Source organism: Terasakiella sediminum, assembly GCF_033100395.1.
Lineage (GTDB): Bacteria > Pseudomonadota > Alphaproteobacteria > Rhodospirillales > Terasakiellaceae > Terasakiella.
This window is the reverse complement of the sequence record NZ_JAWLVJ010000002.1, coordinates 57,672-115,342: the sequence shown is the minus strand read 5'-3', so window position 1 is coordinate 115,342 and position 57,671 is coordinate 57,672. Positions and strand designations below refer to the sequence as shown.

General features: G+C 50.5%; 52 protein-coding genes (1 of these 52 only partly in view). 29 read left to right on the top strand and 23 right to left on the bottom strand.

The window, feature by feature from the left end:
• Positions 1–78: 78 nt before the first annotated feature.
• Positions 79–822, bottom strand: a complete 744-nt coding sequence (locus RYZ26_RS01830) for an NRDE family protein (RefSeq protein WP_317681427.1) — start codon at positions 820–822, stop codon at positions 79–81.
• 114 nt (positions 823–936) lie between these two features.
• Here RYZ26_RS01830 and RYZ26_RS01825 point away from each other — a divergent pair, with 114 nt between their 5' ends.
• Together RYZ26_RS01825 and RYZ26_RS01820 are read left to right on the top strand one after the other, a co-directional pair.
• Positions 937–1,302 carry a DUF1476 domain-containing protein gene (locus RYZ26_RS01825; RefSeq protein ID WP_317681426.1) on the top strand — a complete coding sequence of 122 codons (366 nt, stop codon included), beginning with the start codon at positions 937–939 and terminating at the stop codon, positions 1,300–1,302.
• 79 nt (positions 1,303–1,381) lie between these two features.
• Entirely contained in the window at positions 1,382–2,653 is a 1,272-nt protein-coding gene (locus tag RYZ26_RS01820; RefSeq protein WP_317681425.1) for an adenosylmethionine--8-amino-7-oxononanoate transaminase, read from the top strand.
• 5 nt (positions 2,654–2,658) lie between these two features.
• On the opposite strand, the gene RYZ26_RS01815 is transcribed toward RYZ26_RS01820, so the two are convergent.
• The gene (locus tag RYZ26_RS01815; protein ID WP_317681424.1) at positions 2,659–6,180 is read right to left on the bottom strand and encodes a hypothetical protein; all 3,522 of its coding nucleotides are present in this window, start codon (positions 6,178–6,180) and stop codon (positions 2,659–2,661) included.
• 158 nt (positions 6,181–6,338) lie between these two features.
• On the opposite strand from RYZ26_RS01815, the gene RYZ26_RS01810 reads away from it, so the two are divergent.
• From RYZ26_RS01810 to RYZ26_RS01795, 4 genes are all read left to right on the top strand, one after another.
• The gene (locus RYZ26_RS01810; RefSeq protein WP_317681423.1) at positions 6,339–8,042 is read left to right on the top strand and encodes a peptidase domain-containing ABC transporter; all 1,704 of its coding nucleotides are present in this window, start codon (positions 6,339–6,341) and stop codon (positions 8,040–8,042) included.
• Positions 8,039–9,334, top strand: a complete 1,296-nt coding sequence (locus tag RYZ26_RS01805; RefSeq protein WP_317681421.1) for an HlyD family type I secretion periplasmic adaptor subunit — start codon at positions 8,039–8,041, stop codon at positions 9,332–9,334. The genes RYZ26_RS01810 and RYZ26_RS01805 overlap by 4 nt, the downstream gene beginning before the upstream one ends.
• Positions 9,335–9,398: 64 nt before the next feature.
• Complete coding sequence (locus tag RYZ26_RS01800) at positions 9,399–11,231, top strand: TolC family protein (RefSeq protein ID WP_317681420.1); 1,833 nt, start codon at positions 9,399–9,401, stop codon at positions 11,229–11,231.
• A gap of 222 nt (positions 11,232–11,453) precedes the next feature.
• The gene (locus RYZ26_RS01795) at positions 11,454–13,139 is read left to right on the top strand and encodes a methyl-accepting chemotaxis protein (protein WP_317681419.1); all 1,686 of its coding nucleotides are present in this window, start codon (positions 11,454–11,456) and stop codon (positions 13,137–13,139) included.
• 152 nt (positions 13,140–13,291) lie between these two features.
• Here the strand turns inward: RYZ26_RS01795 and RYZ26_RS01790 are convergent, their stop codons facing one another.
• Entirely contained in the window at positions 13,292–13,702 is a 411-nt protein-coding gene (locus RYZ26_RS01790; RefSeq protein ID WP_317681417.1) for a DUF3775 domain-containing protein, read from the bottom strand.
• A 90-nt stretch (positions 13,703–13,792) separates the two neighbouring features.
• Between RYZ26_RS01790 and RYZ26_RS01785 the strand changes: the two genes are divergently transcribed.
• The 12 genes from RYZ26_RS01785 (at position 13,793) to RYZ26_RS01730 (ending at position 27,560) form a co-directional block, all read left to right on the top strand.
• Positions 13,793–14,794, top strand: a complete 1,002-nt coding sequence (locus RYZ26_RS01785) for an NADH-quinone oxidoreductase subunit B family protein (protein ID WP_317681416.1) — start codon at positions 13,793–13,795, stop codon at positions 14,792–14,794.
• Positions 14,794–16,212 carry a nickel-dependent hydrogenase large subunit gene (locus tag RYZ26_RS01780; RefSeq protein ID WP_317681415.1) on the top strand — a complete coding sequence of 473 codons (1,419 nt, stop codon included), beginning with the start codon at positions 14,794–14,796 and terminating at the stop codon, positions 16,210–16,212. Before RYZ26_RS01785 ends, RYZ26_RS01780 begins: the two co-directional genes overlap by 1 nt.
• A gap of 267 nt (positions 16,213–16,479) precedes the next feature.
• Positions 16,480–17,646, top strand: coding sequence for a nickel-dependent hydrogenase large subunit (locus tag RYZ26_RS01775; protein ID WP_317681414.1), 1,167 nt, complete (start codon positions 16,480–16,482; stop codon positions 17,644–17,646).
• Positions 17,647–17,988 carry a hydrogenase maturation nickel metallochaperone HypA gene (gene hypA / locus RYZ26_RS01770; protein WP_317681413.1) on the top strand — a complete coding sequence of 114 codons (342 nt, stop codon included), beginning with the start codon at positions 17,647–17,649 and terminating at the stop codon, positions 17,986–17,988.
• Complete coding sequence (hypB, locus tag RYZ26_RS01765) at positions 17,988–18,818, top strand: hydrogenase nickel incorporation protein HypB (RefSeq protein ID WP_317681412.1); 831 nt, start codon at positions 17,988–17,990, stop codon at positions 18,816–18,818. Before hypA ends, hypB begins: the two co-directional genes overlap by 1 nt.
• Entirely contained in the window at positions 18,778–21,066 is a 2,289-nt protein-coding gene (gene hypF, locus RYZ26_RS01760; RefSeq protein ID WP_317681411.1) for a carbamoyltransferase HypF, read from the top strand. Before hypB ends, hypF begins: the two co-directional genes overlap by 41 nt.
• A 3-nt stretch (positions 21,067–21,069) precedes the next feature.
• The gene (locus RYZ26_RS01755) at positions 21,070–21,306 is read left to right on the top strand and encodes a HypC/HybG/HupF family hydrogenase formation chaperone (protein ID WP_317681409.1); all 237 of its coding nucleotides are present in this window, start codon (positions 21,070–21,072) and stop codon (positions 21,304–21,306) included.
• Positions 21,303–22,430, top strand: a complete 1,128-nt coding sequence (gene hypD / locus RYZ26_RS01750) for a hydrogenase formation protein HypD (protein ID WP_317681408.1) — start codon at positions 21,303–21,305, stop codon at positions 22,428–22,430. Before RYZ26_RS01755 ends, hypD begins: the two co-directional genes overlap by 4 nt.
• A complete protein-coding gene (gene hypE / locus RYZ26_RS01745) occupies positions 22,431–23,477 on the top strand; it encodes a hydrogenase expression/formation protein HypE (protein WP_317681407.1) in 1,047 nt (348 codons plus the stop codon).
• Positions 23,478–25,127, top strand: a complete 1,650-nt coding sequence (locus RYZ26_RS01740) for a hydrogenase maturation protein (protein WP_317681406.1) — start codon at positions 23,478–23,480, stop codon at positions 25,125–25,127.
• Positions 25,102–26,433, top strand: coding sequence for a sensor histidine kinase (locus RYZ26_RS01735; protein ID WP_317681405.1), 1,332 nt, complete (start codon positions 25,102–25,104; stop codon positions 26,431–26,433). The genes RYZ26_RS01740 and RYZ26_RS01735 overlap by 26 nt, the downstream gene beginning before the upstream one ends.
• A 101-nt stretch (positions 26,434–26,534) precedes the next feature.
• Positions 26,535–27,560, top strand: coding sequence for a hypothetical protein (locus RYZ26_RS01730; protein ID WP_317681404.1), 1,026 nt, complete (start codon positions 26,535–26,537; stop codon positions 27,558–27,560).
• A gap of 10 nt (positions 27,561–27,570) precedes the next feature.
• On the opposite strand, the gene RYZ26_RS01725 is transcribed toward RYZ26_RS01730, so the two are convergent.
• The 10 genes from RYZ26_RS01725 to napF all read right to left on the bottom strand — a co-directional run bounded on the left by RYZ26_RS01725 (position 27,571) and on the right by napF (position 39,322).
• Complete coding sequence (locus RYZ26_RS01725) at positions 27,571–29,562, bottom strand: HD domain-containing phosphohydrolase (RefSeq protein WP_317681403.1); 1,992 nt, start codon at positions 29,560–29,562, stop codon at positions 27,571–27,573.
• Positions 29,559–29,744, bottom strand: a complete 186-nt coding sequence (locus RYZ26_RS01720) for a hypothetical protein (RefSeq protein ID WP_317681402.1) — start codon at positions 29,742–29,744, stop codon at positions 29,559–29,561. Before RYZ26_RS01720 ends, RYZ26_RS01725 begins: the two co-directional genes overlap by 4 nt.
• Before the next feature lie 117 nt (positions 29,745–29,861).
• A complete protein-coding gene (locus tag RYZ26_RS01715; protein WP_317681401.1) occupies positions 29,862–32,861 on the bottom strand; it encodes an FAD-binding and (Fe-S)-binding domain-containing protein in 3,000 nt (999 codons plus the stop codon).
• Positions 32,862–33,095: 234 nt separating this feature from the next.
• Entirely contained in the window at positions 33,096–33,716 is a 621-nt protein-coding gene (locus tag RYZ26_RS01710) for a NapC/NirT family cytochrome c (RefSeq protein WP_317681400.1), read from the bottom strand.
• Positions 33,717–33,735: 19 nt separating this feature from the next.
• Entirely contained in the window at positions 33,736–34,188 is a 453-nt protein-coding gene (locus tag RYZ26_RS01705; protein WP_317681398.1) for a nitrate reductase cytochrome c-type subunit, read from the bottom strand.
• The gene (napH, locus tag RYZ26_RS01700) at positions 34,185–35,102 is read right to left on the bottom strand and encodes a quinol dehydrogenase ferredoxin subunit NapH (RefSeq protein ID WP_317681397.1); all 918 of its coding nucleotides are present in this window, start codon (positions 35,100–35,102) and stop codon (positions 34,185–34,187) included. The genes RYZ26_RS01705 and napH overlap by 4 nt, the downstream gene beginning before the upstream one ends.
• The gene (gene napG, locus RYZ26_RS01695; protein ID WP_317681396.1) at positions 35,099–35,914 is read right to left on the bottom strand and encodes a ferredoxin-type protein NapG; all 816 of its coding nucleotides are present in this window, start codon (positions 35,912–35,914) and stop codon (positions 35,099–35,101) included. Before napG ends, napH begins: the two co-directional genes overlap by 4 nt.
• A 38-nt stretch (positions 35,915–35,952) precedes the next feature.
• Entirely contained in the window at positions 35,953–38,463 is a 2,511-nt protein-coding gene (gene napA, locus RYZ26_RS01690; RefSeq protein WP_317681395.1) for a nitrate reductase catalytic subunit NapA, read from the bottom strand.
• Complete coding sequence (locus RYZ26_RS01685; protein WP_317681394.1) at positions 38,460–38,804, bottom strand: chaperone NapD; 345 nt, start codon at positions 38,802–38,804, stop codon at positions 38,460–38,462. Before RYZ26_RS01685 ends, napA begins: the two co-directional genes overlap by 4 nt.
• The gene (gene napF / locus RYZ26_RS01680) at positions 38,801–39,322 is read right to left on the bottom strand and encodes a ferredoxin-type protein NapF (RefSeq protein ID WP_317681393.1); all 522 of its coding nucleotides are present in this window, start codon (positions 39,320–39,322) and stop codon (positions 38,801–38,803) included. The genes RYZ26_RS01685 and napF overlap by 4 nt, the downstream gene beginning before the upstream one ends.
• Positions 39,323–39,518: 196 nt before the next feature.
• On the opposite strand from napF, the gene RYZ26_RS01675 reads away from it, so the two are divergent.
• Together RYZ26_RS01675 and RYZ26_RS01670 are read left to right on the top strand one after the other, a co-directional pair.
• Complete coding sequence (locus tag RYZ26_RS01675) at positions 39,519–40,973, top strand: ATP-binding protein (RefSeq protein WP_317681392.1); 1,455 nt, start codon at positions 39,519–39,521, stop codon at positions 40,971–40,973.
• A 60-nt stretch (positions 40,974–41,033) separates the two neighbouring features.
• A complete protein-coding gene (locus RYZ26_RS01670; protein WP_317681391.1) occupies positions 41,034–41,336 on the top strand; it encodes an STAS domain-containing protein in 303 nt (100 codons plus the stop codon).
• Positions 41,337–41,373: 37 nt separating this feature from the next.
• Here the strand turns inward: RYZ26_RS01670 and RYZ26_RS01665 are convergent, their stop codons facing one another.
• The 3 genes from RYZ26_RS01665 to RYZ26_RS01655 form a co-directional block, all read right to left on the bottom strand.
• Positions 41,374–42,036 (bottom strand): response regulator transcription factor, encoded by a 663-nt coding sequence (locus RYZ26_RS01665; RefSeq protein ID WP_317681390.1) that lies wholly within the window; start codon positions 42,034–42,036, stop codon positions 41,374–41,376.
• A gap of 181 nt (positions 42,037–42,217) precedes the next feature.
• Positions 42,218–43,243, bottom strand: a complete 1,026-nt coding sequence (locus tag RYZ26_RS01660) for a glycosyltransferase family 4 protein (RefSeq protein WP_317681389.1) — start codon at positions 43,241–43,243, stop codon at positions 42,218–42,220.
• On the bottom strand, positions 43,144–44,049 hold the full coding sequence (locus RYZ26_RS01655; RefSeq protein ID WP_317681388.1) for a UDP-2,3-diacylglucosamine diphosphatase: 906 nt from the start codon (positions 44,047–44,049) through the stop codon (positions 43,144–43,146). The genes RYZ26_RS01660 and RYZ26_RS01655 overlap by 100 nt, the downstream gene beginning before the upstream one ends.
• A 117-nt stretch (positions 44,050–44,166) precedes the next feature.
• On the opposite strand from RYZ26_RS01655, the gene RYZ26_RS01650 reads away from it, so the two are divergent.
• A complete protein-coding gene (locus tag RYZ26_RS01650; protein ID WP_317681387.1) occupies positions 44,167–45,069 on the top strand; it encodes a diacylglycerol/lipid kinase family protein in 903 nt (300 codons plus the stop codon).
• On the opposite strand, the gene RYZ26_RS01645 is transcribed toward RYZ26_RS01650, so the two are convergent.
• Together RYZ26_RS01645 and RYZ26_RS01640 are read right to left on the bottom strand one after the other, a co-directional pair.
• Positions 45,037–45,627: a TIGR04282 family arsenosugar biosynthesis glycosyltransferase gene (locus RYZ26_RS01645; protein WP_317681386.1), complete on the bottom strand. Its 591-nt coding sequence runs from the start codon at positions 45,625–45,627 to the stop codon at positions 45,037–45,039. The two genes, RYZ26_RS01650 and RYZ26_RS01645, sit on opposite strands and share 33 nt — an antisense overlap.
• Positions 45,628–45,633: 6 nt before the next feature.
• Positions 45,634–46,305 (bottom strand): TIGR04283 family arsenosugar biosynthesis glycosyltransferase, encoded by a 672-nt coding sequence (locus tag RYZ26_RS01640; RefSeq protein WP_317681385.1) that lies wholly within the window; start codon positions 46,303–46,305, stop codon positions 45,634–45,636.
• 92 nt (positions 46,306–46,397) lie between these two features.
• On the opposite strand from RYZ26_RS01640, the gene RYZ26_RS01635 reads away from it, so the two are divergent.
• Together RYZ26_RS01635 and RYZ26_RS01630 are read left to right on the top strand one after the other, a co-directional pair.
• The gene (locus RYZ26_RS01635) at positions 46,398–47,009 is read left to right on the top strand and encodes a ribonuclease HII (protein WP_317681384.1); all 612 of its coding nucleotides are present in this window, start codon (positions 46,398–46,400) and stop codon (positions 47,007–47,009) included.
• Between the two features lie 49 nt (positions 47,010–47,058).
• Entirely contained in the window at positions 47,059–47,376 is a 318-nt protein-coding gene (locus tag RYZ26_RS01630; RefSeq protein ID WP_317681383.1) for a hypothetical protein, read from the top strand.
• Between the two features lie 269 nt (positions 47,377–47,645).
• Here RYZ26_RS01630 and RYZ26_RS01625 read toward each other — a convergent pair whose 3' ends face one another.
• The 4 genes from RYZ26_RS01625 to RYZ26_RS01610 form a co-directional block, all read right to left on the bottom strand.
• Positions 47,646–48,356, bottom strand: a complete 711-nt coding sequence (locus tag RYZ26_RS01625) for an amino acid ABC transporter ATP-binding protein (RefSeq protein WP_317681562.1) — start codon at positions 48,354–48,356, stop codon at positions 47,646–47,648.
• Between the two features lie 125 nt (positions 48,357–48,481).
• Positions 48,482–49,579, bottom strand: a complete 1,098-nt coding sequence (locus RYZ26_RS01620; RefSeq protein WP_317681382.1) for an amino acid ABC transporter permease — start codon at positions 49,577–49,579, stop codon at positions 48,482–48,484.
• A gap of 1 nt (position 49,580) precedes the next feature.
• Positions 49,581–50,777: an amino acid ABC transporter permease gene (locus tag RYZ26_RS01615; protein ID WP_317681381.1), complete on the bottom strand. Its 1,197-nt coding sequence runs from the start codon at positions 50,775–50,777 to the stop codon at positions 49,581–49,583.
• Between the two features lie 103 nt (positions 50,778–50,880).
• Positions 50,881–51,903 (bottom strand): amino acid ABC transporter substrate-binding protein, encoded by a 1,023-nt coding sequence (locus RYZ26_RS01610; RefSeq protein ID WP_317681380.1) that lies wholly within the window; start codon positions 51,901–51,903, stop codon positions 50,881–50,883.
• 515 nt (positions 51,904–52,418) lie between these two features.
• Here RYZ26_RS01610 and RYZ26_RS01605 point away from each other — a divergent pair.
• The 5 genes from RYZ26_RS01605 to RYZ26_RS01585 all read left to right on the top strand — a co-directional run bounded on the left by RYZ26_RS01605 (position 52,419) and on the right by RYZ26_RS01585 (position 57,041).
• The gene (locus RYZ26_RS01605; protein ID WP_317681379.1) at positions 52,419–53,291 is read left to right on the top strand and encodes an S-methyl-5'-thioadenosine phosphorylase; all 873 of its coding nucleotides are present in this window, start codon (positions 52,419–52,421) and stop codon (positions 53,289–53,291) included.
• Positions 53,292–53,312: 21 nt separating this feature from the next.
• The gene (locus tag RYZ26_RS01600; RefSeq protein ID WP_317681378.1) at positions 53,313–54,029 is read left to right on the top strand and encodes a hypothetical protein; all 717 of its coding nucleotides are present in this window, start codon (positions 53,313–53,315) and stop codon (positions 54,027–54,029) included.
• Between the two features lie 14 nt (positions 54,030–54,043).
• Complete coding sequence (gene mtnA, locus RYZ26_RS01595) at positions 54,044–55,138, top strand: S-methyl-5-thioribose-1-phosphate isomerase (protein ID WP_317681377.1); 1,095 nt, start codon at positions 54,044–54,046, stop codon at positions 55,136–55,138.
• Entirely contained in the window at positions 55,138–55,851 is a 714-nt protein-coding gene (locus tag RYZ26_RS01590; protein WP_317681376.1) for a class II aldolase/adducin family protein, read from the top strand. The genes mtnA and RYZ26_RS01590 overlap by 1 nt, the downstream gene beginning before the upstream one ends.
• A gap of 65 nt (positions 55,852–55,916) precedes the next feature.
• Complete coding sequence (locus tag RYZ26_RS01585; RefSeq protein WP_317681375.1) at positions 55,917–57,041, top strand: PQQ-dependent sugar dehydrogenase; 1,125 nt, start codon at positions 55,917–55,919, stop codon at positions 57,039–57,041.
• Between the two features lie 19 nt (positions 57,042–57,060).
• On the opposite strand, the gene RYZ26_RS01580 is transcribed toward RYZ26_RS01585, so the two are convergent.
• The gene (locus tag RYZ26_RS01580) at positions 57,061–57,429 is read right to left on the bottom strand and encodes a response regulator transcription factor (protein ID WP_317681374.1); all 369 of its coding nucleotides are present in this window, start codon (positions 57,427–57,429) and stop codon (positions 57,061–57,063) included.
• Positions 57,430–57,586: 157 nt separating this feature from the next.
• On the opposite strand from RYZ26_RS01580, the gene apaG reads away from it, so the two are divergent.
• Positions 57,587–57,671: the beginning of a Co2+/Mg2+ efflux protein ApaG gene (gene apaG / locus RYZ26_RS01575; RefSeq protein ID WP_317681373.1), read on the top strand. It continues 311 nt past the right edge of the window; 85 of the gene's 396 nt are visible here — the first part of the coding sequence; it begins with the start codon at positions 57,587–57,589; its stop codon lies off the right edge, out of view.

The window sequence follows — 57,671 nt, the reverse complement described above, 5'->3', positions numbered from 1 at the left end:
CGCAGGCCGGGACCTCTTAAATGAAGAGTACCGCATACAAAAGGCCCCGGTCTTCGCCGGGGCACATTGGCACCTGGATCAATCCAACCCGACATCATAAAAATCAGATTCACCGGGTTTACCGTCACAGAATTTCCAGATGTTCTTGCGCTGCTTGTCCCAAGGTTTGGAAATCGCGATTAGGCTGGAAGAAACTGTTTCAAACCCGGTATCGGTTTCAATCTGCATGGCCCCACGCGCATCAGACTGGCTTTTGCGACTACTCATCAACGCGGTCCAGGCCATCCAGTCATCCTGATCCGGGTCCGGGGCAGGCGCAGATCGAAAGCGGGGCAGGTGCAGCTTGATACGGTCAGATGCAGGATCATTCAGATCATGGGCTGACAACATGGAAACGCCGACAGGGATTTCTTCCACCTGAATGGTCATCCCGTCATTTTTGATCCACCAGGCGGTCTGGTAATCCGCAACCACCAGATTGAAGGGACGATAAGCTTCCGGGTTCAGATTTTCGAAGGCATCTGCCGCCAGTTCTGCTTCGGCATGATCCAGCAGTTCCAGCGGTAATTCACCTCGACTGCGATAATCGGGATGACTGCCCAATGTGCCAAAACGGTTCAGCACACAGGCCACCAAACCGTCATCATTCATCCCCAGCCAGGTACCGCCTGCCAGTTCATCAATCCCGGCGGTAACTTCGGGGCGGTCCGGCCAATGGCGCTCAGGGCCCGTCCAGGGGCGGTCTTTCATTTCATCACGGTTGGCAGCAAGCAGCAACGGCCAGTCATGTTCAGGGCGGCGGAGAATTACGACAGTACACATCTTAAAAACTTTCTAATTTATCCCTTTTTTAGCCCATCCAACCTTGTCTTGACCAGTCTAATCCACATATCTCAGGTAAGCATATGACAAAACCTTTGACCACAGGGGATGAAAATGAGCGATATCGCAAGTACGATCAGAGACCGTGAAATAGCCTTTGAAGCCCAATATAAGCTGAACGAAGAACAGAATTTTAAAATCCGCGCCCGACGGGACCGTCTGTTCGGGGCCTGGATTGCTGAAAAAATCGGGTTAAGTGGGGAAGAAGCCGAAGCTTACGCCTTAAACGCTGCCCGAATTGATCTGGAAGCCGCAGGCGATGGCAATCTTTTGAAAAAAGTGATTGATGATCTGGATGACGTCGGCAAAGTCATCACCAATGATGAACTACACAGCGCTTTATCCGAAGCCTTTGCCCAGGCACAACGTTCCATGCTGCTGGAATATCCGGAAGCCCTGGATCGTGATCACTACGTCTAAGAAAATTCCTTTTCTGTTTTTACAAACTCCTTTGCTGACACTATAAAGCAGGGGAGTTTTTGTTTTAAGGACGAACATAATGACATCACCTGACTGGTTAACAGATGGCCGCCCCCATGTCTGGCTGCCTTACAGCCAAATGAAAACGGCGCCTGCCGCCCTGCCTGCCGTCTCAACAAACGGCTGCACCATTACCCTTGATGGCGGCAAAGAACTGGTGGACGGCATTGCTTCCTGGTGGACGGCTTGTCATGGCTATAACCATCCCCATGTGATTGATGCCATGAAACATCAGCTGGATGTGATGCCGCATGTGATGTTTGGCGGATTGAACCATGAACCTGCTTTGAAACTTGCCAAACGTCTGGCCGATATGTTGCCGGGGGATTTGAACCGGGTGTTCTTTGTGGATTCAGGATCGGTTTCGGTGGAAGTCGCCATGAAGATGTCGATCCAGTATTGGATCAATAAAGGACACAAAGGCCATTCCAAGTTCGTATCTTTCAAAGATGGCTATCACGGGGACACGCTGGGCTGCATGTCCATTGCCGACCCGGAAGAAGGTATGCACCATGTGTTTAACGATGTGCTGTTTGACCAGTTCGTCATCGACGTCCCCAGAAGCCCAACACAGTTGCAAGCCTTTGACGACTTCCTTGCCAAACACAAGCACGAAATCGCAGGCGTGATCACCGAACCACTGGTCCAGGGTGCGGGCGGCATGAAAATGTTCAGCCCCGACGTTTTGAAAAACATGTGTGAAGTTACACAGAAACACGGCCTGCTGTTTATCGTTGATGAGATTTTCACAGGCTTTGGCCGCACCGGCACCATGTTCGCCATCGATCAGGCCGAAATCGTCCCGGACATCATCTGCCTGTCCAAAGCCCTGACTGCTGGCGTTTGTCCACTGGCTTGTGCCGTGGCGCAAGATCATATTTATGAAGCATTCCTGAGTGACAGTTTTGACGATGCGCTTCAACACGGCCCGACCTATATGGCAAATCCGTTAGCCTGCGCAGCTGCAAACGCGAGCCTTGAATTGTTTGAAACCGAACCCCGCCTTGAACAGGTCAAACATATCCATCAAAAACTGCGTAATGCCTTGACGCCCATGCAGTCCATCAAAGGGGTGAAGGATATTCGTATTCTGGGGGCAATCGGCGTAGTCCAAGTCTGGGATATCAAGGATACCGCCTGGCTGAAAAACCGCTTTGTCGAAGAAGGCGTCTGGCTGCGCCCATTCCGTGACATTATCTATCTGACACCCGCCTTCACCATCACAGATGAAGAACTGGATAAACTGACCAGCACTATGGCAAAAGTGCTGATGGAATGGTCTAAGTTGTAGACAAGCTAAACATCTTCAATGTCACTTACCGCAACCGTTGGCGTATCCAAAGTAGCAATAACCGAATAGCCATCACTTGCTGTTCCATTATTGTCCACATAAAGGTCGCCATTGCCATCTAACACGACATGTGCACCAGAAGCAGCATTGGTACCATCATAAGTGCCGCCAATTTGCTCGAACGTTATCGGGTTTGCTGTTGTAATTGAAATAGAAAAAGAAGCGAAATCAATCTGAATCTTATCAGTTCCCGTTGTGAAATCATAGACTCTGTCCAAGCCGCTTGATGCGTCAAAGCGGAAATTATCTGCACCTGCACCACCGTAGACAAAATCATTCCCCGTACCGCCAATCAAGGTGTCGTCACCATTCCCACCTAACAGGGCATCTCCTCCATCGCCGCCAAGGATGGTATCATTCCCATCATTTCCCTTAAGAAGGTCTCGGTCGGCGCCACCATCAATTAAATCTGCACCAACATTCCCGAAAATCCCGTCCTCACCTGCAAAACCTTGTAAATTGCCACTTCCTGAAGAGACTGCGACCAGAATATCGTTTGTGCTGCCCCCTGCCGACGTGATCGCGAAATTAAAGGTTTGGCCATCTGTATGAACAGTTTCAACTTCATTGCCTGCAAATTGATCGACAATGACAACCTGATTTGATGCATCAACCTTAATAGTGAGATTATCACCTGAGCGAGAAACATCAACGTCATCCATTTTAGTAATGTCAGCGGCCGATATATCCGACAATGTTTCGTTCCCGGTCTCGATCACAACATCTGAGAAGTTGATTGTATCCGTTCCGCTGGAATCAACAATCGTATCCAAACCGAAACCGGTGTCGAATTGGTATGTATCATCGCCACTACCGCCTGCTAAGGTGTCATTCCCCGCACCCCCGTTAATGGTATCATTACCACCGCCCGTTTCCGCAATGAAAGGATTGGACGCCAAAAAGATATCACCTGCCCCATCTGTTTCTCCAGGCACCAATGCACTGGTCGAATAAAACATGACCACAGAACCGTCATTTGAAATATGACCTTCGAAATTACCATAGCCGTTTGCCGTGCCCGCCAAGGGGGTATTTAGTGCACGTACTTCATTGGTCACCATGTCTTTGATAAACACATCATGACTGGCACCGTTCGGGTCTGTCTGAACCATATCCGTTGCTGCTGAATAAAAAACAACGTAGCGGCCATCATCAGAAACAGACGGCATAAAAGAGTCGCCATCAGACTCAGCGCTAAGATAATTATCGGTAACTTTCACCGTGGTATTATTGACCGTATCACGCAGAAAAATATCTGCATATGCCTGTGCATCCGTACTGCCATCAATCAAGTTGGTCGCCGTGCTTGCAAAAACGACCCACTGACCATCGCTTGACACATCAACATCTTTTGAATCCGCATCGCCTTTAACACTCGCTGTAGAAACGGATATCAAAGTATTGGTTTGTGAGGCGACATCGTAAATATAAACATCCTTGGAAAAGTCGCCGTCCGATGCTGATAGTCCATCGGCCTCACTGTAATAAACCACTTTGGTCCCATCACCTGAAATAACCGGTGCGAACGATCCATACACCCCATCCGTATCATTGTCCGTTTCGATACTAACCAACGTGAGGGCGCCTGTTGTCATATTTTTGATGAAAACATCACTGACAGCATTGATATCCTGCGTATCACCATAGGTGGACGTACTTTCAAAGGCGATCAAATTACCATCATCTGAAACAGAGTAATTCAAAACTGCTGAAGTACCCTCTGTTGCACCAGAATCAGCAGAAACCAGTTCCAATGTTTCATTTGCGATATCCAAACGATATAATTGTGCATCCGTATCACTTGATGTTACCGCCAGGTCTGTTGCCGTACTTAGGAAAAACGCATATTTGCCATCGCCAGAAAGTTGCACAGATGTGCTCGCACCGTTTGATACACCACCATCTGCCTTGTGCGAAATCCAGGTTATGCTGCCATCTGACAAAGTTTTAATGTAAGCGTCGTTCGTGGCATTGGTGTCCAGTGCATCCAGCGCCCCACTGGTACTAAAAGCAACCCGATCACTGTTTGTCGCGGTCAAATTGTAAGAGTGCGTATCCATAGTGGAACCGGTCGTAACTTCCAGACCGAAAGTATCGGTCGTTGCTCGACCAATGACAGGCTCATCCCCGTAGATGACGTCATCGCCGTCCCCACCGTCAATAATATCGTTCCCGCCATCGCCCAATATCCAATCATGCCCGGCAAGACCTGAAATAGAATCATTTCCTGTTGAACCTAAAACCTGCTCACCTGCTGACGTGCCAACGACTGTGTTGATACTGGTTGTCGTTTGTGTGGTTTGCGTTTCTGTTTGGTTGTTATCAGTTGACGCCTCTTCTTTCGGCGGCGCCTCCTGAAACGGGACTTCTTCACCAGTTGGATCACCCAAAAGATCATTTGGATCCGTCAGGCCAATATCACCAAACCCCAATCCCTCACCGCCAACGTCGCCACCAATCTGACCACTACCAAACACATCACCGCCGGCACCACCGATCAGATCGCCATCACCTTCACCGCCCTCAATGGGTTCACCAACTGGCGCTTCACCTAGTGGCCCACCGACATCGGCAAACATGCTGTCTTGTTCAGCAGCCAGTCCTTCTTCAGGTGGCGCATCTTCAACAGGAATTTCTTCTGCAATGACCTCGTCGGCTGGCACCGCTTCACCATCCTGAGTGGGGTCACCTTCCTGTGCGACCTGCTCGCCGTCTTCGGGCGGGGCCTCACCTTCGGCTGACGCCGCATCCTCGCCATTTTGGGCTGCTTGTCCCTCATTCCCGCCTCGTCGTCTTGGTGGTGGCGGCATGACATTCAACGCACTGCCGTACGCTGCCTGCATTTCACTTTCAGACATCAGGCTGGGTGGCGGTGGGGGTGCAAAACGGCTATTGAAAGCAAGGGATTGGCCGGGCTGGTTCAAGACCTGAACGCCTGCGTCATTTCGAACAATAATCTCCCCCGTCTGCCCGTCATCTTCCGGCATCAGGGTAATGCGGTTTTCGCTGCCTTCCTGCGCGGCAATACCGGCCCCCTTCGTCCCACGGATACCGATGGTGGCAACCGGGGTATTGATAACCATGGCTTCATCCTGGGTCTTGGCAATCTGTCCCGATACGAATGAAAACACACCATCTGCCACTGTCAGGGCGAGCGAGCCACTTTCATTGGCCGGATCATAGACCATTTCATCTATGATCATCTGGGCACCACTGCCCAATGCAAGTGTGGTATCATCGGCAAAGATCACACCGACACTGCCATTGCCTGCGACATCCAAAGTATCGCCCATGAAAATCTCATCACCTTCCGCCAATGAAGCTGTTTCTCCATTGAGGCGACGCACAGTGACACTGCCGCTTAAGGTCTCGATACGACCTGCGGCTTCTTCACTGCCTGCCAGTTGCGCAAGTTCAACACCGCGTTCCCCAAAGGCATTCAGGTCAAAAAGAAAGTCTTGTGGCATGGTTCATCCTTACAAAAGATGCACAGTTAGTGTACCTTCTTAACCAGTAATTATCAAATCTTGGTTAACACCTTTGCAAAAAGGATGCCTTAACCGAATGTAAAGCTTTCTCTGTCACTCCTATTCTGTCGAAATACGTGATTTTTAAGGGAAAACACATGGATCAAGACGAAGAAAAGGGATTATTCAGAAGCGCCTTTGCGCCCCTTTTTCCGATCCTGGGGGAAATATTTGCCGCAACATTGGTGGTGAATATACTGGCTTTTGCCGTGCCAATCTTTATCCTGCAGGTCTATGACCGCGTGATTGCACAGGCTGGCCTTTCCACCCTGCAAGGGCTCGTCATCGGGATGGCGGGGGTGATCCTGTTTGACTTTATCCTTCGACAAGCAAGGTCCGGTCTGTTGCAGGACGCGGCCATGCGCATTGATGCGACGCTGGCCAAACGCCTGTTCCACAAATTCACCGCTCTGCCCCTTCGTGTTCTGGAACGTCGCCCGTCTGCCTTCTGGCAATCGCTGTTTCGCGATGTGGATAATATCCGAACGGCCCTTTCCGGTATCGCAGCCATCTTGCTTGCCGACTTGCCTTTTGCCGTCATCGGAATTGTGCTGATCGTTGCCATTGCCAAACCGCTGGCCTGGGCGTTGTTGATCATTGTTCCGCTATTTATTCTGCTGGCATTTCTGTCCAGCCTTTCAGCGCGCAGTTCCACCATGGCGGAACGAAATGCCACCCTTCGCCGTGATGCTTTGATTACGGAAATGATCACAGACCGAACCACCATCAAAGCTTTGGGTCTAGGCACGCACCTGGGTCAAATCTGGGAAGAACGTCAGGCCAAGACCATTGAAAGTTCCATCACCAAGGCAGCACGTGCGGACCGTTATCACAATATGGGTAAAACGCTGTTGCTGTCTTCCACCGTGACACTCACCGGATTTGGGGCCATCGCTATTATCCAGCAGGAAATGACCGTTGGTGCTTTGATCGCTGCAAACATGTTGGTTGCGCGCATTCTGCAACCATTGAACCAGTTGGTCCTGCAATGGAAATCCCTAAGTGCCGCCAAACAGTCCTATGGCCGGGTCAAGCAGGTACTGGATTATCCCGAAGACCAACAAGGCGCCACCATGGAAATGGATCGCCCGCAAGGTCGCCTGGCGCTTGATACCCTGTCTTACAGTTTCGGAGATCAGGATAGCGAGCCAATCCTGAAGGGCCTTTCCTTACGTGTGGGCCCAAATGGACTGCACGGAGTTGTCGGCCCCAATGGCAGTGGGAAAAGTACGCTCTTGAAAATCCTGCGCGGTCTTTACGTGCCGACACAGGGACGCGTCATTCTGGACAAGGGCGACCTTGTCCAGTTTAGTGAGGAAGAAAAACTCAGTTGGTTTGGCTATTTGCCACAAGACACCCGGCTTTTAAGCGGCACGATAAAAGATAACCTGTCCATGGGCCCAACCGTGCCCGATGATGCCGCCATTGCCAAAGCGACCAAGCTGGTGGGCCTGCATGATGAAATCCTTTCCATGAAACAAGGCTATGGCACGCAAGTGGGTGAACATGGGGAAAATCTGTCTGGTGGCCTGCGTCAACGCCTAGCCCTGGCACGTGCATTGGTGGCCGATCCGCCCATTCTATTGCTGGATGAACCATCCAACAATCTGGATGTAATTGCAGAACGTGAACTTGCAAAACTGTTAAAGCAGCTGGCGAAAGGGCGCACCATCATCATGGTCACCCATTCAATGGAATTACTTCAGGTCGCAGACAGTATCATGATCCTCGAACGCGGGCAGATCAAAGGCGGCGGTAAAGCGCAGGACATCCTGCCCAAACTGAAAGGAATGGGCCGATGAGTGTGCTTAAAAAAATGATTTCATCGAAAAAGAAATCCCCCTGGCTCTATCCCTCTCGCTTTATCATTCTGTTGTTATGCGGCATTGGGTATTGGTCCCACACCACCGTGCTGGATGAAGTTGCCATTGCTTCAGGCCGGGTCGTGCCCCAAGGCAAGGTCAAGACCGTGCAGCACCTTGAAGGCGGGATCATTAAAGAACTGAATATTGTCGAAGGCCAATCAATCCGCAGTGGGGATGCCCTGATGACCCTGACACTGGGCGTCGGCAAACTGAACCAGAGCGAACTGGAGACAGAACTGGATGGCTTTAAACTGGTAAAGGCCCGTCTGGTTGCAGAAAGCCAGGGCTTGTCGTTTGTGAAATTCCCCGACGAAAGTGCCAAACGCCGCCCGGACATTACCGAACAGGAAAAGACCGCCTTCAATGCGCGTAAATCTGAACTTTCCGGTCAGTTGAGCGTTATCAGGAAACAGATCAAACAAAAAGAACTGGCTATTGAATCTCTTCGTGCGCGGCGCAATTCAGCTTCCAGTAAGCTGGATATCATCGAAGAAAATCAGGCATTAGCCGAAGATGCCATGAACAAGGGCATGGGCACCCGGTCTGAATATCTGGAACTCAGCACCGAGGTTGAAAACCTGCTGGGCGACATCCGCACCATAGATGCCGACATCCCCGCAGCCCGTGCCGATATCGAAGAAGCACGGGCCCGGTTGAATGAAACGCGCCTGAAATACAAACGCAAAGCATCTGAACAGCTCAGCAAAGTCACCCGTGAAATATCGCGCATTGAAAAGGTTCTGGGACAAGCGAATGAGCAAGAACAACGCACCATCGTGCGCGCCCCCATTGATGGTACGGTCAAGAACCTGAAATATACCAACGTCGGGGCAGTCATCCGCCCGGGTGAACCGATCATGGAGCTGGTCCCCATGCGCGACAGTCTGGTGGTCGAAGCCCAGCTTAGCCCGACGGATCGGGGCTATGTACAGTTAGGATTGCCTGCCAAGATTAAGGTATCGGCCTATGACTTTGTGCAATATGGTGCCTTGCCGGGTCGTGTCATCCAGATCGCACCGGATACGGATAAAACCGAGGATGGCGTGCCTTACTATCGGGTCATCATCGCAACTGACCGCACCTACCTGGGTGACGGAGTAAATGTGAACCTGCCCATCACCACGGGCATGGAAACACAGGTTGATATTGTGACAGGCAGACGCAGCGTGCTGGAATTCTTCCTGCGCCCACTTTTGCGGCTGAAAGACGAAGCTTTTAGAGAGCGTTAATGCATTTTTAAGCCTTACAGCTTATAGTAACGTCTAATTATGAATCTGATTCAAAGACTAGGGCATGACTATGGGACTGGGTTTAAAACGGTTTTTACAGGGTACAGCAAGCGCATTGGTGATGATGGGGATCGCCACTTCTGCGTCTGCAAACCCATTGGTAAACGAACTGATCTACCTTTTGGAAAATTACCCGTCCATCAAAGCGAAAGCATCCTTGACCGATGCGGCACGCGAAGATATCAGCGCGGCCTATGGTTTGAACATGCCAACAGTTTCCGTCAGCGGCGATACCGGATATCAACATACAGACCAGCCCAGCAAAGATGATTACCGCGTACAAGGTAACCTGACGGCCACCTATAACCTGTTTGACGGTCAATTTGCCGCCTATGAAGCCAAAGGGGCCGAAGTCCTTCATCAAAGTACTCTCACCGATCTCAGCGGTGAACAAAGTCGGATCATTTTTCGCGGTATTCAGGCTTATCTGAACCTTGTCCTGCAGAACAAGCTGGTGGAAATTTCCCAGACCAATGTCAAGCTGGTGGAACAGATCAAAACCTTCATTGAATCTGAATCCCAAGTGGGCCGTATGTCTCAGGCTGACCTTTTGCAGGCGCGCGCCCGTCTGGCTCAGGCCCGCGAAGCGCTGATCGCTTATCAGGGAGCCCAACGTCAAGGGCAGAACCGTTATTTTCAGCTCTTTCAGCGGGTCCCAACATCTGATCGCATGCAGGACCCGCTTGCACCGACCGAGATCGTACCGGAAAATCTGGAAGAAGCCATTCGTCTGGCACGCAAACATAATCCGATCCTGCAAAGTTCCAAACTGGTGGCCGAAGCTGCCCAGGCCCGTATCGGGTCTGTAGAAAGCGGTGCCATGCCCCGCATTGACGTAGAAGCATCCGGTGATTCCAAATATAACGTTGATGGTGTGGATGGCAGCGAGAATGAAGGCACTGTCCTTTTAAAGCTGAACTGGAACCTGTTTGACGGCAACCGCGTGAAAGCCCAGACCCGCGCCGCTGCCCTTCGTTATAACGCAGCGCTCATGGACAGCCGTCACAAGCATCTGGAAAATGAAGAACAGGTGCGCAATGCTTATGCGTTAATCGAAACAGAACGTCGCCGTTTCCGTACCCTTCAGGAAGCTGAACAAATCGCAAGCGAAGCCTTTAACGCACGTCACGAAATGATGCAAAGCGGTAAGGAAACCATTATCAATGTGCTGGATACAGCCCTTGAACTGTTGAACGTACGCATTGCGGTGACCTCATCTGATTATTCCCACCGCCTGGCCAATTATCAACTGCTGCTGGCAACAGGTCAGTTGACGCAGGATAATATCGCCCAATTGGTGGTCGAAGGACAAATCCAGCCAGCCGTTGCTGATGAAAGCCAGTTGATCCAGAAACTGATCGATGGCAAAGCCATGCCGCAACAGGCCGATACGATGGCCCCATCTGGTGATATGATGGGCGCTGAAATGCCTGCACCTGGTGCATATGACGAACTTGCCCCCATGCAACTGGAAGCCCAGGTTCGCACGGGTTCCCCGGAAGGCTACAACGACATGGCGGCCTTCGAATCTGCCCACGGCGCGCCTTACAGTGATGAACTGGCACCGGAAGCCGGACCAACCGGACCGATCGAACTGGGCCCAAGCGACGGGCCTGCCGGGTACTATCTGGTTTTGGGCAGCTTTTCTGAACCGAATTATGCCCAGGACCGCATCACCCTTGCCGGAATGGAAAATGCCTTTGTCAAACCGGTTGACGTCAACGGCACCACCTACTCTCGCGTGTTAGTTGGCCCGCTTAGTCAGTCCGAAGCCGAGAACGGCAAAGCGATTGCCCAAGACCGTGGCATCCCAGACAGTTGGGTCTTGAAAGAATAGAATTATTGCATTGCAAAAAATGTAATTTAGTTTCAAAAGATCTTCTCAATCAATAAGATATAAACTAATTAGATTAGATATGAACTAAAGTATAATTTTATATTGTGCGCCGCAACATTACATCTATAATCATTATAAAAGAAATATTCTGAAATATTTCACACAAAAAATTAACACCGCACAAAATAAGAACTACGCCTTATGCAAAGAAAGGCAAAGAAAATGGCACTTGGAAACATTCGGCTTGCGCGCAAGCTCGGCATCATTATGGGATTGTCCCTATTGGGTATGATCCTGACAACTTATCTTGGTCTCAGCGCCTTACACGAAAACCTGATGCATGAACGTGAACGTCAGGCCCGTAATATGGTTGAAGCCACAATCGAAGTCATTACTGAGTTTGATGCCCAGGTAAATAAAGGAACACTGACCCTTGAAGCCGCACAGATGCGTGCCAAAGATGTCATTAACGCCATCCGTTATGCTGATAACGATTATTTGTGGACCAATGATCTGGATGCCGTGATTGTCACCCATCCCCTCAAACCCCACTTAAACGGTCAGAATCTATACGATTACAAAACTGCAGATGGTCAGCAGCTGTTCCGCCAGGTAGTTGAACTTGCCAAAGCAAAAGGCGAAGGTTCCATTCAGTATAACTGGCCCAAGCCCGGTCATGAAGACCCGGTTGCCAAGGTTTCTTACATCAAACTTTATCAGCCCTGGGGCTGGGTTGTAGGCACTGGTGTTTATATCGATTCCGTTGAAACAACCTTTATCAGTGAAGCCTTGAAAGCAGCAGCAATCTTTTTGATCGGTACCATTGTTTTATCGATCTTCATCTATTTCGTTTCGCGCGATATCCGCAAAAGCATCACGGCTCTGTCCGGGTCCATGAAATTCCTGTCTCAGGGTGATACATCCACGCCCGTTCCTTTGCTGGATCGCCGCGATGAAATGGGCGACATGGCCCATAGCGTTGAATATTTCCGCGAACAGTTGATTGAAAATGAACGGCTTGCTCAGCAACAACGTTTTGAAGAAGAAAAACAGAAAGAACGCGCAGCCCTCATCCAGAAACTGGCAAATGACTTTGATATGGGCGTGAATACTGCCCTTGAATCTGTTGCTTCTGCGGCAAAACAACTGGATATGACCGCAAACGGCATGTCGGCAACGGCAGAACAGACAAGTTCGCAAGCAACTGCAGTTGCCGGTGCTTCTGAACAAACAAGTTCCAACGTGCAGACGGTGGCAGCGGCCGCTGAAGAACTTACCGCTTCCATTCAGGAAGTGGGATCGCAAGTTGTCGTTTCCACCAACATCGCGCAAAAGGCTGCGGAAAAAGCCAACGCCACACAAGCCACAGTAAATTCCCTGTCACAAACAGCCGGGCAGATCAGCGAAGCTTCCAAACTCATTGCGGAGATTGCGGATCAGACCAATATGCTGGCGCTGAATGCCACCATCGAAGCTGCCCGTGCAGGGGAAATGGGCAAAGGCTTTGCAGTTGTTGCCAGTGAAGTGAAATCACTCGCCACCCAAACCAGCCATGCAACCCAAGAAATTGGCGCACATGTGCACGCCATTCAAAGCGTCAGTGATGCAACGGTGAACGCGATTGTCGAGATCAACCAGGTAATCACGGAAATGAACGAGATTGCCAATGGCGTGGCCGCCGCCGTGGAAGAACAAAGTGCCGCCACACAGGAAATCACCCGCAATATTGAACAGGCGTCCCAAGGCACACAGGAAGTCACCGACAATATTATCGAAGTGAACCAGGCGGCAAATGATACGGGCAAAGCATCAAAAGAAGTCTTGCAGGCTTCAGATCAATTGAACGATCAATCGGTCAACCTACGTTCCATCGTGCAAACCTTCCTGTCCGGTGTGAAGTCGGCCTAGGTAAACCAAGTCGTTCTTACTCTCTTTCCATTGTCATCCCTGTGCTAAACACCCGTCATTCCTGCGAAGGCAGGAATCTCCCAATCCGAAATGAGATCCCTGCCTGCGCAGGGATGACGATATCAAAGCCAGGGATGACTTTATTTACTAATCTAAAGCCGTCCCACTTCAAACTCTTCAATGGACACGCCCATTACCGACAAACCTTCTTCCAGATAGTCGGACAATAACGGTTCCCCCATCAGATATTCAGGCGACGATTTGGCGGTGGGGTCCGCGTCATAAGCTTCTTTTTGCGCGTCGGCCCATTCCTCTTTGGAATAGGTGCCACGTCCCAGCCACATCAAGGCAACCAGTTCATGAAGCTGGTCTTCATTCAGGTTGGCGAGTGCTTCATGAAGTTCATCTTCTGTGGCGTCATCGCCATAATCTTCCAGAATTTCCAGACAACCATCATCCACCGCATCTGAATCGCGCCCCATGCCTTCCGGTTCGACTTTCACGTCGAATTCCCGTGCTTTCATAATGATATAGAAGACCGTATCGGCTGCTAAGTATTTCATCGCCCCCTCCTGCCACACAATAGACATTCTTGTCGGTTCTATTCTATAAAGTAGCATGTCTATTTGGGAATAGAGTTGATTTAGGTCACTATGAAAAGAACAAATGCCCTTTGGTTACAATGCGGTGCCTGTGGTGGATGTTCCATGTCGATGTTGGGCTATGACGGGGCCAACATGCTGGATACATTCAAGGACGTTGGCATTGATTTCCTGTGGCATCCTGTCTTTAGTGAACTGTCCGGCACGTCCGTTATCGAAACGTTAGATGATATCCTCACGGGTAAAACCCAGCTTGATCTGCTGATCATTGAAGGCACCCCGCTTTTAGGCCCCAATGGTACGGGCCGCTATCAGATGCTGAGCGGCTCAGACAAACCCATGGCGCAATGGATATTTGAGCTTGCCGCCAAGACCCAATACTGTCTGGCTGTGGGCAGTTGCGCCACATATGGCGGCATCCCCATGGCAGGTGATGACCGTCTGGAAGCAACGGGCCTGCAATATCACACCGACCAAATTGGTGGATTATTGGGCAGTGAATATCTATCGGGTGCGGGCTTTCCCGTCATAAATATCCCAGGCTGTGCGCCTCATCCAGACTGGATTGTGGAAACCTTATCTTGTGTGGCAACTGATGCCTTGCGCGCAGAAGACATTGACCCGGAAGGAAGACCGCTGGCTTATTTTGGTCATCTGGCTCATCATGGCTGTCCACGCAACGAATATTATGAATTTAAAGCCAGTGCGGCAACCGATACGGACCAAGGCTGCCTGATGGAAAATCTGGGCTGCAAGGGCACGCAAGCCCTTGGTGATTGCAACATCCGCCCCTGGAATGGCAATGGGTCCTGTCTTCAGGGCAGCTATACCTGTATCGCCTGCACCATGCCCGGCTTTGAAGACACAGGATCACCGTTTCTTGAAACCGCCAAGGTCGCAGGCATTCCGGTTGGTCTGCCAAGCGACATGCCCAAGGCCTGGTTTGTGGCATTGGCGGCATTGTCCAAATCGGCCACGCCGGAAAGGGTACGGGAAAATGCCCATGCGTCCAAAATCGTCCATCAACCCACCCGCAAAAAGGCCAAGAACTGATGACCCGCACACTCTACGGCCCCTTTTCGCGCGTTGAAGGCCATTTGGAAATTGAATTGGATCGCACCGACACACAGGTGACATCTGCTCGGGTCAATTCCCCCATGTTTCGCGGCATGGAAACAGTGATGGTCAATCGTGCGCCGATGGATGCGCTGACCATTGCCCCACGTATTTGCGGGATTTGTTCAGTTTCCCAATCGGTTGCAGCTGCAAAAGTCCTGGCAAACCTCAGCGGGGTGGAAGCCCCTATCAATGGGCAACTGATCACCAATCTGATTTTGGCTTGTGAGGTCCTGTCCAACCACCTGACCCATTTTTACATGTTCTTCATGCCTGACTTCGCCCGTGATATCTATCAGGGTCGCAGCTGGTTTGATGACGCCAAACGGTTCAAGGCAGAAACAGGGCCTGCGCAAGCCGAAATGCTGGAAGCCAGAACCCGCCTTCTCCACATCATGGGCGTGCTGGCGGGCAAATGGCCCCACACCCTGACCATCCGCCCGGGTGGCACCACACAAACCATCAAGACAGCGGAAAAGCTGAAACTGAAATCCATCCTGCGGGGCTTTCGTCGCTTTCTGGAACAATCAGTTTTTAACGGCACGCTGGAAGATGTGATGAAATTGTCCGCCTTTGATGACATCAAGGACGGTGATCTCGGAACGTTTCTTAAAGCCAGTAAAGACATTGGCCTAAATGAAATCGGCAAAACCAAATCCGGTCTGATTAGTGGCGGTGGTTTTGACGGCATCGACGGTCCGCTTTTCCAACAAGGGCTTTACAAAGACCAACAGCTTCAGCCCCTGCCCGTGGATGATATCCGTGAAGATATCACCCATAGCTTTATGGGTGGACAGATGATCCAGATGCCGTTTGAAGGATCAACCGATCCGTTTCTGGATAAGGCCGATGCCTACAGCTGGTGCAAGGCACCGCGTCTGGATGGTGCACGCTGCGAAGTCGGTGCGCTTGCCCGTCATGTGGTGAACGGCCATGACCTGTTCAAAGCCTCTTATGACCAAAATGCCAGCACCGTTGAAAATCGGATTTTCGCCCGGGTCTGGGAAATGGCCGAACTGGTGATCGAGATGGAAAGTTGGGTTGATCAGATCAATCCGGATGGGGAATTTTTTGTGGAAACAAACTTCCCACGCGAAGGTCAGGCCTTCGGATTTGTCGAAGCTGCACGTGGAACCCTGGGTCACTGGATGACCATCGAATATGACGTCATCAGCAACTATCAGATCATCGCACCCACCACCTGGAATTTCTCCCCGCGTGATCATATGGACCAGACTGGCCCACTGGAAAACGCCCTTGAAAATACACCGATCCATAATGGTGAGGACGACCCGGTCAATGTGCAGCATATCGTGCGATCGTTTGACCCCTGCATGGCCTGCACCGTTCATTAGTGGTTATTCACTTTCCACAAATTGGAAAGTAAGAGTCCATGCCGTACAACATGCAGCAAATAAAATATAACTACCCATTTGATTCCAAACACAGAATCTCAATGACTGATATGGCATAGCTTTTGCGGTAATCAAAGCAAGGGCAGGTGATTAACTTCCATCGACCGAAGTTTTCCATAGATCATTTGTCTGCTGGTGGTGCGTCATCCCGATCTTTTTCGCCATCCATGGCGCACCACTTTTTTTAACAGGGTAGCAAAATAAAGAATGACACTTGGCGCCGAAAAAATATCGCTCCACCTTCATCTTGACGAAGGAATGGTATCAGAGGTGGATATCCGCTCTGATCGCACGGCGATGGCTGCCAGAATGCTGGAACAAAAATCAACGGCAAAAGCCACGGCCCTGCTGCCCCTGCTGTTCAGTCTGTGCGGCACATCCCAGTTACAAGCGGGCCTGATGGCGATTGAAGAAGCCACAGGCGTCAGCCCCAGCCCGGCCCATATCGCGGCACGCAAGCTACTGATCAATGCAGAAACCGTTTCTGAAACCGCCATGTGCCTGCTGGTCAACTGGCCGAAACTGGCTGGCTTGTCTGATGGGCTGGCGGATGTGCGCGATATTCGCGATCTTTGTACCAGTTTTAAAATTCACCTGTTCGAAGGCGGCCAAAATGACCGTATAGGCGGCGCACCGCTTCAGGTCGATATGAAATCCCTGCGCAGCCATATGATCATGCTACGTGCCCGACTGGATATCTGTATTTTCGACGGTGCCATTGATAAATTCCAGACGCTGTGCGATGCCCGCTCCTATCAGGAATGGCTGGTAGCAAATGACAGTTTGCCTGCCCAGTGTCTGAAAGCCTGGCAGGATTACGCATTAAACTGGCCCGCCCCCAAAATGATCCCGACGCTTGATCGCACTTTTCTTTCTAAACAACTGGATCAGGACAACGCCGAAGCTTTCATCGCCCGCCCGACCTGCAACAATACTTGCTATGAAACCGGGCCTTACGCCCGTCAGATCAATCATCCGCTTGTTAAGTCACTGCCACAAAGTCAGGGGCGACTGGTTGCCAGACTGATTGATCTGGCCGAAGCTCTGGATGAAATGGATAAGGCCATTGAAGCCCTAAGCATTGATCAGACACCCTTTCACACCAAACCAACACACAAAGGTCTGGGACAGGTGGAAGCCGTGCGCGGCCAGTTGATCCATCGCGTCTGGCTTGATTCAGAAAATGACATAATCCAGCGTTATCGTATCCTTGCCCCGACCGAATGGAACTTTCATCCAGATGGTGTTTTAAAACAAACCCTTCTGGGGATGGATGGATCAGATAAGAACCATCTGGAACAGTATGCTAAACTTGCCATCACCACGCTGGACCCGTGCGTTGGCTTTGAGATCAAGATTGAGGATGCCTGCTAAATGCATGAACTGTCGCTCACACAAGGCGTGTTGAATATTATTGAAGATCATGCACGCATGAACAATTTCACCAGTGTAAAAACCGTCTGGCTAGAAATCGGGCAACTGTCCCACGTAGAACCGGAAGCCATGGCTTTCTGCTTTGATACGGTCATGAAAGATACCATTGCAGACGGGGCCAAGCTGGAAATCATCGAAATTCCCGGTCAGGCGATCTGCGCCAATTGCGGGGAAAATATGGAAATCACATCACGCATTGCAGAATGCCCCAAATGCGGCAGTTACAAGCTGCATATTTCCGGCGGCGATGAAATGAGAATTAAAGAACTGGAGGTCGATTAATGTGTACGGTTTGCGGATGTGGAACATCCAAAATGGAAGAAGGCCATAGCCATAGCCACGATCATCACCATCACCATGATCACAGCCACTCCCATCACCACCACCATCATCATGATACGATGCATTTTGGAGAAAATGAAGCAGGCGTTTCAGTGCCCGGCATGGATGAAAAACGCCTGATCGCCATTGAACAGGATATCCTCAGCAAAAACGACCATCTTGCCCTTCATAACCGGGACCGCTTGAAAGAAGCAGGTATCTTTGCGCTGAACCTTGTCTCTTCCCCCGGTTCTGGCAAAACGACCCTTTTGACCCGGTCCATCAATGACCTGAAAGCCGACCTGCCCATTGCGGTGATCGAAGGCGATCAGCAAACCGCCAATGATGCGGACCGCATCCGCGAAACAGGCGTGCAGGCCCTGCAGGTCAATACCGGAAAAGGCTGCCATCTGGATGCCGATATGATCGGGCAAGCCATGGACCGCATTGATCTACCCACCGAAGGCGTATTGTTTATCGAAAATGTCGGCAATCTGGTCTGCCCGGCTGGTTTTGACCTGGGGGAAGCCCACAAGGTTGCCATCCTTTCTGTGACCGAAGGCGAAGACAAACCGATCAAATATCCCGATATGTTTGCCGCTGCGGACATTATGATTCTGACCAAGACCGATCTTTTGCCCTATCTGAACTTTGATGTGGAGGCCTGTATCAATTACGCCCATCGTGTGAACCCTGACCTAAAAGTCTTTCAGCTGTCCTCCACCAACGGGGATGGGCTGGATGCATGGTATGACTGGATCAAATCCGGTGTCGATGCTGCAAAAAATTAAGCGAAAACAGTTTCGCATCAACGGGTCTGTGCAGGGGGTGGGTTTTCGCCCCTTCATCTACAGCCTGGCGAGCGAACTCGGCCTGACGGGTTGGGTGCTGAATGATGGCGAAGGGGTTCTGGTGGAAGTTCAGGGCATCAAGACTGAAATTTTTGCGAGCGAACTTTATAAACAACGCCCGCAGCTGTCACGCATTGATCATATCAAGGCCCATGACCTGGACCTGATTGCCCATGAAGAAGGATTTATCATTCAGCAAAGCCGGCAAACCGACGTGCTGACCGATATCCCGCCCGACAGCGGCACCTGCCCGGATTGTCTGGCAGAAATGTGCGATCCGGATAACCGCCGCTTTGGCTATCCCTTCATCAACTGCACCCATTGCGGACCGCGCTATACCATCACCCGATCCCTGCCCTATGACCGCCCACAGACATCCATGGCAGACTTCAAAATGTGCGCAGCATGTGAGGCAGAATATCATGATCCGGCCAATCGCCGTTTTCATGCCCAACCGACCTGCTGCCCTGACTGTGGGCCGAAACTGTCCCATAATATCGCTGAAATAGCAGATCAAATTCGCGAAGGGCGTATCCTTGCAATTAAAGGATTAGGCGGGTTTCATCTGGTCTGTGATGCGCAAAATGAAGACACCATCAGACGCTTGCGCGAACGCAAAAACCGGGATACCAAGCCTTTTGCTGTTATGGTACCTGACTGTTCCGTGATTAAAGAATTCGCCCGTCTTTCAGAAACGGAACAAGCCCAGCTTGAATCACCCAAACGTCCCATTGTTCTTTTAATGAAACAGTGTCCCGACGAAGGCCGGGACCTCTCAAAAGCACAGACAAGTCTGCAAAAAGACCCCGGCCTTCGCCGGGGAACGCTGCCTGATGCAATCGCCCCCGGCTTAAAGCGTATCGGTATCATGCTCCCTTATACGCCCATCCACCATTTGCTGATGGATGCGCTGAACGGCCTGCCCCTTGTGATGACCAGCGCCAATCCGGGTGGGGAGCCCTTGGTGATTGATAATGAGGAAGCGCGCATTCGTCTGGACGCTATCGCCGACATCATCGTCGATCATAACCGCGACATTCTGATCCGGGTGGACGACAGCGTCGTGCGCATGGATGGGGACAAGCCAACTTTTATCCGGCGTGCGCGTGGATTTACGCCTTCGCCCATCATCCTGAAAAATGATGGTCCAAGCGTTCTCGCTCTTGGGGCATATCTGAAAAACACCATCTGCGTCACACGCGATGATCATGCCTATCTGTCCCAGCATATTGGGGATCTGGATACCGTGTCGGGCATTTGTTTTCTAGAAGAAACCATCGATCACATGTGCCAGATTTTAAAAGTCAAACCAGACCTGGTGGTCAGTGACCTGCATCCCAATTTCGCCAGCACCCGTCATGCTGAAACGATGGAGATTGAAAATTTCCAGGTGCAGCATCACCACGCCCATATTGCCTCGGTCATCGCAGAACATCACATTGATGGTCCGGTCATCGGGGTGGCACTGGACGGCTTTGGGCTGGGTCATAAAGGCGATAGCTGGGGCGGTGAATTGTTGCTGGTCAACGGATTAAACATGACGCGACTTGGTCATTTCCAACCACTTGCCCAACCCGGTGCAGACAAAGCCGCGATTGAGCCCTGGCGCATGGGTGCAAGTGCGCTTTATCAGATGGGCCGTGCCGATGAGATTGAAAGCCGCTTTCAAAATCGCGATGGCAAAACCTTGAAACTGATGCTGGAAAAAGGCCTGAATGCACCTATGACCAGTAGTGCCGGACGTCTGTTTGATGCGGCGGCTGCCTTGCTTGGTGTCAGTGAAGTTTCTGACTTTGAAGGCCAAGCGCCGATGATGCTGGAGAGTCTGGTGACCCAGATTGAAATTGATGAAGAAGGCTGGTTGATTGAGGATGAAAAGCTCAACTTCCTGCCCCTTCTGGAAAAACTGTGTGATCGCAGTGCTGTCAGCGGGGCCAATCTATTTCACGGAACGCTCATTGCCGCCCTTACCGACTGGATCAGCAAAGCCTGCCAGCAGCACGGCATCAAACAAGTGGCCTTATCCGGTGGCTGTTTTCTGAACCAGATTTTATCGCAAGGGCTGACACGACAATTGCAAAAGGCGGGTCTGACACCTTATCTTAATCAACAAGCCCCCTTGAGTGATGCGGGTCTGTCTTTGGGACAAGCCTGGCTTGGGCAAAAATATTTAATGAGGGAGCAATAATCCATGTGTCTTGCTATGCCGTCAAAAATCGTTGAACTACTGGACGATGATATGGCTGTGATCGAACTGGGCGGAGTGAAGAAAACCATCTCCCTTGGTTTGGTCGAAGATGTATCCTGCGGAGATTACGTCATCGTCCATGTGGGCTATGCGCTTTCAAAGGTGGATGAGAAAGAAGCCTTGAAAACCCTTGCCCTCTTTGCAGAAATGACAGCGGCTGAAGAAAGTGCAGCCTCATGAAACATGTGGATGAATATCGCGACGGTGATACGGCACAAAAACTGGCGGCCACCATTGCGCGCGAAGTAAACCCGGATCGTAATTACCGCCTGATGGAATTCTGCGGTGGGCACACCCATGCGATCTTTCGCTATGGCGTGCAGGACCTGCTGCCCGATAACGTCAAAATGATCCATGGGCCCGGGTGTCCGGTCTGCGTCTTACCCATCTCACGGATTGATCAGGCCATTGCTTATGCCAAATTGCCCGATGTGATCCTCTGTTCCTACGGCGATATGCTGCGCGTTCCCGGATCAAAATTTACGTCGCTCATGAAAGCAAAGGCTGAAGGCGCAGATGTGCGCATGGTCTATTCCACGCTGGATGCGTTAGACCTTGCAAAGAACAATCCGGATAAAAAGATCGTTTTCTTCGCTATCGGGTTTGAAACCACCACACCGCCCACAGCGCTTGCCATCAAACAGGCGCAAGCCATGGGATTGGAGAATTTCTTTATCCTGTCCAACCATGTACTCACCCCATCTGCCATACAGAACATTCTGGAAAGCCCCGATGTGCGTGATCTGGGGTCTGTGCCACTGGATGGATTTTTGGGCCCGGCCCATGTCAGTGCGGTGATCGGATCACAGCCTTATGACTATTTCGTGGAAGAATTCCAGCGCCCGGTGGTGATTTCAGGGTTCGAACCTTTGGATGTCATGCAATCCATCCTGATGCTGATCCGCCAGTTAAACGAGGGCCGCGCCGAAGTGGAAAACCAATACCGCCGCGCCGTTACCCACATGGGCAACAACAAAGCGAAAAATCTGGTGGCTGATATCTTCGAACTTCGCCGCGTCTTTGAATGGCGCGGTCTGGGGGAAGTGCCTTATTCGGGCCTGCGCATCAAGGATGAATATTCTGCCTTTGATGCCGAAGTTCAAATCCCGGTGAATGTGCCGCCTGCGCGCGAAAACAAGGCATGCGAATGCCCGGCGATCTTACGCGGTATGAAGAAACCCACCGACTGCAAGCTTTTTGGCACCCATTGCACCCCGGAAAATCCCATGGGGTCCTGCATGGTCTCTGCCGAAGGGGCTTGTGCCGCCTACTATTCCTATGGTCGATTTAGAGAAACAGCATAAATGTCTACACGTACAGCCTATAGCCGCGCCCTTGATCTGAAAAACGGCGTTGTGGAAATGAGCCATGGTGGCGGGGGGCGCGCCATGGCCCAATTGATCGATCATCTGTTTGCCGATGCCTTTGCCAATGACATTCTGGCGCAAGGAAATGATCAGGCCGCCTTTGATCTGCCGCCCGGTCGTGTGGTGATGAGCACGGACAGTTTCGTGATCTCACCCCTGTTCTTCCCCGGTGGCAATATCGGCAATCTGGCTGTTCATGGCACGGTCAATGATGTCGCCCTGTCCGGTGGCAAACCACTTTACCTGACCTGCGGCTTTATTCTGGAAGAAGGCTATCCGCTAAAAGATTTGAAAATCATCGTCGATAGTATGGCTGAGGCCGCAACCGAGGCCGGCGTCAAGATCGTCACGGGTGACACCAAGGTGGTGGAACGTGGCCATGGCGATGGGGTTTATATCAACACGACCGGGATCGGTGTGGTGGATGACGGGATCAACGTTTCAGGCAACCGTGCCCGGCCCGGTGATAAGATTCTCATCAACGGCTTTGTCGGCGATCACGGGGTTGCCATCATGTCTCTGCGCGAAGGTTTGGGGTTTGAATCCACCATCCAGAGCGATTGCGCCAGCCTGAATGGACTCATTACGGATATGGTCGAGGCCGTGCCGGATATTCATGTCATGCGCGACCCGACCCGTGGGGGCCTTGCCGCAACGCTAAATGAGCTGGCCCATCAAAGTGACGTCGGCATGGAACTGGTTGAAAACAATATTCCCATCCGTGATGAAGTACGCGGAGCTTGCGAAATCTTAGGCCTTGATCCGCTTTATGTCGCCAATGAAGGCAAGCTTCTGGCGATCTGTGCTGAAGAAGATGCGGAAAACCTGCTTGCGGCCATGAAAGCCCATCCGTTGGGGGAACAGGCCGCCATCATCGGAACCGTGATTGAAGATAAAAACAGCTTTGTTCAGTTAAAAACCGGGTTCGGCGGATCGCGGGTCGTGGACTGGATTGCAGGTGAACAACTGCCGAGGATCTGTTAAATGAAAATTCTTCTGCTGACCCACAGTTTCAACAGCCTGACCCAGCGGCTTTATGTGGAAATCGAACGCCTGGGCTATGATCTGTCCGTCGAATTCGATATCAACGACAGCGTAACCATCGAAGCCGTTGACCTGTTTAAACCGGACCTGATTATCGCACCTTTCCTGAAACGCGCGATCCCGCAAAGCGTTTGGTCAAAACTCCCCTGCCTGATCGTCCATCCCGGACCAAAAGGGGATCGTGGCCCGTCTTCACTGGACTGGGCGATCCTGCGCGATGAAAAAGAATGGGGTGTGACCCTATTGCAGGCAGTGGCAGAAATGGATGCGGGCCCCATCTGGGCGACCCGAAACTTCCCCATGCGCACCGCCCCCAAAAGCAGCCTTTATCGTAATGAAGTCACCGAAATGGCAGTGGAATGTGTATTAGAAGCACTGGACAAATTTAATGATCCGGATTTCACACCAGAACCGTTAGAGGGTAACGGAACATGGAATGATCTGATGAAGCAATCGGATCGGGCCATTGACTGGCAAGTGGATGACAGCCAGACCATTTTGAACAAGGTCAATTCAGCCGATGGCAATCCGGGCCTTCTGGATGGGGAATATTATCTCCATAACGCCAGACTGGAACCGGGTTTAAGTGGAACACCGGGAGAAATCCTCGCCACACGCAATGGGGCCATCTGTAAAGCCACCACCGATGGCGCCATCTGGGTCGGGCATCTGCGCAAAAAAGGCAAAGGGAATTTCAAACTCCCCGCTACCCGCTTGCTTGATCTGGAAGACGGCGCAGGTGAGCGTGATATCTATTTGGAAATTAATGGTCAGATTGGTCATCTGCACTTCCCGTTCCATAACGGGGCGATGAATACGGATCAATGCCACCGTCTGCTGACAGCCTACAAGAAAGCCTGCACAGAAGACATTGACACCATCGTCTTGCGTGGCGGCGATGATTTCTTTTCCAACGGTATTCATCTCAACACCATCGAAGATGCTGAACGCCCGGCAGAAGAAAGCTGGGCCAACATCAATGCCATGGATGATCTGTGTGAAGCCATCATCACCACAACCGATAAAGTCACCGTAGCCGCCCTTTCCGGCAACGCCGGAGCAGGCGGCATGTTTTTTGCCCTCTGTTGTGATCGGGTCTATGCCCGCTGTGGCGTCATCCTGAACCCGCATTACAAAAATATGGGTAATCTGTTTGGGTCAGAATATTGGACCTATCTGCTGCCCAAACGGGTTGGCGCAGGCAATGAAGATCGTGTTATGCAACACCGTCTGCCCATTGGTGCGACAGAAGCCGTAGAACTTGGTTTGCTGGATGGCTGTTTCGGCAAAACCATTGCGGATTTCCATGAAGGCCTTAAGGAAACCATCGCAACACTTGACAACCAACAAATCATTACTGATAAATCAATCCAGCGTGAAACGGACGAAGCTGAAAAGCCCCTGCAGGCTTATCGCGATGAAGAACTGGACCATATGAAACTGAATTTCTTTGGCTTTGATCCCAGTTATCATGTCGCCCGGTTCAAGTTTGTTTTACGTGAAGCCAAATCACATACCCCACTTTATCTTGCCAAACATCGCCAACGCGTGAAGAATAGCAGCTATGGGACAAAGTCAACCGCCACATAATCCGTTGGAATTCAACGATGGGCAGGAAAATGCCTGGGTAGAGGTCATCCAAAAAATGGATGAGGTCTATTCCGACCTGCTTGAACGCGAAGTTGACCTTGAAAATAAAAATGCCGAACTGGAAGAAGCTCACGATTTCATCGACAGCATCATGGAAGCCATGTCCGATGTGCTGATCGTCTGTGACCGTGTGGGCCGCATCGTCAAAGTAAATCGGCCTTTGCTGGACCTGACAGGCTTTGAAGAAGAAGTCCTGTTTGGCAAACCAATTTCCATCCTGCTGGGAAAAGAGTTCGAAGAAAAATTCCGCACTCTTATCCCGCCGACCAGTCACAAGGGGCTGCATGATTATGAAGCTCAGCTCCGTCACAAGGACGGCAAGGCAGTTGATCCGGTCTCCCTTAACTGCACCCTTCATAAAACCGCCAAAGGGGTTGTGGACGGGCTGGTGATTGTCGGGCGTCCTATCGGAGAATTGCGACAGGCCTACGATCAGCTTAATCAGGCCCATAGCGAGCTTAAAACCACCCAAAGCCATCTGCTGCAATCTGAAAAAATGGCTTCCATCGGGCGGTTGGTGGCTGGTGTCGCCCATGAATTAAACAACCCGATCAGTTTTCTTTATGGCAATGTTCATTCCATGCAGCGCTATGCCACCACAATGCGCATCTATATCGAGACCCTGCGCGATGAACTGCCTGTAGAGCGCCGCCATGAGCTGGATGAGAGTTTGCGCATCGAACGATTGCTGAATGACCTGCCAAGCCTCCTGGAAGGCACGCAGGAAGGGGCTGAACGGGTCAGTGATATCGTCAACAACTTACGTCGCCTGTCGTTTCGCGAAGGAAAAAGCAAGGATAAGGTTGATCTGTCCGACGTAATAAAGACTGCTATTCTCTTTGCCGCGAAGGGGCGATCCAGCGACCAGCCGATTGATCTGGAAGTGGCGGATGACTGTTATGTGGAAGGCTCTGCCAATCGCCTGCATCAGGTGATATTGAACCTGGTGGAAAATGCGCTGGATGCCACCTCAGAGACAGATAGCAAAAACCTGAAAGTTAGTTGTTTTCAAGCAGGCGATACGGTGGAAATTCATGTGCAGGACTTCGGCCCCGGACTGAAAGAAGACGATATCCATAAAATCTTCGATCCCTTTTTCACTACAAAACCTGTTGGGGAAGGCACCGGGCTTGGGCTTTGGATTTCTTACGAAATCGTTCAGGATCACAATGGGCAGATTTCCGTTCGCAATCACCCCGAAGGCGGCGCAGAATTCAAGGTCGTGCTGCCCGCGTGGCGCAAATAGCCCAGAAACAGGCAAAAAGCCTGCAATATTATGAGATTAGCTTGACTTTTATGCCCGTTACAGTCTGAATTAGATCTGTTAGGGATAACAAACTGGCAGCTATGGCAAAGAAATCCGGACCCATTGGTCTTGCATGGAAATCAAAATCAGGAAAGAAAGCCGCATGGGCGATCATGCTGGCAAGCTTTGTGCTATGTGTCATCCTGGGCAGCCTTCTGCGCATGGAAGAGCAAAAGGCGCGTCAAGACACACTTTCCAACTTTGCGCGCACACTGGCATCCACCACACTCAGTTCCGGTGGGGCTGAAGAAGACATTCTGTTAAAGGTCAATGATCTGCTGAATGTGGATGCGGTTCTCGGCCTGCGCCTGTTAAAAGGCAACGATATTCCCTTAAGTGTAGGTGAAACCGATGATACCTTCCCTGAAAGCGAGCTTGACCAGAACAGCCAGACGCGATGGAGCGATGATCATTCCCAAATGGATGTCGCTTTCAAACTGGAAGCCCCGCTGCCCTTTGATGTGCTGGTCATGCGGCTGGATGCAGATAGTCAGGTCACCCCCCCTCTTTTGGGCACCGTTATCAACTGGATTGCCGCGCCGATCTTTGCGCTTATCAGCGGCATCATCAGCTTGTGGGTGACAGGCAGTTTCTTTTTGAAACCCCAAAAGAATATGCAAAATTATCTGCAGGAACAAACGGGCAAATTCACCTCCAGCCCGGTCCCGCAGGAACTGACAAAACCGGATGATGACAACGGCCTACTTGCCAAACAGATCGAAGCCATGCGCGCCGAAGTCATCAAGTCGAAACAGGCGGCTGAATTTCAAGCCCGCTTCCTTCATGAAACGCCTTATCCGCTGGTAAGATGTTCGGTCAACCGTAAAGTCATGTTTGCCAATACGGCCGCACGCGCCCAAAGTGCCCTTTTTGGTGATGAGACCAAAGAATTCGTCTCCCCAGCCGTATCAGAACTGATCCGAAAATCCTTTCAGGATGCCAAACAGATTTATGGGGATATCCGCTGCGGGCAATATATCATCACCTTTCGCGCCATCCCCATTCTAGATACCGGATATGTCAATCTCTACGGCGAAGTCACCCGCCGCATTGATGAAGATATCTAGGGTCCTGACCCTAGCCTTCCAGATACGGCGCAATATCAACGTCATCGAGCTGCGTATCTTTGAGGAACATTTCCCCATAGGTTTTATGCAGTCCGGTTTTCAGGAACAGCTGGAAGATATCCTTGTCCAGATGCTGATCCTTAACCATAAAGCCCATAATCCGCACAGCCTCGCTGAGTTTCTTCGGCTTCTTGTAAGGTCTGTCAGCCGCCGTTAAAGCCTCAAACACATCGGCAATTGCCATAATGCGCGCCGGGATGGACATTTGCTCTTTGACCAGTTTGCGTGGATAGCCCGTCCCGATCATGGTTTCGTGGTGAGCCCCTGCATATTCCGGAATTTTTTCCATATGTTTAGGGAACGGCAGGCGCTCCAGCATCAGGATGGTCTGAATGATATGTTCATTAATCTTGAAACGTTCTTCTTCGGTCAGCGTGCCGCGACCGATCTGCAGGTTATAAAGTTCACCCTTGTTATAAAGCGCATCTGGCACAGGCATTTTAAAACCATGTTCTTCCAGGAATTCCGCCATGCCTTCCTGACGGGGAATGACATGATCAGGCTTGTCTCCCAACAATTTTTCTACAACAGGCAGAGGTTGAGGTGGAATTTCTTCCAGTGCGATTTCTTCCTGCTGTGACAGGCCTAGGCGGTCATCAAAATAGCGCGTCCATTTAATCTCTGCGATTTGGGCCAGACGATCCAGACGGTCATCAGACATAAATTCACCGCCCACATTGCTTTCAGCCACAAAGGCAAAATCCTCTTCCAGCTGGGCAACCTTCGCATCAAATTCAACCTTGATAGCTGCCGCATCCTCCCCATCCACAAGCGCCTTGAGATATGAAATTTCAGCGTCACGGCGCAGCACTTCAAAGCGGGTGCGAACTTCGTGGATCCGATTATAGATGGTTTCCAGCTTAGTCGCCTTATCGACCACATATTCAGGCGTTGTAACCTTGCCGCAGTCATGCAGCCAGGCCCCGATCTTGAATTCGCGCCATTCATCATCGGTGTCAAAGCGGAAATCAGCAAAAATCCCATCATCACTGTCACTGGCAGCTTTACAGAGCATTTGCGACAGTTCCGGCACGCGCGCGCAGTGACCACCTGTATAAGGCGACTTGGCGTCAATCGCGCCGGCTATCAGCTCAATAAAGCTGTCCATCAATGTACGTTGGGCTTCCATCAGACGCTGATTATCCAGCGCAACGGCTGCCTGCGACGCCATGGCTTCCACGAAGCTTACAATCTCTTCTGAAAAAGGCACCACATTGCCCTCTTCATCCTGAGAATTGATCAATTGCAACGCCCCGATCACATTGCCACCCCGGGGCATCAAAGGAACCGTCAGGAAAGAAGAAGATTTATAGTTATTGGCTTCATCAAATATACGGGTACCGGAAAAATCGAAGCCGCAATCTTCGGTCAGACACGGATCGTAGGCATCATCGATACGCACGGTTTCACGATCCAGCACGGCATGGCTGACCACATTAGAATGGTTGGGTTGCCCGGTTTGGGTGTTATACATGTAAACGGGTGGAATGGTGACTTCGCCGCCTTCGGCCCCGCCCATGTAAAACCCAAGAGAGTCTGTCTTGACGATTTCAAAAGTCAGCTTGTCATCATCGGTGCGCAGATAAAGCGATCCGCCATCCGCATTGGCCAGACGTTTCGCCCCATCAAGGATCATTTCCAGAAGCTTGGCCTCATCACGTTCCGCCGCCATGGCGATCCCGAGCGTGACCAGACGTTCCAGCTTGGCTTTTTCAAAATCCAGTTCTTTCGTGCGTTCCGTTACGACCTGCTGCAATTTTTGTTCTGCGCGGTCGTTCATTTTAACCAGGCGTTTTGATTCTTTTAAGGATCGCTTATAGCCTTTGGTCATGGACTGCAGATGTGCGAGCACTTCTTCTTTTGACACCTCATCAGGATCTGCCAAAAGTTTTTCAGCCTCAGTCAGAAGCTGATCTTCTTTGGTAAAAAGATCGAAACTCATTGCACCCTACTTTTCGTAAACCCTGCGTCATTATGGACAGTTTCGCCCAAAGAAACAAAGAAAAAACCGTTCATTTTCAAAACAAATGCCGCAATGGTTCTGCTGTCTGCCAGGTTGGCGTATAGACCATCATAAACCTTTGTTAATCGGGGAACGTGTAAACCCGCTCGATTCAAAGCCATTTCAATCTTCCTGATGATGAAAGTTGCAAGGGCTGGCAATGTGACGAGGTTTATACCCATAAACAATCAACCCGAAAGGCAAATCAGACACGATATGACTTTGGTTTATGTCAGGGTTTATGCGCTTTTCTTCAAAATCTCCACAAGGGCCTCTACCGGATGGCGCGGTTTAAATCCGCCGTAACGTTTTGTCTGACAACGACACGAAAACCCGGTTGCCAGCATCTGATCCGGCCCGGCTTTGGCGGCCCCCTCTTTCCAGCTCATCTCATAAAGTTTTTTCGAGGTTTCTTCATTTTCTGCCTCATGACCGAACATGCCGGACATGCCACAACACCCCGTCTTTTCCACACGGATGGATTGACCAAAAGCTTCAAAAATCGCCCCCCATTGCTTCGGGGTGGCTGGCAAGGATGTCTTTTCGGTACAGTGAGCAAAAAGTGCAAATTCCTGACCGCCTTCCGGCAGGCTAATTTCCAGGTCGGCCATTTTGCCATGCAGCCATTCATGGAACTGATAAACCACATAGTCCGGACGGTTTTCCAGACGCTGGTTATATTCCTGACGCAACATCAGGGTCACAGCAGCTTCAATCCCGACCATATCCACACCTGCTTCGGCCAAAGACAGATAATAGGCGTCATTTTCAGTTGCCAGTTGATCAAATTCTTTTAAGAAGCCTTTCACATGTAGCGGCTTTCCGTTGGGACGGTATGGCGCGACATAGACATCAAATCCCAGCGCAACCAGCAAATCATAATGAGCCAGCACAACGTCACTGTCATAATGCGTGGTGAAGGTATCCTGAATCAGAATGACCGATTTTTCTTTCTGTTTCGCACGCAAGGTCTTGATATTTTCCAGATCAAATTCCGGCGCACCACGTTGTTTCAATCCATTGGCAACCGACGTAGAACTGACTTTCGGCAGATCAATCAGACCAAAACCATGACGCATAAATGCTTTTACAGGCGGCAAAGCCTGCATCAGGTTGATCAGCCACGGAACCTTTGCTGTTAAGGGCGCGAGACCTTCCAGCTTTGCCACCAGATGGTCGCGTTTCGGACGGTCATAACGTTCATGATAGGCTTCCAGGAACTGGGCCTTCATTTCCGGGATATCAACCTTGACCGGACATTGGGTCGCACATGTCTTGCACGACAGACAAGTCTTCAGCGCTTCATAAACATCAATGTTGAAGTCCTTGCCTTCTTTCAATGCAGCCGGTGCCTCTGATTTTTCACTTTCCGTGCGCAGACGCAACCATTCGCGCAACATGCCCGCACGTCCTTTTGGTGACTGGACCCGATCCCGGCTGGCTTTATAGCTTGGACACATAGGATCAAACGCATCCCAGGTAAAGCACGCGCCATTGCCGTTACACAAGGTGGCTTTGGGGAATGCCTTTTTCAGTTTAGCATCCAGTGTGCGGTCCACCTGACCGCGCAACTGCGCCTTATCAATGGCCGTCAGTTCGACTTCCGGCATGGTGTAAGGCGTTGCGATCTTGCCCGGGTTGAACAGGTTATGCGGATCAAAAGCAGATTTAATCTTGCGTAGTTCGTCATACAGTTCCGGGCCAAAGAATTTGGGGGAATATTCCCCCCGAAAGCCTTTGCCATGTTCGCCCCACAGAAGCCCGCCATATTTCATGGTCAGATCAGCCACACCATCTGAAATTTCGCGCAAAATGGGTTCATCCATCACATCGGTCAGATCAAGGGTCGGACGCACATGCAGACAGCCCACATCAGCATGACCAAACATGCCGTAATCGACCCCGTGTCCGTCCAGCAAGCTGCGGAATTCACGAATGAAGGGTGCGAGGTTTTCTGGGGGAACGGCGGTATCTTCCACAAACGGAATGGCGCGGCGCTTACCCTGCAGGGCACCCAAAAGGCCCACAGATTTCTTGCGCATTTCCCAAAGGGCAGAGATTTGGGCGGGTTCGGATGTAGAACGCCAGCCAGTGGCCTGTTCATCTTCATCCTTGTATTCGTTCAGGGTGGCTTCCAGTTTTTCGATTTGCGCATCGACTTCTTCAACCGAATTGCCGACAAATTCAACGAAGTTCATGCCGAGGATTTCCGGCTCGCCTTCTTCACCGCCCAGCATATCGCCAACCTGTTCCCAGATGATGTCGTTCTGGGCCATGGACATGATCTTGTCATCGACAACTTCAACAGCTGCCGGGTCCGCCTTCAAAATCAGCTGTACGCCTTCCAAAGCCTGATTGAAAGTCGCGTAACGCACCGTGACCAGCCCTTTATGTTTCGGCAATGGGATCACGCGGAAAGTCAGTTTCTGTGTTAGACACAAGGAACCTTCAGAGCCTGCCAGCAGATAAGACAAGTTAAAGGTACCGTTATTATCCAGCGCATGTTGCAGGTTATAGCCTGTCAGACCCCGGTTCATCTTGGGGAAGGTCTTTTCAATCAGTTCTTCATTTTCAGTGATGGAATTAAAGGCCTGACGATGAATATCGCCAACGATATCATCACGTTCCATGACCTTTTTCATCTCATCAGCACTCAACGGCCTGGATGTCCAGCTTTGCCCACCGGACAAAACCACATCCATCTCTTCAATATAATCAGATGTCTTGCCGTAAATGCGTGACCCTTTCCCGGACGCATCGGTCCCGGTCATGCCGCCCAATGTGGCGCGTGACGAAGTGGAAACCGCGGGCGGGAAGAAGTATCCCTTCTCCTTCAAAAACGCATTCAATTGATCCAGAACCACACCGGGCTGGATGGTGACCAATTTCTTTTCCTCGTCAAAATCCAGGATATTGTTCATATGTTTGGAGGTATCAACCACCACGCCTGTGTTCAGCGACTGGCCGTTTGTGCCCGTGCCGCCCCCGCGCGGCGCAAAGGAAATACCACGAAATTCTTCACGTGCGCCGAGTTCGGCAACCACGTTTAAATCTTCTTCACAGACCGGATAGACAACAGCCTGCGGCATGACCTGATAAACAGAGTTATCAGTCGCACTTAGCAAGCGTGTGGGGTAATCCGCATAAATCTCGCCTTTGAAGGAACTATCTTCCAACGCTTTTAAAAAGCGGACGGTTACATCGTCTAAAGCGCGATCAGGTGTAAGGACGGGAATCATTTACTTCACTTTCGTCATTCCTGCGCAGGCAGGGATCTCGTGGATCAAACAGATCCCGTATTAAGTACGGGATGACGTAAGTGATATAGCCTTCTTCGGCTTTTTTTTAAACCATAAAAAAGGCACCGACCCTCCCCTTTTGCGGATAAAAGGTACGGGAGGGCCGGCTAAGGTGGCGTATCAGACGATGAGGGGGTTATAAGACGCCTGAAAACACCACCTATCAGTCAGCCCTTAATGGGCCTGGTTTAGCTCTTCTTCCGCCGTAAAAGCTTCTGCCGGAAGTTCGTGTGCGATCCCCTTGTGGCAATCGATACAGGTTTTACCCTGATCCTGTGCTTCAAGGTGACGATTACGCGCACGAGAGTTTTGTGCAGACACGTCCATGGCGATGAAGTTGTGACAGTTACGACATTCGCGGCTGTCTGTTTCCTTCATTGTATTCCACACACGTTTCGCCATGGTCAGACGATGGGCTTCGAATTTTTCGCGGGTATCAACGGTCCCGAGAATTTTGTGAAGCACTTCGTTTGACGCCTGGATTTTACGTTTCATTTTGTGGATCCAGGGACGTGGGACGTGACAGTCAGGACAGGTGGCACGAACACCAGAAGCGTTCGAGTCATGCACTGTGCCTGTATATTCCCGATAAACGTTCTGTTCCATCTCGTGACAAGACAGACAGAAGCTTTCGGTGTTGGTCATTTCCATGGTCCAGTTAAAACCACCCCATGCAACGACGCCAACGATAATCCCCGTAAAGAGCAGCATCCCTGCCGAGGTTGTCTTACTGGGCCTTCTTAACAAGGCCCAGATACGGTTGAAAAAACCGCCTTTTTCTTCTTGATCACTCATATCAAGTTCCCCTTAGGCCTTATTTGGTGAAGGTATTATCCACCAGCGGCTTTGCATCCACTTGTGGAACGTGACACTGGGTACAGAACCAGCGCCCCGGTACAACGTCATCCAAAGGTTTGCCTGTACGGTGATCCTGGTAGTGAGTCTCACTGATTTTTGGCGCACCTTCTTTTGCAGCATACTGCCAGTTATGGCAGCGCATGCACTGGTTGACCTTCAGATTGATCTGATATTTCTCAATCTTATGAGGAATGAGCGGTGGTTGCTGACGATAGTTTTGAGGAAAACGTGAGCCTTCCATAACTTTGTTAATTTCGGCAGCTTTGTTATTTTCGGCAATTCCGAGATCGCCACGCAGGCTGTTGACATTCCCTGCCATTGCGCTGCTCATCAGCATAAATGCTGCTGCGAATACAGCAATTACTGGGATCAGGACTCGTTTCACAGTCTTATCTCCTTCAAGTCTCATGCCGCCCTCTGGGTATCTGTTTCAACACCGTCTTTGAGAGGACGTACATCATCCAATTTGTTTCTAGTTCGTAGCGAAAATTTAAATACGTCTTCGGAACAGACATCCAGACAGCGACCACAATTTGTGCAGTCCCCGGACAGAATGACCGGACCGACCTTGTCCTTTTCCCCTTTCAGGGCAGGTGAAATAACATGAGCTTCCGGACAGATCGCATAGCAATCCATGCAATCGTTACAGGCTTTGCGGTTGTTGGCACTGACCTTGACCAGACTGATCTTTCCAATCAGGCCGTAAAAGGCCCCGACCGGACATAGACGGGAACACCAGATACGATCCCCTCCAACCAGTTCGATCAAGAACAAAGTGCCTGCAATCAGCCCCACTGATGAAAATGCCCCAAACACGATGGCACGATGTAACATCGTCACCGGATTGAAGAATTCCCAGACAATGGTTCCTGTGATCACCGTGGTCAAAAGCACTGAACCCATGACCCAAAGGGCCGTATGGCGCGGCAGTTTGATCCCGGTTTTCTTCCAGCCGAGTTTACGACGCAGCCAGCTGGCCGTATCGGAAATCACATTGATAGGACACACCCAGGAACAAAACAGGCGACCACCGACTGCCAGATAAAAGGCAACCACAATCACCGCACCAATAATGGCGCTTGTTTCCATAAGATGTCCGCTCAAGAGCGACTGCAGGAAGATGAAGGGATCCGTTAAGGGCAACACATCCAAAGTCATGGATGAAGCCAGGGTTCCTTTCACCAGCCAGAAACCTGTAAACGGTCCCACCAAAAAGACAGCGATCGTCAAAAGCTGAGACAGGCGTCTCAGAATCAACCAAAAATGCGCGGCAAACCAGCCTTTTTTCTCAACGGCAGATGTGCCGGGATTATTCATGCTCATGGCTTGAACCCCTTATATCCGCCTGTCGCTGTACGTTCCGGAAAAGCAGGTTGCTCATTGTAGCCTCGATCCGGCAGGTCAATAATGCCCTGGCCTTCAATTAGCGAGCCACCGTGCTTGCGTTTTTCTTCCCAGCCCAGACGATAATGGTCACCCATTTTGCCGCGCGCAATCCGTTCAGGCAGCACGCGGATTGCCGTATCGGGCAAAACGCAAGCCTGTTCGCATTTACCGCAGCCGGTGCATTTATCAGCATGGACGGTGGGAATGAAAATCGCATGTTTTCCGGTCCGTTCATTGGCAGAACGTTCCAGTGTAATTGCCTCATCAATAATCGGACAGACACGGTAACAGACGTCACAGCGAAGGCCATTGAAGTTGAGGCAGTTCTCATGATCAACCAAGACCGCAACCCCCATTCGGGCGTCATCGATATTGGTCAAAGACTTGTCCAGGGCCCCTGTCGGGCAGGCCACCACGCACGGAATATCCTCGCACATTTCACAAGGGATTTTCCGGGCTTCAAAGTAAGGCGTACCTGCAACCGATTGGGAACCCATATCGGCCAAGTCCAATGTGTCGTAAGGGCAATCCCTCACACACAGGCCACAACGCACACAAGCAGCCAAAAAATCTTTCTCCGAGATCGCGCCTGGCGGACGGATTGCGTCCACCGGAAGCTTCCCTTCAGCCTCACGCACCAGGTTGCCCAGCGCCAGACTGACAAGTCCGACACCACAGGCCCCTTTGGCTGTGTTGCTCAGGAAATCTCTGCGAGAAACCTTTTTATGTTTGCTTTTCTTCTGTGTCATGACCTCACCCTCCCAATTAAGAAAGGACTGTTAGACGGTTAAACTTTCGTGACTTTACAAGCACATTTCTTGTAGTCAGTTTCTTTGGAAAGCGGATCGGTTGCATCCAAAGTCAACTTGTTGATCAATGCACCTTCGTCAAACCACGGAACGAAGACGAGGCCTTCCGGCACACGGTTACGACCACGTGTTTCCACACGCAGTTGAATTTCACCGCGACGACTGGAGACGCTGACTTCCTGACCACGACGCAAGCCCCGTTTCTTAGCATCCAGTGGATGCATAAAGAGAACAGCACTTGGGAACGCCTTGTGAAGTTCCGGTACGCGACGTGTCATGGAACCGGAGTGCCAATGCTCAAGAACACGACCTGTGCAGAGCCACAAATCATATTCATCATCCGGGCTTTCTGCTGCTGGTTCGTATGGGGCAAAGATGATGTTGGCTTTACCATCTGGTTTCCCATAGAATTTCACACCTTCACCAGCCTTGACATGCGGGTCATAGCCTTCACGGAAACGCCACAGCGTTTCTTTGCCATCAACAACAGGCCAACGCAGACCACGTGCTTTGTGATATGTCTCAAACGGTGCCATCTCATGGCCCTTCTTGATGATACCTTCAGCAGAGTTAAACATACGATATTCTTCGAAAATACCTTTATGGACGTAGTAGCCAAAGTGTTCAGCATCGTCGTTGTCGTATACGTTGCCCGCACCATCGGTGATTTTTTCAACAGGGAATTTGTTGATCTGACCATTTTCGAAGAGAACTTCATACATGGTTTTGCCACGATACTCAGGTGACTTCGCAAGCAAGTCTTCCGGCCAGACTTCTTCGATTTTGAAGCGTTTGGCAAATTCCATGATCTGCCACAGATCGGACTTAGCTTCACCCGGTGCATGCACCTGCTGACGCCAGAACTGTGTACGACGTTCTGCGTTACCGTAAGCGCCTTCTTTTTCCATCCACATGGCAGTTGGCAGGATCAAATCACCAGCCAGGGCCGTTACAGTTGGATAAGGGTCAGACACAACGATGAAGTTTTCGGGGTTACGATAGCCCGGATAGCCTTCTTCGTTCATGTTTGGTGCAGCCTGCATGTTGTTGTTACACATCACCCAGTAAGCGTTCAGCTTACCGTCTTTCAGCATACGGTGCTGCAGAACAGCATGGTAGCCGACTTTGCCTGGAATGGTGCCTTCAGGCAGTTTCCAGATTTTCTCGGAGAACTTGCGGTGTGCTTCTTTTTTAACAACCAGGTCAGCTGGCAGACGGTGTGCGAACGTCCCGACTTCACGGGCTGTACCACAAGCAGATGGCTGACCAGTCAGTGAGAACGGGCTGTTGCCAGGCTCGGAGATTTTACCCATGAGCAGGTGAACGTTATAAAGCAGGCCGTTTACCCACACACCACGGGTGTGCTGGTTGAAGCCCATTGTCCAGTAAGAAGAAACTTTACGGTTTGGATCCGCATAGGCTTGCGCCAGCTTCAACAGGGACTGCTTTGGAACACCGGAAAGCTCAGATGCGTAATCGAGCGTGTATTTGGAAACAGACTTGGCATATTCATCAAAAGAGATTTTGTTGAATTTACCTTTGTTCGGGTTCTTGGCTGCTTTCTGAAGCGGATGCTCAGGACGCAGACCGTAACCAATGTCTGTTGTTGTCGCATTGAAGTTTACGTGCTTGCTGATGAAGTCTTCATTGTAAGCTTTGTTTTCAATGATGTAGTTGGCGATATAGTTCAGGATGGCCAAATCCGTCTGTGGATTAAAGACCATGCCGTTATCGGCCAGTTCGAAACAACGGTGTTCGTAAGTTGACAGAACATGAACTTCACAACCAGGTTTGGTCAGACGTGTGTTGGTCATACGTGACCACAGGATCGGGTGCATTTCTGCCATGTTCGCGCCCCAAAGGACGAACGTGTCAGCATGTTCCAGATCGTCATAACAGCCCATTGGCTCGTCAATACCGAAGGCACGCATGAAAGCACCTACGGCAGAAGCCATACAGTGGCGCGCGTTTGGATCGATGTTGTTGGAACGCAGACCCGCTTTCATCATTTTAGAAGCGGCATAGCCTTCCATAACGGTCCATTGACCGGAACCAAACATACCAACGCCGGATGGGCCTTTTTTCTTCAGCGTTTCTTTCCATTTGGCAGCCATGGTGTCGAAAGCTTCGTCCCAGCTTACGGGCTCGAAATCGCCTTCTTTGTCATACTGGCCGTTTTTCTTACGCAGCAATGGCTGTGTCAGACGGTCTTTACCGTACATAATTTTGGAAAGGAAATAGCCTTTAATACAGTTCAGGCCTTTGTTTACAGGTGCATCCGGGTCCCCCTGGGTCGCAACGACCTTGCCGTCACGTGTCCCGATAAGAACGCCGCAGCCTGTTCCGCAGAAACGACATGCCCCTTTATCCCAGCGGATAGAGTTTGGCATGGCAGCGTCAGCGGTTTTTGCAGTTAAAGAAACACCAGCAACGGCAGCGGTCGCTGCGGCAGCATTGGCTTTCATAAAGTCGCGTCGGGTCAGTTTCATGAGGAAACCTCCTCCAATTCAAGCTTATCGTGTGATTCAAATTGATGATAAACGAGGGAACTGTTCAAAACGCCAGGCAGACGATCCACTTCAGTGATCCTTTCTGCGGCTAACACTTCCTCGGTATCTTCGATGGTAATGACCAGACGGCCATCTTCTGTCTCGGCATGGACTTCCACACCAGCAAATGCGTCTAATTTTGCACGTACATCACCCATGCGCCCGTCGGCCACATGTGCAATCAATCCGCAAATATTAAACGGTTTGGGCGCTGACGGCATTGCACCAGGCAGCGTTGCCAATTGTTGTTCTTCAGCTAGAAATCGACTGTTTACTTTCAACCTTTCAAGCCCCCTCTCTTTTGGTTTTCCGGGAGGAGCACAATTGCATCAACCGGACAGGGCGCAACGCAGGCACCGCAGCCTGTACACGCACTTTCATCCAATTGAGGTAAGGGAACACCGCCCGGGGTTAAACGAAACCGGATCGCGCGCGGTTCACACTGGTCGTTACAGATACGACATTCAACACCCTTCATTGCCAGACATTTCCCCTCTATTGAAATGTCCAGCGCCCAAGGAGCATCAGGATCAGTACTGATTAGCGCACCATCTTTGCATGATGTCACGCATTCCATACAAAATGTGCATTCCCCTTTCTGGAAATCCACACGTGCAAGATTGCGATCATCAAGATGTAAAATATGTTCAGGGCAGACTTGGACACACAGGGCACAGCCTGTGCATTTTTTTGTAAAATCATCCATAGGCACAGACCAGGGCGGACGAATAACATCGTCTTGCCCGTCAATACCAGAACGACCGAACAAAAGTGTCCGTCTGGAAACATCATCCTTCATTTGGGACCCCCTCCCATATCCAAAGCTCATACTTTAGATGCAATAATTAGTACCATTATTGGCACCTTAGATCAATGAAAAACCATACTTAAGATGTAGTTACTTAGAATTATTCCATGAAGATTTCCAGCGCATTAAAAGATCAGTAAAATCTTTCATGCTGTTCATTTAAGTCATTCTAGCGTATAAGAAATTCATGAAACGTTTTCTCAAACCTGATCAGTCAAACCCGGGACTCTGGATGACCAAGCGCTATGTTTTTGCGCTTGCTGCCATCGCGATTCTGGCCGTATCAGCCTTTGGTACCGTTGGCCTTCTGATTGCGGAACATCAAAGCACGCTCTCCGTCGTGAATATCTCCGGTCGTCAGCGCATGTTATCCCAACGCACGGCCCTTTATGTGTCGCAACTGGCCCATTCCCAGATCAGTCATGAGCAGGCCCATTATCGCAAGGAATTAAAGCGCGCGACAACTTTATTGCAGCAGGCACACCTGGCGCTGACCGGGCGAGCAAACGCTATTAATATGTCTATTGAAATGTCGCCAGAAGCGCGCAAACGCTATTTCAAAGGGGCCTATCCGCTCAATGCACAAATGAAGCGTTATATAAAAGCGCTGCAGGAAATCCTTGAACTACCGGATGATAAGATCACCAAAGATAACCCCTCGGTTCAATATGTGCTGAAGGTCGCCCCGGGAGAGCTGGTGGACTCCCTTGATTCCATGGTGAAGTTCTATCAGGAAGAAGGCGAAACAGCCTTTTTGTTCCTGCAGAAACTGGAAGCCGTCTTTCTGTCACTTACCTTTTTCATTCTCAGCATCGAAGCCTTTTTGATCTTCCGCCCCATGGTGCGTCATGTCTCCAATCAGATGAAACAGATCAGCGCTTTTTCCAAAGAAATGGAAAAACGTGTGGAGGTCCGCACCGAAGAACTGGACGAAGCGCGCAAAATGGCGGAGCAGGCCAACGTTGCCAAGTCCAAATTCCTGGCCGCTGCCGGACATGACCTGAAACAACCGCTGGAAGCCATTGGGATGTTTTCCGGCATGTTGGAAAAACGTATGCCGGATGAACGCAGTAAGGCCATTATGAAAGACATGCATAATGCGCAACGTTCCATGCGCTCCCTGCTGGATTCCATTCTGTCGCTTTCAAAGCTGGAGGCCGGCGTCATTGAACCCAGCCAGTCTACCTTTGCCCTACAAACGCTTCTAAACCAGCTGACACGGGAATATCGCATCAGCGCCCATGAAAAAGGCCTGTCCTTAAAAATGGTGCCGACCTCCATGATGGTAACCACGGATCCGCTTTTACTGGAACGGATTTTACGCAATTTCCTGTCAAACGCCATTCGCTATACAAAGACCGGGCGCATCCTGTTGGGCTGCCGCCGTCGCGGGAGTGCCTTTGCCATTGAAGTCTGGGATACAGGCCCGGGTATCCCCGAAGATGGTCTTGAAAAAATCTTTACTGAATTTTCTCAACTGGAAGACCCGGAACGAGATCGAAGCGAAGGTATCGGGCTGGGTTTGGCCATTGTAAAACGCTTGGCAAACCTGTTGAAAATGGAAATATCCTGTAAATCCAAAGTTGGGTCGGGTTCAAAATTCAGTATCCTTTTGCCACCAGATACGTATGATGCCGAATAGTACTTAGGCATTTATTTTGCTATACTGCAGTGCAAGAAAATTAAAAAAGGAACGCGGGAAATGGAATATCGTACATCATGGCAGGACGCCAGCCAGACAAAACTGCTGTTAGAACTGGACGGTAAGCTTCTGTTTGGAAACTTTCAAAAACTTCAAAGCCTTGTCTTTAGCCTGCGTGAAAAACCACCCGCGCAAATCACCTTTGATCTCCGCAATGTAGACATGATCGACAGTTCAGGCCTGGGCCTGCTGATCGTCGCCAATGAAATCGCAACCAACGTCACGCTGAAATACCCAAGCAAACAGGTTGAGCAGCTGTTTGAAGTCTGCAAAATCGGCGAATTGATGGAAATCGTACTTTAGGGTCTTTTCGGGTCAACCTGATTCGAAAATACCCAAATCAGGACCCAACGGCGCGTTGAAACTTCAAAACCGCCTGTGTGCGGTTTTCAACGCTCAGGGTACGCAAAATCGCCGTCACATGACTTTTGACCGTGCTGAGGTTCAGATCCAATCGTTCACCAATTTCCTGATTTGACAGACCTTCAGCCAACAGGGCCAGCACTTCGCGCTGACGACGGGTCAAATCCGGGAACATATCCTTGGTCGCAACCGATGCGGAAACTTGCGATGCGCCGCCATCCAGCTTGTCGTCACCTTCCATACCACCCAGGACGGGTGGCACGTATGATCCACCGGATAAAACCAGTTTCAGGATGGTTGCGATCAACGCATCATCTGTGGTTTTTGGGATATAGGCGCGAACACCTGCAGCCAGAACCGCGCGCATTTCATCCGGATCTTCAGAAACGGTGAACACACAAACCGGGGTCGGGTCTACACGCTGAACGACCTGGGCAATCGCCTGCCCGCTGCCATCCATGCCCGGCATACGCAAATCCAGCATGACCAGATCAAAACCGTCCGTGTTGCTATCCAGGGCCGACTGAATATCATTATTGTTGCGGGCCTCAACCACCTTGAGATCGGGGGAGAGTTCGCTCAAAACATATTTAAGCGCGGTGCGCACAATGGAATGATCGTCAGCCAGTAATACTTTCACAAGGAGAGCCTTTTCATTTACACGAAATTACATGTCCTTTTAGCACTTCTGATTATGGCGAGAAAAGGTTTTATCAACAAGAAAATCCGTGTTTTTTCGTATTACGGAAAAACACTACCCATCAAAAGTCGCCCTTTTGCGACTTAAGACTTATGCAAAATTACTCATTTTAGAACAGTTTTTAACTGGTCCAGCATTTATAATCTTGCGGGTCAAAGCGTGACAAATTTTCAAGAAACATATCCGTGCAAGCATCCCAGGAAAATTTAAGGGCATATTCCCGACATGCTTCCGGATCATGATCCAGCGCGGCCAAGGCTGCCGTTTTCAAATCCTCATCCAGATTGCCAACAGGCGCATCCCCAATGACATCCAAAGGCCCTGTCACCGGATAAGCTGCAACCGGGACCCCACTGGCCAAGGCTTCCAGCAGGACAAGACCAAAAGTATCAGTTAAGCTTGGGAAGACAAAAGCATCGGCGGACGCGTAATGTTTTGCCAGCTCTTCACCTTCCTTCACGCCCACAAAGGTGACATCGCCATATTCTTTCTGCAACTGATCCAACTGTGGTCCCCCACCAACAACGACTTTTGATCCAGGCAGGTCAAGCTCGAGAAAGGCCTTGATGTTCTTTTCAATCGCCACACGCCCCACATACATAAAGAGCGGACGCGGCAAGTCCTGAAACATCTTTTCGCGTGGATAGAACAATTCCGTATCAATGCCGCGCGTCCAGGTCACCACATTTTCAAACCCTTGCGATCGCAATTCATCACGCAAAGACTTGGTCGCCGTCATGATCGCCCGGCTGGGGCCATGGAACCATTTCATGATCTTGTTGGTATAACGTGCCGGGATTTTAGTGCGCGCTTCCACATATTCCGGGAAACGGGTGTGAAAAGCCGTGGTGAAAGGCAACTTATGTTTGACACAGAATTTACGCGCTGCCACACCCAACGGGCCTTCGGTCGAAATATGAATGGCCGAGGGTTTGAATTCGGCAATCATCTTTGCCACCTTGCGGTTTGGCAGGATGGAAAGGCGAATTTCCGGATAGGACGGACAGGGGATCGTCTTGAAATCCAGCGGCGTGATCAGCTTGATCTCTATGCCTTGGCGTTCGAGATGCGTTTTAAGGGATTGATGCGTTCTAACAACGCCATTGATTTGCGGGAGCCACGCGTCGGTGACGATGAGGAGTCGCATTCTTCTTTCCCTTCTGACTTGGCCGCATAAGAAGGCTGGCCCATCCAGTAAATAATTTCCAAACGCCCATCCAGATGTTCGACCAGCGCAGAACAGCTTTCTACCCAGTCCCCATCATTGCAATAGAGCGTGCCATCGATTTCACGAATTTCCGGGTGGTGGATATGACCGCAGATAATGCCATCCACATTGCGTTTTTTTGCCACATCCGCCAGTGCCGTTTCAAAGTCAGCGATAAACTGCACCGCGTTTTTGACCTTGAATTTCAAATAAGCCGACAATGACCAATAGCCATAACCAAACTTGGTGCGCACCCAGTTGAAATAGTCATTGATTTTCAAAGCTACGCTATAGGCGCCATCACCAAGGACGGCCAGCCATTTGGCGTATTTTACGACCACGTCAAATTCATCCCCGTGGATGACCAGAAACTTTTTACCATCCACCGTTTCATGGACATATTCGTCATGAACCTTGATATCCCCAAAATCGTGTTCCACATAGGGACGGATAAAGGCATCGTGGTTGCCAGGAATAAAAAACACATTGGTGCCTTTACGGGCTTTGCGTAGCACCTTCTGCACCACATCATTATGAGCCTGCGGCCAGTACCAGGATCGCTTCAGGCGCCAGCCATCAATGATGTCGCCGACCAGAAAAAGATTGTCTGATTCCGTCTGTTTCAGGAAGTCCAGAAGATAGTCCGCTTTACAGCCAGCTGTTCCTAAGTGTATATCAGAAATAAAAATTGATTTATATTTTTGAGGTGTCAGAGCAGCATCCATATCAGCCGTCACATTTTCCATTATCGCAACAAAACCGCATTAAAAGCGAAATAATTTAATGTCAGTTTTCTACGCGTTAAGGCTTACCGCTTTATGACGTGATGTTTACTCTTTTGTTGCACAGGCGAAGAACCCACCATGAGCATTTCCCAAAGACGCATTAAGGTTATTTATAATCCCACAGCGGGCGGGCGCAGCCGTCGTCGTCTCGCCATTGCCCTTAAAGCATTGAAACAACATGCAAAAAAAGTAAAACTCAGCCCGACCAAATATGCAGGCCACGGGATCAAACGCGCAGATAAAGCCCTAAACCGCAAAACCAAGAAGCCTTATGACATTGTTTGTGCCGCAGGTGGGGATGGCACCATTGCCGAAGTTGCAAACGGCATGCGTGGCAGTGACAGCCCCTTGCTGGTCCTCCCCCTTGGCACCGCCAATGTCTTTGCCCGTGAATTGGGCCTTGGGACCTCTATGCGCAAAATTTCGGCTATGGTGGAAACCTTGGGGGAAAAGCGCGTTTATGCGGGCATGTTTGGCGACAAGCGCTTCATTATGATGGCAAGCGCAGGTATAGACTCCCTCGCCGTTGCCGCCCTGGATTCAAACCTGAAGCGCCGCATCGGGGCAGCGGCTTATGTGGTTGCCGCATTCAAAGCCGTGAAACGCATGAAGGATTTGGACCTAAACGTCACCGTCGATGGCGATGAATATAAGACAGCCAATGTCATCGTAACGCTTGGGCGTCTTTACGGAGGTTCCTTTGTGATCTCCCCCAATGCCGATCTTGAAAACCCGGTTTTTCATGTGGTGATGATGAAAAATACCGGCTTCTGGGCTGCAATGAAATATGGCCTGGCGCTCGCGACAAACCGCCTGCCCTATCTGGACGACGTCGTCATCACCAGCGGCACACATGTCACCATCGATAGTGAAAAGTCTATCCCTTTCCAGGTCGATGGTGATGATGGTGGCCTGCTGCCCGTTGACCTGCGCATTGATGATCAGCCGCTAACGGTTCTCGCGCCAACGCAAAAAGGATGATCCGTCATCCACATCTTCCAACATGTCGAGAAAAGCCACTTTCTTATCCTCAAGATTGGCAAGGCAGTCATTCAACGTTTCTGCATGCGACCACCGAACAGGTCGTCTATAGGGATTGGCAAGAATGCCATGACGCTTTAGCCCCACCAGCCAGAAACCACCATCATCGGCCGGGCCAAAGACTACATCATGGGTGCCCAACAATTTAAAAGCCTTGCGGATATGATGCGCCCTGATCCCCGGCACGTCCGTACCAATCACCAGAAAAGGTCCCGGTGGCAGGGTTGAGGCCGGGCGGAACATGCGTTCCCCCAGATCACCGCTACCTTGTTTGAGATACCCATCGGCTTGCGTTGAAAGCAGCCCCGGTTTCATCCTATCCGGACTGTGTGAAATCCATGTCTTCCACGGCCCCTTCCTGCGCAACTTTCGTGGCATTTCGTGCACCATGCGGCGATAAAACCGCCAGGCAGGCACTTTCCCGATATCGCGGGCCAGACGCGTTTTTACCCGCCCGATACGGGGTTCCTTGGCGAAAATAACAAGATGAAGGGTCAAGAAGAGTTATCCGTAGAGTTTGACGATCCGTTTAGGCGATACTCCCAAGAAATAAAGTGTCAAACAAGTGAAATTGCGCAAAGAGCGCTTCACATATCCGTGATGGCGATAGCGAATGGCCGAGGTCACAGCGCGCGCTGACAACTGACGCAAACGCCTTTTGCCAATCCGGCGCACAATATCCACATCTTCCATCAAGGGGATATCACTAAAACCACCGATCTCATCATAAAGATTTCGACTGATCAAAAGCCCCTGATCTCCATAAGGAAGCCCCAGCAATCGACACCGCCAGGAAACGATTTTCTCCAGCCGCTTGGCCGAGCTATCTTCATCATCCAATGCAAAAGTGAAATAACCTGCGCGCTGACGTTCACCTTCTTCTGCAATAAACTTGCAGACTTCCAGTCCCCAGTCCTGGGGCAGGATGGTATCGGCATGCAGAAACAGCAGCCAATCCCCACTGGCCGCCTCGCCCCCTGCTTTCAGCTGAGACCCGCGTCCTTTGGGGGCTTTGACCACTTTGACATCCAGGTCTTTGGCCACATCCAGCGTATCATCTGTTGACCCGCCGTCCACCACAATGATCTCGCGCGCATAGGGCGGCGGGACAAGAGAGCCCACGGTCTGTTTTAATCCAACAGAAGTATTGTAGGTCGGAATAACAATGCTTAACATGGCTCAGCCTTGAAGATTACTTACACGCTGACATTGAATCTGACAGATATGTGACAGACTGACTGTGAGCGCGAACACACATGGGAATGATTATGCCTGATTTTTCACTGGAAAACGAGCAAACAGGTCTGGTTTGCGGCATCGACGAAGCCGGACGCGGCCCTTGGGCGGGCCCGGTCACCGCCGCTGCCGTGATTTTCGACCAGTCCACCCTGTCCCCTGACCTCGCCCAAAGCCTGAACGATTCAAAAAAACTGTCAGCGAAAAAACGCGAAGCGCTCATCGATCAGATCAAGGCGGAAAGCATCTGGGCGGTGGGTGAAGCCAGTGTGGAAGAAATTGATGAGCTTAACATCCTGCAAGCCACCTTCCTCGCCATGCGCCGTGCCGTGACAGGATTATCCACAAGGCCGGATTACGCATTGATCGATGGCAACAAGCTACCGCCTGAACTGGGCGTGCCTGGTCATCCCGTGGTTAAAGGCGACGGACTGTCCTGCTCCATCGCTGCCGCCTCTATCATAGCCAAAGTCACGCGGGATCAGGAGATGGCTAAACTGGCAGAAGAATACCCGGGATATGGTTGGGAGAAAAACGCAGGCTACGGCGTGAAACTTCATCAGGAAGGGCTGATGAGGTTGGGAGTGACGCCGCATCACCGCAAAAGCTTCAAGCCGATTAAAAAAATTATGGGGATTGAGTAACAATGGGAAATCCTCGCAAACACGCAATTGGGGCTGTTATGAATATGGCGTGGCGACAAAGCAAGAACGACGCGATTACGCCTGTATCCTGAAACACTATCGCGGCAACGACATTTTCCTGAAGAGTGTATACGAGACATACGCTCTTAAGGGCGCTTGTGACAATCAGGCTAAAGATTGGGTAGACACACAATTGCAAGAGCCAAAGAGCTTCTTTGCAAAACTAAAGTCACAAAGCATCTATTCCCCTTCTGCATTCTATAATGAAGATTTCTTCGAAAAAGACCAACGCTGCCACTCAATCCCCTTCGCCGAATATTCTGCAAACCTGCGCGCAACAAAATATTTCAAAGCCTGTATTGAGTAATTAAACACCGCCCCCTGTTTTCACAGGGACACAGAGAGTGGTGTGCATGAAACAAAAAACCGTCATCCCCAACTTGATTGGGGATCCAAACCTTCCTTGTTCAGGGAAGCTGGATCCCCGCATTCGCGAGGATGACGGTTTTCAAATACGCCTTAAGACTTCCTAGTGACCAATGATCTGGCTTAAGAATTCCTGTGTACGTTCTTCCTGTGGGTTTTCGAAGAATTGATGTGGTTCGTTTTCTTCGATGATCTGGCCGTCGNGACTTCCTAGTGACCAATGATCTGGCTTAAGAATTCCTGTGTACGTTCTTCCTGTGGGTTTTCGAAGAATTGATGTGGTTCGTTTTCTTCGATGATCTGGCCGTCGGCCATGAAGATGACGCGGTCAGCCACTGTTTTGGCGAAGCCCATTTCGTGGGTAACACACAGCATCGTCATGCCTTCTTCGGCCAATTGTACCATAGTGTCCAGCACCTCCTTAATCATTTCAGGATCAAGGGCGGAGGTGGGTTCGTCAAACAGCATGATCTTGGGTTCCATGCACAAGGAACGCGCGATCGCCACACGCTGTTGCTGACCACCGGAAAGCTGGCCCGGGTATTTGCCCGCCTGTTCCGGGATTTTTACCCGTTCCAGATAATGCATGGCGCGTTCTTCAGCCACCTTGCGCGGTTCTTTGCGCACCCACATGGGGGCCAGAACACAGTTTTCCAGAATGGTCAGATGCGGAAACAGGTTGAAGTGCTGGAAACACATGCCCACTTCGCGGCGAATGGTATCAATGTTTTTCAGATCGTTGGTCAGTTCCACACCTTCCACGATGATCTGGCCTGTCTGGTGTTCTTCCAGGCGGTTGATACAGCGGATCATGGTGGATTTACCGGAACCGGAAGGTCCACAGATTACAATCCGTTCGCCCTTATGGACGTTCAGGTTAATGTCACGCAGAACATGAAAGTCCCCGTACCATTTGTTCATATTGACCAGTTTGATCACATCGTCCTTGGAGACTTCGTGATCCAGATTGTGGCCCGCGCGCAGTTCGGCTTCGGTCACTGTATCTGTAATTGAATCAGGATCTTTTGTCATTTCTCATTACTCACTTAGCGTTTGTGTCCGGTGTGAAGTTTGCGCTCCAGTGATTGACTGTATTTGGACATGCCATAACAGAAAACCCAGAAACAGAACGCTGCAAAAATATAGCCTTCCGTCGCAACGCCACCCCATTTCGGGTCAACGATGGAGGATTGCACGGTCGCCAGAATGTCCAGCAGACCAATGATCAGCACCAGGGTGGTGTCCTTGAAAAGCGCGATGAAGGTATTCACGATCCCCGGGATCACGAGCTTCAACGCCTGAGGCAAAATGATCAGCCCCATGGAACGCCAATAACCAAGACCAAGGGCGGCCGCCGCTTCAAACTGACCTTTCGGAATGGCTTGCAAACCGCCCCGGATCACTTCGGCCATATAGGCGGACTGGAACATGGTAATCCCAATCAAAGCGCGCAGCAGCTTTTCAAAGTCCCAACCGGATGGCAGGAATAAAGGCAGCATCACAGACGCCATAAAGAGAACCGAGATCAGCGGCACACCACGCCACAATTCAATAAAGGTCACACAAACAATGCGCACCGTCGGCATTTCAGATCGACGCCCCAAGGCAAGGATCACCCCGAACGGCAAGGCCGCAACGATCCCCACATAGGACAAAACCAATGTCAGCATCAGGCCACCCCACTGGTGGGTTTCCACATGTTCAAGACCAAACATGCCACCCAGCAGCAAAATCCCGACCACAACCGGCAGGACGGTCAGACCCGCCACACCGATCCAGGCTTTGTAAGGGAAGTTCTGGATGAACTGCGGGATAACCACGAGGGCGAGCAACAGGAAGCTCAGATCCACGCGCCATCTTTCGGCTTCGGTATAGAAACCATAGGTGAAGAAACCAAGCCGTGTCTTGATAAAGACCCAACAGGCCCCGGCACCCGAACAGGCTTCCGGACTATCGCCGGCGAAGTTCGCTTCAAAAAACGCCCAGTTCAGCAGTGGCGGGACAAATTCCCACAACAGATAAAGGGCAAAGAGGGTCATCACCGTATTGGCAGGTGAGGACAGCAAATTCTGGCGCACCCAGGCAATGGGTCCCGTGGTCGATACGGGTGGTGGGAGCGCTTCTTTTTCAACATATTTTCCCATATTAACGCTCCTTCAGGGCCATGGCTTTGTTGTACCAGTTCATCACGACGGAAAGTGTCAGGCTGATGGTCAGGTAAACGGCCATTGTCATGGCAACGATCTCGACGGCTTGACCAGTCTGGTTCAGGGTCGTGCCCATAAAGACCGAGACGATATCGGGATAACCGATGGCAGTCGCCAGAGACGAGTTTTTCGCAAGGTTCAGATACTGGCTGGTCAGCGGCGGGATCACTACGCGCATGGCCTGCGGGATAATGATCAAACGCAGCGACACGCTTTTCTTGATCCCAAGGCTTTCAGCTGCTTCTGTCTGACCGTGGGGGACGGCCAGAATACCAGCACGCACGATCTCGGCGATAAAGGCAGCGGTATAGGTGGTCAATGCCATCAACAGGGCAATGAACTCGGGGATGATTGGCACACCACCGCGGAAGTTAAAGCCTTTCAGACCCGGCATATCCCAGCTGAGCGGAGCACCAAGAAGAAGGAAAACAACAAGCGGCAAACCAATGATCAGGCCAAGGCTGCTATATAGAACAGGGAACTGCTGCCCTGTTGCTTCCTGGCGTTTGCGTGCCCATTTTGAAAGAACAATGGTGCCCATAATACCAAGAATAAAGGCAGCAACAACAAAGTTGAAACCGGCTTCCAAAATCGGTGCAGGTACATAAAGGCCACGGTTATTAAGGAAGAAGACACCTGCAAATTCCGCACTGTTACGTGGGCTTGGCAACGGTTGCAGCACCGCGAAATACCAGAAAAAAATCTGCAAAAGCAACGGAATGTTACGCAAAGTTTCCACATAGAAGCTTGCAACTTTGGCAATCAGAAAGTTCTTGGACAGACGGGCCACACCCATCACAAAGCCCAGAATGGTGGCCAGGAAAATACCGACCAGGGAAACCAGAACCGTATTTAACAGACCGACCAGGAAAGTCCGGCCATAAGTGGATTCTGAACTGTAGGGGACAAGGCTCATGAGAATCTCAAAGCCTGCCGGATTACTTAAAAAATCAAAGCCCGTGGTAATGCCACGGCTTTCCATATTCTGAAGGGTGTTCTGGAAAATTGTCCAGCCAAGCCACACCAGAAACATGACCAAAAGAGCCTGAAAGACGGCTCCACGCACGCGCGGATCATATAAAGCCGAAGACGATTGTTTGGGCTCGGTGGTGCTGTCGTTATTATTTTGCGACATGAGCACACTCCAAACTTAAATCATAAAAGAAAAAATGGGCGTGCCTTTTGACGAAAACCTTCGCAAAAAACACACCCACTTGTCATTCGCAGATCAACTGATCTTAGCGTACTGGTGGCGCATACTGCAGACCGCCTTTAGTCCACAATGCGTTCAAGCCGCGTGAGATTTGCAGTGGTGTTTTTGGACCAACGTTGCGGTCAAACATTTCACCATAGTTACCAACCTGTTTGATCGCGTTGTATGCCCAGTTTGCACCAAGACCAAGCTTGGCACCTGCATCACCTGAAGTCCCCAGCAGACGCTGGATGTTCGGGTTGTTGCTTTTCAGCATTTCGTCCGCATTACCAGATGTTACGCCAAATTCTTCAGCGTTTACTTGTGCAAACAATGTCCATTTCACAATGTTGAACCAGGCGTCATCACCTTGACGAACAACAGGGCCGAGTGGCTCTTTGGAAATAACTTCCGGCAGAACAACCGCTTTGCTTGGATCATCCAGCTTGGAACGAAGTGCATAAAGCTGAGATTGGTCAGATGTCAGAATGTCACAACGACCAGCCGCAAAACCTTGTACAGTCTGATCAGATGTATCGTATACAACAGGGCTGAAAGACATGCCGTTCAGCTTGAAATAATCAGCAAGGTTCAATTCTGTTGTTGTACCAGCCTGGATACAAACAGACGCACCGTCCAGTTCAAGCGCTGATTTTACGCCCAGTTCTTTTTGAACCAGGAAGCCTTGACCATCATAATAGTTAACGCCCGCGAAGTTCAGCCCCAGAGACGTATCACGTGTGTGTGTCCATGTGGTGTTACGAGACAGAATGTCAATCTCACCAGACTGCAATGCTGTGAAACGCTCTTTCGCCGTCAGTGGAATGAACTTAACTTTGTTGGCATCACCCAGAACGGCAGCAGCAACCGCGCGACAGGTATCCACATCAAGACCTGTCCAGTTACCTTTTTCATCTGGCAGTGAGAAGCCAGGAAGACCAGTTGATGCACCACACAGCAGTTCGCCGCGTGCTTTAACAGCTTCCAGAGTATCCGCTGCCATAGAAGCAGTGGCTGAAACGGCTGTTGCAACGAGTGCGCCGGTCAGGACAGACATTGTTTTCTTCATTTATAAATCTCCCGTAAATTGAAGAAGAACGAAAGACCATAAGCTCTGTGAAAGACCCTATAATCTCTAGAATATCGCGACCAGAAAATCCCTAACGTTTTTTCTAAATCATTTCATTTTCTGAACGCGATCGTTCACATATTTGTGCAGATAAAAACCTGCGTTTTAAACCCGTGTGTACAAATGGATCAAAAGTATTAATCCAAATGCAACTGATGCAGCTTTACCCTTATTTGACAGATTGGCAAGACCAAATTCGCTTTCTGATTCAAATTTTTTGCACCAATCTTCAAATCTGCGTAGTAGTGGGTAGGCATTTTTCCCAAGTTGTTCATAAATCAGGCATTATGGTGCATTGCACTGTAAAGAAAGGCTTATTTTTTGTGCGTTGCATGGTCGTTTTTTGACCATTTGGACAGGCTTTTATTTTTTTTTCATTTCTCTTGGATTCTATCTGCAATCCGTGGCAAAAATCATCCCAACAACGTCATTCGACCACAGGAGAATCTAAAATTATGTCTGAAACCATCATTGGCATTATCGGCGGCAGCGGCATCTATGAAATCGACGGACTGGAAAATGTCCGTTGGGAAACCATCACCTCGCCGTTCGGCAAAGTTTCCGACGACATTCTGTTTGGGGAACTGGACGGGGTCCAGATGCGCTTTCTACCCCGCCACGCCCGTGGTCACAAAATCTCCCCAAGCGAAGTCAACTACCGCGCCAATATCGATGCGATGAAACGTGCAGGTGTTACGGACATCGTTTCCGTTTCAGCCTGTGGCTCGTTAAAGGAAGAACTGCCACCGGGGCATTTCGTGCTGGCAGATGATTATATTGACCGCACCTTTGCGCGCGACAAATCTTTCTTCACCACCGGATGTGTGGCGCATGTGGCCTTTGGCGAGCCTGTGTCCAAACGTCTGGTCGATTGTCTGGAAGACGCCTTGAAAGAAACCGGGATTGAATACACCCGCGGCGGCACATATTTATGTATGGAAGGCCCGCAATTCTCCACCAAGGCAGAATCAAACCTGTATCGTTCCTGGGGATGCTCCGTCATCGGCATGACCAACATGCCCGAAGCCAAGCTCGCACGCGAAGCCGAAATGGGCTACGCCACCGTTGCCATGGTTACAGATTATGACTGCTGGCACGAAGACCACGACGATGTGACGGTCGAACAAATCATCCAGGTGCTGATGAGCAACGCCGACAAAGGCCGCGCCCTCGTGAAAGCTGCTGCCCCGAAGATTGCAGCTGCCCCTCTGCCCTGCCCAAGTGGATGCCACACCGCATTGGAATATGCCCTGATCACCGCACCCGATGCCCGCGACCCGGAGCTGGTTGCCAAACTTGATGCGGTCGCTGGTCGTGTGTTGAAGTAAAGTAAATTGGAATAATCTGACATGTTACGTTCTATACTCATCATATTTCTCACATCATTAACATTGTTCTCCACAAACAACTCGCAAGCACAGGAAGCAAAAAAGAAACCTTTTCTCTACGAAGTTTACGTTCAGGATAACACTTGGTTCGAAGTTACGGGAAAAATCCTTGATGCTGAAGCATTTGGAGAACTATTTCGTCGAACAACATGGAACAATAAACAAGGTGATTATTACCTCCGTTTCCATTGCAAATTCAGCGGTTATACAGCATTTAAAATTAAAACCCTAAAAGATTGGATTCACGCTAAGTATGTCAAGGGGGATGAAAACCATCCCAATTGCAGAACTATTTCTAAAAATGAAAAACGAATTACTTATCGGGATAAAATTCAAAAACAAATGATAGAACGCACAGTAAATAATGCAGAACAAAAACTTGTAGGTTCATGGAGGGGAGAGAAAACTAACTCAGAAGGAAAAACCCAGTACTCATGGGAAATGATTAGGAGAAACAATGGTACATATCAAAGTAAGTTTTTTAAGCCGAAAAAAGATGGCACTAAAAAACTAGTGCAAGAGACTGAGGGGTTCTGGTGGTTGGAAGATGGAATTTTCCACGAAGTCCAAAACACAGATGTGCTTTTGCCCGATATATACAATATTTCAATTGATAAAAATTCAATTCACTTTGATGCCAAATTCAAAGATTACAAATTCACTGACACAAAGCTATAATCAGGACTCACTTCATGAAAGTTAACGGCACCCCAACACGCACCATCTGGCTAAATGAAAACGGCTGGGCAGTTGATATTATTGATCAGACGAAACTGCCGCATATCTATGAAATCGTCACCATGGAAAATCTGGAAGACGCCTGTGTGGCGATCAAGGATATGCTGGTGCGGGGCGCACCATTGATCGGGGCGACGGCTGGCTATGGGATGGCATTGGCGCTGCATCATGATGCAACAGATGCCGGGTTTGATAAGGCCTATAACGATCTTTACGCCACCCGCCCCACAGCGGTAAACCTGCGATGGGCCCTGGATGAGATGCGCGATAAAATCTTCCCGCTTGCAGAAGGCGAACGTGAGGCAGCGGCATACAAACTGGCTGCGCAAATCTGTGATGATGATGTGGCGCAGAATTCTTCCATTGGCGATCATGGCCTCAAGATCATTGAAGAGATCTGGGAGAAAAAGGGCAAACAGGGCGTGGTCAATATCCTGACCCACTGTAACGCAGGTTGGCTCGCAACCGTTGACTGGGGCACAGCAACGGCCCCCATGTATAAAGCCTTTGAAGCAGGCATTCCGATCCACGTCTGGGTTGATGAAACCCGTCCACGTAATCAGGGGGCTTCGCTTACCGCATGGGAGCTTGGCAATCATGGTGTTCCACACACCTTGATCGTCGATAACGCAGGCGGTCATTTGATGCAACATGGTGAGGTGGACCTGTGTATCGTCGGAACGGACCGCACCACCGCAAGCGGGGATGTCTGTAACAAGATCGGGACCTATCTAAAAGCACTGGCGGCCCATGACAATGACGTGCCGTTCTACGTCGGCCTGCCATCCCCAACCATTGACTGGACGGTTGATGATGGCGTAAAGGACATTCCGATTGAACAGCGCGATCAGGAAGAAGTCACCGAAATGACCGGTCGCCTGAAAGATGGATCGGTTGCAACCGTGACCATCACGCCAGAAGGCTGCATGGCCGGGAACTATGCCTTTGATGTGACGCCACGCAAATATGTGACGGGTCTGATCACCGAACGCGGCGTCTCGCCCGCTTCGAAAGAAGGGCTTGCGGCCCTGTTTCCGGAAAAAGTCTGATGCTACGCCAGGACGTCATTGATACAGCGTTAAAGATGAATGCCATTGGGGTCAATCAAGGCACCAGTGGCAATGTTTCTGCACGCGAAGGCGATGATGGGTTTCTCATCACCCCTTCGGGCGTAGAATATGACAAGCTGGAAGCCAAGGATATCGTAAACCTGAAAATGGATGGGTCCTATCAGGGCAAGCTGAAACCGTCCAGCGAATGGCTGTTTCACCGCGATATCTATAAGGCACGCACCGACGTTCAAGCCATCATCCACACCCATTCCAAATATGCCACCACGCTGGCGTGCCTGCGCCGGGATTTGCCGCCTTTTCATTATATGATTGCGGTGGCGGGTGGAAAATCCATCCGATGTGCGCCCTACGCCACCTTCGGAACGCAAGAACTTTCTGATCGTGCCATCGTTGCCTTGCAAAGCCGAAAGGCCTGTCTGCTGGCAAATCACGGCATGATCGTGGCTGCTGAAAGCCTGAAAAAAGCGTTAGCCATTGCCCAAGAAGTCGAACTTCTCTGCCAGCAATATCTCATCGCCCTGCAGGTGGGGGAACCACACATTCTTTCGGACGAGGAAATGGACGAGGTTCTGGAAAAATTCAAAACCTATGGCAAACAGGGTGCCCTTGACAAACCCGCCCCAAAACCCGGGCGTGATCCGTGGAGTGCGGGCTTTACAGGCTATAAACAGTACCCAAAGCAGGATTAACCCTTTTGCAGAAGGCAATACATCCTACATCATAGGATGTATCGTTTTTCAAAAAGGATTCCTTCATGATCCGGTTCAGTCTCTTCCTCACCTTTCTGATTTTGTCCGTTGCCAACGCACAAGCCGGACAAACTTATCATTCCGACAAGCATGATTTTAAAGTCGTAGAAGTCGCAAGCGGGCTGGATCACCCCTGGGGCTTTGCCTTTCTGCCCAATGGCGATATTCTGATTACCGAGCGCGATGGCCCGCGCCTGCGTCTTATCAAACAGGGTCGCCTGTTGCCGGACCCCGTCAAGGGACTGCCGGGACATATCTTTACCGCCGGGCAGGGCGGCCTGCTGGATGTGGCGGTTGATCCGGAATTTGCCAGTAATCAGTTTATCTATTTCAGCTTTGCTGGACAGGGTGCAGGCGGTGCGGGAACAGAAGTTGCCCGTGCCCAGCTAGTCGATGACCACCTGGAAAATCCGGAAATTATCTTTGCCGTCAGCCCAAAAACCACGGGCAGTGCCCATTATGGGTCACGCCTGCGTTTTCATGAAGACGGCACCTTATTCATCACCGTCGGGGATCGTTACAGCAGGATGAAACAGGCGCAGAACCCGGCCAACCATATCGGCAGCATCATGCGCATTCATCCGGACGGGACCGTCCCTGCCGACAATCCTTTTGTGAACAAACCGGAATATAAGCCGGAAATTTACAGCTATGGCCATCGCAATCCGCAAGGCCTTGCCATTCGCCCATCAGATCAATCCATCTGGGCCCATGAACATGGCCCACGCGGGGGCGATGAAGTCAATAAACTGAAACCGGGGGCCAACTATGGCTGGCCCGCCATTACCTATGGGATTGACTACAGCGGGGCGATCATTTCCGATAAAACACACGCACCGGGGATGGAACAACCAATTGTCTATTGGGACCCATCCATTGCTCCAAGCGGGATGGAATTTTATACGGGCGATAAATTCCCCAACTGGAAAGGTAATCTCTTTGTCGGGGCACTCGCCAAACGGCACCTGCGCCGCCTCACCATGAAGGGTGATCAGGTGATTGAACAGGAAGTTTTGTTAAACAGAATGGCACGTATCCGGGATGTACGCACCGGGCCGGACGGCTATCTTTATATTCTGACAGATAAATCTAACGGGCAGCTTTTGAAGCTTACACCCAAAGGGCAGTAAACTCAGGTTTACTGCTTTATTAACGCAACAGTGCCTTAACGGTACGCACCAGCTCATCCGGGCGGAAAGGCTTTTGCAGGATCGCATCAGCACCAGACGTCAATGCTGCATCCAGCAGATCGCCACCGTCTTTATCGGCACCGCCGCCGGAAATAGCCAGAATACTGATATCAGGGTTTTCAGCAATGGCTTCGTCAATCACAGCAAGGCCATCAATTTCGGGCATTAAAATATCAGTGATCAACAGGTCATATTTGCTTTTCTTCAGCATCTTTAGTGCATCCGCACCGCTTTCAGCGCTTTGCACCTGAAAGCTTGCTTCTGCAAGAGCTGTTTTCATAATCAGCAAAATACTCATGTCATCATCGACAATTAACAGCTTTGCCACGAGGGCCTCCCGATTAGCTATTGAGGGTTGTATTTCATCATATATTCTAAAAGTAAACAAACCTTAAAGCTGCTGAACGTTAATTCCTTATTGCGTAATCAGCCCAAAACACCCATCTTAGAATACAGGCAAACAGAAAGATAAGGACATGGGCAACATGCAATTTTCAGAAACAACCCGTATGGTCACCGTCACGGTCAATCCGATTTTTCTGGAAGAAGAATCTGATCCTGAAAAAAGCG

What these genes read in the sequence shown, in the direction of transcription:
- RYZ26_RS01655 (WP_317681388.1), bottom strand. Translation starts at nt 44,049, where the DNA reads ATGGAAAATGTGACGGCTGATATGGATGCTGCTCTGACACCTCAAAAA.
- RYZ26_RS01805 (WP_317681421.1), top strand. Translation starts at nt 8,039, where the DNA reads ATGAGTGTGCTTAAAAAAATGATTTCATCGAAAAAGAAATCCCCCTGG.
- RYZ26_RS01605 (WP_317681379.1), top strand. Translation starts at nt 52,419, where the DNA reads ATGTCTGAAACCATCATTGGCATTATCGGCGGCAGCGGCATCTATGAA.
- RYZ26_RS01785 (WP_317681416.1), top strand. Translation starts at nt 13,793, where the DNA reads ATGAAAAGAACAAATGCCCTTTGGTTACAATGCGGTGCCTGTGGTGGA.
- RYZ26_RS01590 (WP_317681376.1), top strand. Translation starts at nt 55,138, where the DNA reads ATGCTACGCCAGGACGTCATTGATACAGCGTTAAAGATGAATGCCATT.
- RYZ26_RS01650 (WP_317681387.1), top strand. Translation starts at nt 44,167, where the DNA reads ATGAGCATTTCCCAAAGACGCATTAAGGTTATTTATAATCCCACAGCG.
- RYZ26_RS01610 (WP_317681380.1), bottom strand. Translation starts at nt 51,903, where the DNA reads ATGAAGAAAACAATGTCTGTCCTGACCGGCGCACTCGTTGCAACAGCC.
- RYZ26_RS01800 (WP_317681420.1), top strand. Translation starts at nt 9,399, where the DNA reads ATGACTATGGGACTGGGTTTAAAACGGTTTTTACAGGGTACAGCAAGC.
- napA (WP_317681395.1), bottom strand. Translation starts at nt 38,463, where the DNA reads ATGAAACTGACCCGACGCGACTTTATGAAAGCCAATGCTGCCGCAGCG.
- RYZ26_RS01675 (WP_317681392.1), top strand. Translation starts at nt 39,519, where the DNA reads ATGAAACGTTTTCTCAAACCTGATCAGTCAAACCCGGGACTCTGGATG.
- napG (WP_317681396.1), bottom strand. Translation starts at nt 35,914, where the DNA reads ATGACACAGAAGAAAAGCAAACATAAAAAGGTTTCTCGCAGAGATTTC.
- RYZ26_RS01660 (WP_317681389.1), bottom strand. Translation starts at nt 43,243, where the DNA reads ATGCGACTCCTCATCGTCACCGACGCGTGGCTCCCGCAAATCAATGGC.
- RYZ26_RS01615 (WP_317681381.1), bottom strand. Translation starts at nt 50,777, where the DNA reads ATGTCGCAAAATAATAACGACAGCACCACCGAGCCCAAACAATCGTCT.
- RYZ26_RS01815 (WP_317681424.1), bottom strand. Translation starts at nt 6,180, where the DNA reads ATGCCACAAGACTTTCTTTTTGACCTGAATGCCTTTGGGGAACGCGGT.
- napH (WP_317681397.1), bottom strand. Translation starts at nt 35,102, where the DNA reads ATGAGCATGAATAATCCCGGCACATCTGCCGTTGAGAAAAAAGGCTGG.
- RYZ26_RS01735 (WP_317681405.1), top strand. Translation starts at nt 25,102, where the DNA reads ATGGGACAAAGTCAACCGCCACATAATCCGTTGGAATTCAACGATGGG.
- hypE (WP_317681407.1), top strand. Translation starts at nt 22,431, where the DNA reads ATGTCTACACGTACAGCCTATAGCCGCGCCCTTGATCTGAAAAACGGC.
- RYZ26_RS01705 (WP_317681398.1), bottom strand. Translation starts at nt 34,188, where the DNA reads ATGAGACTTGAAGGAGATAAGACTGTGAAACGAGTCCTGATCCCAGTA.
- RYZ26_RS01715 (WP_317681401.1), bottom strand. Translation starts at nt 32,861, where the DNA reads ATGATTCCCGTCCTTACACCTGATCGCGCTTTAGACGATGTAACCGTC.
- hypA (WP_317681413.1), top strand. Translation starts at nt 17,647, where the DNA reads ATGCATGAACTGTCGCTCACACAAGGCGTGTTGAATATTATTGAAGAT.
- RYZ26_RS01600 (WP_317681378.1), top strand. Translation starts at nt 53,313, where the DNA reads ATGTTACGTTCTATACTCATCATATTTCTCACATCATTAACATTGTTC.
- mtnA (WP_317681377.1), top strand. Translation starts at nt 54,044, where the DNA reads ATGAAAGTTAACGGCACCCCAACACGCACCATCTGGCTAAATGAAAAC.
- RYZ26_RS01790 (WP_317681417.1), bottom strand. Translation starts at nt 13,702, where the DNA reads ATGAAATACTTAGCAGCCGATACGGTCTTCTATATCATTATGAAAGCA.
- RYZ26_RS01795 (WP_317681419.1), top strand. Translation starts at nt 11,454, where the DNA reads ATGGCACTTGGAAACATTCGGCTTGCGCGCAAGCTCGGCATCATTATG.
- RYZ26_RS01635 (WP_317681384.1), top strand. Translation starts at nt 46,398, where the DNA reads ATGCCTGATTTTTCACTGGAAAACGAGCAAACAGGTCTGGTTTGCGGC.
- RYZ26_RS01720 (WP_317681402.1), bottom strand. Translation starts at nt 29,744, where the DNA reads ATGGCTTTGAATCGAGCGGGTTTACACGTTCCCCGATTAACAAAGGTT.
- RYZ26_RS01710 (WP_317681400.1), bottom strand. Translation starts at nt 33,716, where the DNA reads ATGAGTGATCAAGAAGAAAAAGGCGGTTTTTTCAACCGTATCTGGGCC.
- RYZ26_RS01585 (WP_317681375.1), top strand. Translation starts at nt 55,917, where the DNA reads ATGATCCGGTTCAGTCTCTTCCTCACCTTTCTGATTTTGTCCGTTGCC.
- RYZ26_RS01620 (WP_317681382.1), bottom strand. Translation starts at nt 49,579, where the DNA reads ATGGGAAAATATGTTGAAAAAGAAGCGCTCCCACCACCCGTATCGACC.
- RYZ26_RS01820 (WP_317681425.1), top strand. Translation starts at nt 1,382, where the DNA reads ATGACATCACCTGACTGGTTAACAGATGGCCGCCCCCATGTCTGGCTG.
- RYZ26_RS01780 (WP_317681415.1), top strand. Translation starts at nt 14,794, where the DNA reads ATGACCCGCACACTCTACGGCCCCTTTTCGCGCGTTGAAGGCCATTTG.
- RYZ26_RS01810 (WP_317681423.1), top strand. Translation starts at nt 6,339, where the DNA reads ATGGATCAAGACGAAGAAAAGGGATTATTCAGAAGCGCCTTTGCGCCC.
- RYZ26_RS01670 (WP_317681391.1), top strand. Translation starts at nt 41,034, where the DNA reads ATGGAATATCGTACATCATGGCAGGACGCCAGCCAGACAAAACTGCTG.
- RYZ26_RS01640 (WP_317681385.1), bottom strand. Translation starts at nt 46,305, where the DNA reads ATGTTAAGCATTGTTATTCCGACCTACAATACTTCTGTTGGATTAAAA.
- hypB (WP_317681412.1), top strand. Translation starts at nt 17,988, where the DNA reads ATGTGTACGGTTTGCGGATGTGGAACATCCAAAATGGAAGAAGGCCAT.
- RYZ26_RS01825 (WP_317681426.1), top strand. Translation starts at nt 937, where the DNA reads ATGAGCGATATCGCAAGTACGATCAGAGACCGTGAAATAGCCTTTGAA.
- hypD (WP_317681408.1), top strand. Translation starts at nt 21,303, where the DNA reads ATGAAACATGTGGATGAATATCGCGACGGTGATACGGCACAAAAACTG.
- RYZ26_RS01625 (WP_317681562.1), bottom strand. Translation starts at nt 48,356, where the DNA reads ATGAACAAATGGTACGGGGACTTTCATGTTCTGCGTGACATTAACCTG.
- RYZ26_RS01830 (WP_317681427.1), bottom strand. Translation starts at nt 822, where the DNA reads ATGTGTACTGTCGTAATTCTCCGCCGCCCTGAACATGACTGGCCGTTG.
- RYZ26_RS01755 (WP_317681409.1), top strand. Translation starts at nt 21,070, where the DNA reads ATGTGTCTTGCTATGCCGTCAAAAATCGTTGAACTACTGGACGATGAT.
- RYZ26_RS01725 (WP_317681403.1), bottom strand. Translation starts at nt 29,562, where the DNA reads ATGAGTTTCGATCTTTTTACCAAAGAAGATCAGCTTCTGACTGAGGCT.
- hypF (WP_317681411.1), top strand. Translation starts at nt 18,778, where the DNA reads ATGACTGGATCAAATCCGGTGTCGATGCTGCAAAAAATTAAGCGAAAA.
- RYZ26_RS01730 (WP_317681404.1), top strand. Translation starts at nt 26,535, where the DNA reads ATGGCAAAGAAATCCGGACCCATTGGTCTTGCATGGAAATCAAAATCA.
- RYZ26_RS01740 (WP_317681406.1), top strand. Translation starts at nt 23,478, where the DNA reads ATGAAAATTCTTCTGCTGACCCACAGTTTCAACAGCCTGACCCAGCGG.
- napF (WP_317681393.1), bottom strand. Translation starts at nt 39,322, where the DNA reads ATGAAGGATGATGTTTCCAGACGGACACTTTTGTTCGGTCGTTCTGGT.
- RYZ26_RS01775 (WP_317681414.1), top strand. Translation starts at nt 16,480, where the DNA reads ATGACACTTGGCGCCGAAAAAATATCGCTCCACCTTCATCTTGACGAA.